This is a genomic window from Bradyrhizobium sp. R2.2-H, from assembly GCF_004346455.1.
Lineage (GTDB): Bacteria > Pseudomonadota > Alphaproteobacteria > Rhizobiales > Xanthobacteraceae > Bradyrhizobium > Bradyrhizobium diversitatis.
Window position 1 is genome coordinate 225953 of sequence record NZ_SMBR01000010.1, and the last position, 56600, is coordinate 282552.

Sequence of the window (56600 nt, forward strand, 5' to 3'; positions counted from 1 at the left end):
AAGGACTCCGCGCCCGGCGCCGGCGGACTCGCGGCCAACCGCCAGACCAAGAACTGGGTGGTGCCGGTCCATCCCGGCGCGGTGAAGGCGCTGAAGGAAGCCGGGCAATGGAGCGACGCGCAGGAGGCGTACAACAACAAGCTGATCAAGCGCCAAGAGGTGCTGGCAGCCGCGTGGGCCGATTTCGGCAAGTCCAATCCGCCGTCCGACGACAAGGCTTTCCTCGACGGCTGGATGAAGGCGCGCGCTGCAGCGCTTGCGAAAGCCGGCATGCCCAACGGGTTCGAGGAATAGTCTTGGTGAGGGCATCGATCGTCGCAACGAGGGAGCTGCGCCCCCTCTCCCGCTTGCGGGAGAGGGTTGGGGAGAGGGTGTCTCCACGGTGGGACTCCCCTAGAGGAGAGAACCCTCACCCGCCGCTTCGCGGCGACCTCTCCCGCAAGCGGGAGAGGTTTCGTCGCCCGCGGCGCGAGCGATTCAAACAATTGTCGTTCGCCTGATCTGCACAATAGCCCACGCGCGGGATCGATGATGCCTTCTTCCACCTCCACCGCCCCGCAAGACGAGACCAAGCGGGTCGTGTTCGACGATCCGCATGGCGCCGCCGGCAACATGCAGGAGGCGGAGGTCACGCGCGTGCGCGCACTTCGCGGCGCCTGGCGCTGGATGCTGGTGGCCGCGACCGCGGCGACGATCCTGCTCTGCATCAATCAGCAATTCTCGCTGCGCTTCTTCATCGGCTACACCCAGCTCAACACGGAGTATTTCTATCTCCTGATCGCCTTGATGCTGCCCTTCACCTTCCTGATCTTTCCGGGCGCGGCGCGTGCGCCGCTCGATCGCATTCCCTGGTACGACCTCGTCCTGTTCCTCGCGACCTTCGCGGCGGCGCTCATGTTGATGTCGAACGTGCGCAAGGCGGCGGAGGCCGGCTGGGAATTCGGCGGCGCGCCGACGGGCGTGATCGCCGCCGGCCTCGTGATGTGGACGATGTTGATGGAGGCGCTGCGCCGCACCGGCGGCTGGAGCCTGCTGCTGAGCATCTTCCCCTTCACCGTCTATCCGCTGTTTGCCGAAGCCGGCTGGCTCGGGCCGTTCCGCGGCACGCAATCAACGCTGGAGCAGGCGACTGCCTATCACGTGCTGTCGGGCGAAAGCCTGCTCGGCATTCCCATTCAGGCCTTTGCCGACACCGTCATCGGCTTCCTCGTGTTCGGCACCGCGCTGATGATGACGGGGGCCGGAAAATTCTTCATCAACCTCGCCTTCGCGCTGTGCGGCACGTTCCGCGGCGGTGCCGCCAAGGTCTGTATCTTCGCCAGCGGCCTGCTCGGGATGATGTCCGGCTCGATCATCTCCAACGTGCTGACCGCCGGCACCATGACTATCCCCGTGATGAAGAAAAGCGGCTTTCGCGCCTCCTATGCGGCAGCGATCGAGGCCTGCGCCTCGACCGGCGCGGTGCTGGCGCCGCCGGTGATGGGCGCCACCGCCTTCGTGATCGCGCAGTTCCTCAATGTCAGCTACGCTGACGTCGCAATCGCCGCGATCATTCCGGCGGTGCTCTATTACATCGGCCTGTTCATGCAGGTCGACGCCTATGCGGCCCGCCACAAGCTGAAAGGCATCCCGCGCGCCGAGCTGCCGCGGATCATGGATACGATCAAGGACGGCTGGTACTACGTCTTCGTCATCGCACTCCTGATCGTGATGCTGCTCTACTTCAAGCGTGAGAGCCACGCGCCGTTCTATGCCACCGCGCTGCTGCTGGTTCTCAACCAGTTCTTCTCCAAGGACACGCGCTGGACGTTCGCGACGATCGGAAAATTCCTCGAGGTCAACGGACGCACCTTCGTGGAGCTCGTCGGCATCCTCGCCGGCTGCGGCCTCCTCATCGGCGCGTTCTCGATGACCGGCGTGGTGTCGAGCCTTGCCAACGACCTCGTGCACATCGCCGGCGACAATGCCTTCCTGCTGCTTGGCATGTGCGCTATCACCAGCCTCATCCTCGGGCTCGGGCTGACGACGACGGCCTGTTACATCTTCCTCGCCATCCTGGTCGCGCCAGCGCTGGAGAAGCTCGGGCTCAACCGCATGGCGGTGCACATGTTCATCTTCTACTGGGGCATGCTGTCGTCGATCACCCCGCCGGTCGCCATCGCCTCCTTTGCCGCCGCGGGCATCGCCGGCTCCCCGGCGATGAAGACGGGCTGGGAATCGATGTGGGTCGGCAGCATCATCTATTTCCTGCCGTTCTTCTTCGTGCTCAACCCGGCGCTGGTGCTGCAAGGACCGAGCCCTTATTTGGCAGCTCTCGGCCTGATGGGGCTTGCGGCGTTCGGCACCCTGTTCATCTGCGGCGGCATCCAGGGCTATCAGGTCTTCGTCGGCAACCTCCGCGGCACGGGGGCACTGGAATGGCCCATTCGCGTGCTGCTCGTGATCGGCGGCTTCGTGGTGGCCACTCCCGGCGGCGGCATCATGCCGCTGTCGCAGATGCAGGTCACGTTGCTGGGCCTTGGGATCCTGCTGCCGACGATCCTGATCGCGCTTCTGCTGGTCCGACGCCAGCCTGTGATGCCGGACGGGTTGCGCGTGCCTTAATTGCGTTGCACAAGTGCGGCGATGAAGCCGCACCTGCCCGCCGCCTCCGCCTGGACCCGCTCGAAACCGCCCTTGCTGCGGTTCCTGGACAATTGCCTCAGCGAATTCTCCGCCGAGACCTCGGGCCATGTCGCCGACTACATTCCCGAGCTCGGCAAGGCCGACCCTGCCTATTTCGGCATCAGCCTGGCGACCCTGGACGGCCATGTCTATGAAGTCGGCGACAGCCGGGTGCCCTTCACCATCCAGTCGATGTCGAAGCCCTTCGTGTTCGCACTGGCGCTGGACTTGCTCGGTGCCGGCAGAGTGGAGAGCGCGATCGGCGTAGAGCCGTCGGGCGATCCCTTCAATTCGATCCGGCTCAATTCCGAGAACCATCCGTTCAACCCGATGGTCAATGCCGGCGCGATCGCCTGCACCGGGCTGATCTACGACAGCAAGGGCGTGGAGGCCTTCGAGCAGATTCGCACTGCGCTCAGCCGCTTTGCCGGACGCGACCTCGCGCTCGACGAGGCCGTCTATGCTTCCGAAAGCCAGACCGGCGACCGCAACCGCGCCATCGGCTATCTGCTGAAGACCAATGCGGTCATCTCGGACAATGTCGCCGGTGTCCTCGACGTCTATTTCCGCCAATGCGCCGTGCTGGTCACCGCGCGCGACATCGCGGTGATGGCGGCGACGCTGGCCAATCGCGGCATCAACCCTGTCACCGGCGAGCAGGTGCTGAGCGCCTACGCGATCTCGCGCACGCTCTCGGTGATGACGTCGTCGGGCATGTACGACTATGCCGGCGAGTGGATCTACCGGATCGGCATTCCCGCCAAGAGCGGCGTCGGCGGCGGCATCTTGGCCGCCCTCCCCGCGCGTCTCGGCCTCGGCAGCTATTCGCCGCGCCTCGACAAGCACGGCAACAGCGTGCGCGGCATCAAGGTCTGCGAGGCGCTGTCCTCGCACTACGACCTGCACATGCTCAACCGCAGCGACGACGCGCGCAACGCCGTCATCGCGGACTACGACATCGGCAAGAGCCCCTCGCGCCGCGTGCGCCGCCCGCAGGAGCGCGAGATTTTGGCCGCGCACGAACAGGAGGTGCGGATCATCGAGCTGGTCGGCACGCTGTCACTGTCCGCGGTCGACTACGTCTCGCGGCGCCTTGCCGGCCGGCCGCGGCCGCAATTCGTAATCTTCGATCTGCACCGCGTGACCTCGACCACGCGTGCCGGCGCGCGGCTGGTCGCCGAAGCGTTCGAGGAGCTTGCGGCGCTGAACGTGACCGTCGTGCTGTCAGGCGTCAGGCGTGCCTCCAAGGAATGGAACACGTTGCGCGAATGGACCGCCGAGCTGAAGAACGTCCGCGACTTCTTTCTACTCGATACCGCGATCGAATGGGCCGAAGACCAGATCGTCTATCGCTACGGCGGCTCGATCGATTTTCACGAGACCACCGAGCTTGCCGAGCAGCCCCTGCTGACCGGGCTGAGCGAGGAAGAGCTGACGGATCTCGCTTCGCTCTGCACCGTCAGGACCTATCAGTCCGGCGCGAAGATTCTCACCACCGGCGATCCTGCGGATGCCCTGTATTTCCTGCGCAGCGGCGCGGTGCACGTCACCTTGCCAGACGGCATCAGGCTGGCGACGCTCACCGCCGGCATGGCATTCGGCGAGATGGCACTGCTGGAGGCAACGCGTTCTGCCGACGTGTCAGCCGACATGGCGGCAACCGCATGCGAGGTGTCGCTGAAGGATTTCGAACGCTTCCGCAAGCAGCATCCACGCGCCAGCGAATGCATCATGCGCAACCTCGCCCAACTGCTGGCCGACCGCCTGATCGTCGCCAATGCGAAGGTGGATATTCTGACGTCGACGTGAGCGGTAGGCATTCATTCCCATGAGATCGTCATGCCCGGCTTGTCCCGGGCATCCACGTTCTCCGTGCTGCGTGGCAAGGCGTGGATGGCCGGGACAAGCCCGGCCATGACGCTGTGGAAACTGTCGGTGCCTCAACCGACGCCGTTTGCTCAGCGGCTCGCAGCTTCGCTGATGCGTCGCTTGATCTTGGCGGCACTGGCATCGAGCAGCGCGGATGGCTGCTGGCCGGTGGCGGCGCACAGGCAGGCCCAGTAGTAGACGACATCGCCGAGCTCTTCGACGAGACCCGCCTTGTCGAGCCAATCGTCGCGCAGGAGCTTCTTGATGTGGTCGGCGACCTCGCCGGCTTCGCCGGCAAGTCCGAGGCCGAGATAGGACAGCCGCTCGTTGGACGGCTGCTCATCGACTTTCGCAATACCCGCGGCCCAGACCGCATATTCATCGATCGTCATCGGCATTCCCCGCCGCTTGCGTCTATTCAGCCCACCACTTCGGTGACCGGCTGGAGGTCGATCTCGAAGGTCTCCAGGAATTTCGAGGTCATGATGTAGAAGCCGACCGAGAGCTGCAATTCGACCAGAGCGGCCGGCGTCAGCTTCGACGCGATCGCCTTGAACGTCGCGTCCGTCGGCTTCTTCAGCTTCACGACCTCGTCGGTAAAGGCGAGCGCGGCGCGCTGCACCTCATTGAAGCAGGACGCCGCCTGCCAGTTCTCAAGCGCCTCGTTCTGCTCGTCGGTGACGCCGACATTCTTGCCGATGCGCTTGTGCGCGACGATCTCGTACGGCGCCTCGCACAAGATGCCGGTGCGGGTGATCGCGAGCTCGCGTACGATCGGGTCGAGCTCGCCCTTGTGCCTGATAGCGCCCCCCAAGCGGCAGTACTGCTCGAAGTAGCTCGGCGAGTGCGCCATCATGCGGAAGATGTTGGCATGACGGTTCTTGTCGAGGATTTCGCGGGTGCGGTCGGATGCCTTGGACGGGTCGCTGTACTGAATGCGGGCCATGATTTTCCTGAAGTTTTCCCTGAGCTTTTGATGCTTTTTGTCGTTGTGGGGATAAGTTCCCACAGACTCTATTCGCGGGCGGACGCAGGAGCAACATCATCGAGTCAAATTGCCGCCGCATTGCTGATCGACCCTGAGACAGTCGATATTCGCCGCGTGGGGACAAATCGCGGTGAGTACTCGCAAGTGGGGTGTTCCGAGTAAAAACAATTGGCCGTCGGGTGCGCTAGCCGCGCAACGATGAGTCACGCCCAAGTCTAGGGAGAGAACGGCATGAAGGAAGCCACCAAGGGGGCCGCCTCGGGAGCGCTCGCGCATATGCTGGCGGTGACAGCGATGCTCGTCATCGCCAGCATCTTGTTCTACGGGCGTTAGTTCGAGTTTTAGCGTTTTCGTCATTACGGGGTGGCCCTCGCACAGGCCAGGCCCAGAATACCCGTTCCAGGCTCGGTCTCATGACCGCCCCCGAATGACGAATCCCGCTACGCCCTCTTCGTGAAGAACGGCACGAGCTTTCCCGCAAAGGGCTTGAAGCTCGCGACAACCGAATCGCCGATGGCGAGTCCGTTGTCACCATGGGCCATCATGCGAAATCCCTCGGCGCAATCGACCAGCAGGATGTTGTAGGGCACGTGGGCGCGCGTTTCGGGTGTGGCGGCGCGGCAGACCAATGAGGTCGCGTAGACCCTGCCCTTGCCGCTTGCGCGCTGCTCGCGCGGATCAGGTGCGCCGCAGGCCGCGCAGAAGGCGCGGTGGAAATACTGCAGATGGCCGCACGCGTCACAGGCCTGAAACGTGATCGCCTCATCGCCCTTGGTCCAGTCCGCGAGACGCTCGCTCATCGCACCCGCTCCAGGAACATGCTCACGTGGGACGACAGCACGCCGCCGTCGCCGTGCAGCAGCGCAATCGAGGCATCGCGCACCTGCCGATTCGTCGCCCGGCCCGTCATCTGCAAATGCGCCTCGACCAGATGCGCCATGGCGCCGCCGACGCCGCAATGGCCGTAGCTGAGCAGACCGCCATGGGTGTTGAGCGGCATGGCGCCGTCGCGGCCAAAATGGCCGGCGCGGACGCGCACGGCCGCTTCGCCGCGGCCGGCAAGGCCGAGGTCTTCGAGCAACATCGCGAGCGTGATGGTGAAGCTGTCGTAGATCGCGGCGTAACGCACGTCGGAGATGGCAAGGCCTGTCGCCTGCCTGGCGCGCGCGATGGAGATCTCGGCACCGAGCTCGCTGAGGCCAGGCGCGGCCGTGACATGCTGATGGGTATGCGCCTGGGCACAGCCGCGGATCCGCACACCCGCTTTCCCGGTCCGCTCGCGGCTGATGACGAAGGCGGCCCCGCCATCGGACACCGGGCAGCAGTCGAGCAACTTGAGCGGCATCGCCACCGGCTTGGAGGCCATGACGTCGGCGACCGTGATGGGATCGTGAAATTGCGCGCCGGGATGGGTGCAGGCGTGGGCGCGCATCAACACCGCGAACTCGGCGAGGTCCTGTTCGGTCACGCCATATTCGTGCATGTAGCGGTTTGCGACGAGGCCGTAATAGGCGGGAATGGTCGGGCCGAGCGGCACCTCGTAGTCGGGATGGCCGACCTGCGCCAGCGCCTGGATCGAGGCATCGCGGCTCTGCCCGGTGAGGCGGTTCTCGCCGGCGACGACGAGCACGTTGCGACAGACGCCTGCTTCGACGAGGTGATGCGCGAGCATCGTCATCGCGAGTCCCGTGGCGCCACCGACCTGCACCGCATGGGCGTAAGACGGACGAATCCCGAAATGCTCGGCAAACACGGTGGCGAGCATGATGTGCGGCGAGACGGTGGAGTAGCCGCAGAGGATGCCGTCGATGTCCGAGCGGTTCAGCCCGGCATCGTCGAGCGCGGCTTGGGCGGCCTTGCTCATCAGGTCGAGCGAGGACGAGCCTTCGTGCTTGCCGAACGGCGTGAGGCCGACGCCGGTGATGAAGCTCATGGCGGGCTTTCTCCTCTGTCATTCCGGGGCGCGACGAAGGCGCGAGCCCGGGATCCATAATCACCATCGGGAGTATGGATTCCGAGCTCGCGCCTAACGGCGCGCCCCGGAATGACGGATGAGAGAGTATGGGCCATCACCTCCTCCCTACTCCGGAGCCGCGCGCGTGACGCCATCGCGGACCATGGCGGCGATCTCGTCCTGGGAGTAGCCGATCTCGCGCAGGATCTCCGCGCCGTGCTCATTGAGCCGCGGCGCCAAGCGCACCGGCTCGGCCTCGGTCTCGGACCAGGTCGCCGTCACCTTCATGCTGCGGATCGGACCTTCGGTCGGATGCTTGACGACCGGGAAGAAACCGGTCGCCTCCAGATGCTCGTCGTGCAGGATCGACGTGAGGTCGTGCATCGGCATGACCGGCACGTCGGCTTTCGTCAGCAGGTCGATCCACTCGGCCGTGGTGCGCGTCTCGAAGATGCGCGCAAGCTCGGCGTAGACCACATCGATGTTGGCGGCGCGGCCGGCGAACGTCGCGAATTTGGGATCGGCGCGCAGATCGTCGCGCCCCGTGGCCTTGAAGAAATTCTCCCACTGCTTGTCGTTGTAGACGATGACGCTGAGATAGCCGTCCGAGGTCTTGTAGGGCCTGCGGTCGCGCGAGAGGTGGCGGGCATAGCCGCCCTTGTCGAGCGGCGGCTCGAAGGTGAGCCCGCCCATGTGATCGCCCATGACGAAGCCGGCCATGGTCTCGAACATCGGGATGTCGACGCGCTGGCCGCGGCCGGTGCGGTCGCGGTGCACGAGGCTGGCGCAGATCGCCCCGACGGCGGTGAGGCCGACGATGCGGTCGACCAGCGCATTCGGCACGTAGCGCGGCACGCCATCGCCGGTCTGCGCCATCAGCGCCGGAAGGGCCGTCGCGCCCTGGATCAGATCGTCATAGGCGGGCTTAGCGGCATAGGGCCCATCCTGGCCGAAGCCGAACACGCCGGCATAGACGAGGCGCGGGTTGATGGCGGAAACGACATCGTAACCGAGCTGAAGCCGCGCCATGGCCTGCGGACGGACATTGTAGAGCAGGACATCGGCATCCTTCAGCAGCCGCAGCACGGCCTCGCGGCCGAGGGGCTTTTTCAGGTCGAGGCAGATCGAGCGCTTGCTGCGGTTGGTGTTGAGGAACACCGGGCCCATGCCGGCGTGTCGCATCGGGCCGATCAGGCGGGTGACGTCGCCGTCCAGCGACTCCACCTTGATGACATCAGCCCCGTAGTCGCCGAGCATCTGGGTCGCATAAGGACCCATCAACACGGTGGTCATGTCGATGACCTTGATGCCCTTCAGCGGCCCCATCGTTCACTCCCGATTGCGCGAGGCCCAAGGCGCGGCCCGCGAATTCGGTCCAGCTAACGGCAGTGCCGCTGCTCGCGCAAGGGCGGGCGGCGTATGGCGGCATGCGCAGCGCGGCGGCGATATCGGCCGCTATTTCTTCTGGCGGGATTCCCGGATCTTCAGGAGCCGGTCGAGCTCTTCGTTCTGCTGGCTGATCCGGTCGGCGATGCGCGACTCGTTCTGCTCGCCCGAGGCGGCCGCGGCCTGCTCGATGAGCTGGCGGATATTGTCCTCGAGGATCGCGATGCGGTCGTTGAGTGCGTCGAGGGAGAGAGAGTCTTCGTAGTCGTTGCTCATGATGCGCGTCTCGCCATTCAATCAGGAGCCGTAGGGTGGGCCAAGCGAAGCGGGCCCACCATGATCTAACGCAAGGAAAAGGTGGGCACGGCGCTTACGCGCCTTTGCCCACCTACGAGAGCCTACTTCAGCGGCTCCAGGATGGAGACATAGTTGGCGACCGCAGCCCCGCCCATGTTGAAGATGCCACCGAGCTTGGCGTTCTTGAGCTGCATGCCCTCGGGGGCCTGCCCCGCGAGCTGCATCGCGGTCATCACATGCATCGAGACGCCGGTAGCGCCGATCGGATGGCCCTTGGCTTTCAGGCCGCCGGAGGGATTGACCGGCAGCTTGCCGTCCTTGAGCGTCCAGCCTTCCTTGATGGCGCGGGCGCCCTGCCCCTTCGGCGTCAGACCCATCGCTTCGTACTCGATCAGCTCGGCGACAGTGAAGCAGTCATGGGTCTCGACGAAGGAGAGATCGGACAGCGTCACGCCGGCCTTTTCAAGGGCGCGCTGCCAGGCGACCGTGCAGCCCTCGAACTGGAGGATGTCGCGCTTGCTCATCGGCAGGAAGTCCTGGGCGTGCGCGGTGGCGCGGAAGCCGATCGACTTGCTCATGCCTTTGGCAGTCTCGGCATCGGCCAGCACCAGCGCTGCGGCGCCATCGGAGACCAGCGAGCAATCGGTGCGCTTCAAGGGGCCGGCGACGTAAGGGTTCTTCTCGCTCTCGGCGCGGCAGAAGTCGAAGCCAAAGTCCTTGCGCATCTGGGCGAAGGGATTGGCGACGCCGTTCTTGTGGTTCTTGGCCGCGATCAGCGCCAGCGCATCGGACTGGTCGCCGTATTTCTGGAAATAGGAACTGGCGATCTTGCCGAACACGCCGGCGAAGCCGCCGACGGTGTCGCCGTCCTCGGGCAGGTAGGACGCCTTGAGCAGGTTCTTGCCGATCTCGGCGCTAGGGGTGCGCGTCATCTGTTCGACGCCGACGACCAGCACGATCTTGGCGGCCCCTGCGGCAATCGCGCGCAGGCCCTGGTGAACGGCGGCGGAGCCGGTGGCGCAGGCGTTCTCGACGCGGGTCGCCGGCTTGAAGCGCAGCTTCGGGTCGGCCTGGAGCACCAGCGAGGCAGTAAAGTCCTGCGGGGAGAAGCCGGCGTTGAAATGGCCGAGCACGATCTCGTCGACGTCGCCGGCCGAAATGCCGGCATCCGCCAGTGCTTCATTGGCCACGCGGGTGACGAGGCTTTCGACGGTTTCGGTGTCGAACTTGCCGAACGGCGTATGCGCCCATCCGACGATGCTGGCGGTCATGATGTTCTCTCCCTGGGGATCTCTTCCTGAGCTAAGTCTTAGCCCAGAGATGGCAAGACTTCACGCGGCTTTCAGGGCCTGGACGGTGCGCTGGCAGATGGCAGTTATGCCGGCCCAGTTCCCGGCTCGGATCTCCGCCGTCGGGCACAGCCAGGAGCCGCCGACCGCAACCACGTTGGGCTCCGCCAGCCAGCTCGCCGCATTGGTCTCGCCGACGCCACCGGTGGGGCAGAACCGCACGTTCGGGAACGGCCCGCCGAGGGCGCGCAGGCCCTTGATGCCCCCGGCCTGCTCGGCCGGGAAGAATTTTGCGACGTCGAAGCCGTAGGACAGCGCCATCATCAGCTCGGAGGCCGTGGCAATGCCCGGCGCGAACGGCAAGGAGCTGTGGGTTGCGGCCTTGAGCAGATCGGGTGTCAGGCCCGGGCTGATCCCGAACGCGACGCCGAGCTTCTCGACACGGGTGAAGTCGGCCGGATTGAGAATCGTGCCGATGCCGACGACCGCCTCGGGTACCTCGGCCATCATCGCCCTCGCGGCTTCGATCGCGACGGGGGTGCGCAGGGTCACCTCCAGCGTGCGGACGCCGCCGGCAACCAGCGCACGGGCCAGCGGCACCGCATCCTGGATGCGCTCGATGGTGAGGACGGGAATGACGGTCGCCGTCTTGAACAGCGAGACGAGGTGATTTTGTTGGGCAGTCGTGGTCATAGGTCTCGATTCATTTGGTCCCGGTTTACTTGGTGGCCTGGCGAGAGGCCGCCGGCCGGTGCCGCTTCTTCGGGGGCATGGCATAGCCCGGAATGATGGCGCCGGGATAGCAGATCACGAGGCTGGCGAGGCGATGTCCGGCCTGGGCCGCCTCGACCGGATCGGAACCGGCGAGGCGCGCCGCGATATAGGCCGCGGCGAAGCTGTCGCCGGCGGCGGTGGTGTCGACGACCGGTTTCGTCATGGGTTCGGCGCGAACCTCGCTGGTCCCGCCGGGAAAGCGCAGCAGGCTGACGGGCTCGGTAAGCCGGAACACCAGCTCCGGGCTCAGGATGCGCGCCATCAGCTGGTCGTGGCGCTCGCCGGGATAGAGCGCGAGCAGGTCCTCGGTCGAGGTCAGCACGATGTCGGCGATCGCGAAGGCTGCGGCAAAGACCTCGCGGGCGACATCGCGATCCGGCCAGCCGCGTGCGCGAAAGTTGGTGTCGAACACGAAGCGGGTGCCGAGCAGGCGCGCGCGCTTGATCGCGGCGAACAGGCGCTCGCGCCCGGACGCATCGTAGATCGAGAGCGTGATGGCAGAGAGATAGACGATGTCGTAGCTCATCAGCGAATTGAGGATCTCGTCCGTTTCCGGCAGGCTCATCAGCTGCCGCGCCGCCGCGCTGTCACGCCAGTGGAAGAACTGGCGCTCGCCCTTCGCATCCAGCTGGATCATGTAGAGGCCGGGCAGCTTGCCCACCAGCCGCACGACACGCCGCGTGCCGACGCCTTCCGCATTCCAGGCCGCGATCATCTCATCGCTGAGACCGTCATCGCCCAGCGCGGTGAGATAGTCGACCTTGACGTCGAGCCGCGCCAGATAGACGGCGGTATTGAGGGTATCACCGCCGAAGCCGCGTGAATACAGGCCGCCCCCCTGCCCGGCAGACGCGCCTCCTTGCGCCTGCCTGAGCTCGACCATGCATTCGCCAATGCAGGCAACGCTCGCCATCACTAGGGCCTGCTCAGTCAGAGGTCTCAGGCGACGAAATTGCCGCCGAGCTCGTCTTCGATGTGGATGCGGATGATGTCGTCGAAAGTCTTCTCGGCCGTGGTGAAGCCGAGCTCGCGCGCACGCTTTGGATCGAAATTGCGCGGCCAGCCGCCGACGATGCCGACGATGAAGGGATCCGGCTCGCGCTTGATGCGGGCGGCAACCTTCTCGCCGGCGACGCGTTTCAAGGCCGCGATCTGCTCGCCGACCGTCGCCGACAGGCCCGGCATGGTCAAATTGCGGCGCGGGCCGACGGTGGCGAGGTCCATGGTGCCGGCGTGCAACAGGAAGCCGACGGCCGAGCGCGGCGTGGCGTGCCAGTGGCGGACGTCCTCGGACACCGGCAGGATCGCTTCCTTGCCGGCGAGCGGCTCGCGCAGGATGTTGGAGAAGAAGCCCGATGCCGCCTTGTTGGGCAGGCCCGGCCGGATGCAGATGGTCGGCAGGCGGATGCCGATGCCGTCGAGGAAGCCGCGGCGCGAATAATCGGCGAGCAGGAGTTCGCCGATCGCCTTCTGGGTGCCGTAGCTGAGCAGCGGGGTGTGGAAGAACTCGTCGCCGATCGCATCCGGAAACGGGGCACCGAACACCGCGATCGAGGACGTGAAGACGACGCGCGGCTTGTAGCCGCCGCCGACGAGCCTGATCGCGTCGAGCAGCATCCGCGTGCCGTCGAGATTGATCCGATAGCCCTTGTCGAAATCCAGCTCGGCCTCGCCCGAGACGATCGCAGCAAGATGGAAGATCACGTCGGGGCGGCCGGCGATCAGCTTCTCGGCCGCGCCCGGCACGGCGAAATCGCCCGACACGGTCTCGACCGGGAAACCGGACTTTTCCGGCTTCTTCGGTTCGACCACGTCGTGCATGGTCAATCTCGTGATGTCGCTCTTGCCGAGCCGGCCGTCGCGCAACAGCCGTTCACAGAGTTTGCGGCCGACCATGCCGGCGGCGCCCAGAACCAGAATGTGCAAGAGCCTACTCCTTCTTATTGGCTGGAGCGCACCGCTCCTGATGCGCCCTCGGCAAGCCCCGCGATCATTCCTTCACGGCGCCGGTCATCGCCGACACATAATGCTCCACGAAGAAGGCGTAAAGGATCACGAGCGGCAGCGAGCCGGCCAGGGCTCCGGCCATCAGCGACCCCCAGCGGTAGATGTCACCGTCCACGAACTCGTTGACGATCGCGACCGGCACCGTCTTGTTGCTGGTCGACTGCAGGAAGGTCAACGCATAGATGAACTCGTTCCAGCATAGCGTGAAGCAGAAGATGAAGGCCGAGATCAGGCCGGGAATCGCGAGCGGCACCACGATCTTGACCAGGATCTGCCAGCGGCTCGCCCCGTCGATCAGCGCGCACTCCTCGAGCTCGAACGGGATGGTCTTGAAATAGCCCATCAACAGCCAGGTCGAGAACGGGATCAGGATCGTCGGATAGGTCAGGATCAGCGCCAGCGGCGAGTCGAACAGACCGTACTGGTACACGACGGTGGCGAGCGGGATGAACAGGATCGACGGCGGCACGAGATAGGCGAGGAAGATCAGCCCACCGACGAGATTGGCGCCCTTGTAGCGCAACCGCACGATGGCGTAGGCCGCGAACACCGATGCGACGATCGAGAGCACCGTGGCGCAGATCGCCACGTACATCGTGTTCCAGAGCCAATGCGGATAGTAGCTCTCGAACAGCAGCTTGTGGAAGTGCTTGAACGTCGGATTCCAGGTCCAGAACGGATTGTACTTGTCGAGATCGAGCAGCTGCTCGTCCGGCTTCACCGAGGTCAGCGCCATCCAGTAGAACGGGAACAGCAGGACCACGACGATGATCGTGAGCGGCAGATAGAGCGTCACGAGCCTGCGCGGCACCGACTGCAGGTAGCTCATGCCCTCGCTGTTGTCGACGCGCGACGGCGCCGATATGACGGCCTTGAGATCGACTTTCGAGGCAGGAAGATCAGTCATTGCTCTCTCCCTGCTGCCACTTGCGGCGCTGCAGGCCGAACCAGGACACCATGATCGCAGCGAGCAGGAACGGGATCATGGCGCTGGAGATCGCCGCGCCCTCGCCGAGCTGCCCGGCGATGATCGCCCGCTGATAGGACAGCGTGGCCATCAGGTGGGTGGCATTGACCGGGCCGCCACGCGTCATCGCCCAGATCAGCTGAAAGTCGGTGAAGGTGAAGAGCACGGAGAAGGTCATCACGACGGCGATGATCGGAGTCAGCAGCGGATAAGTGATGTAGCGGAAATTCTGCCACCGCGTGGCGCCGTCGAGCGTTGCCGCTTCATAGAGCGAGGGCGAGACGGTTTGCAGGCCCGCGAGCAGCGTGATCGCCACGAACGGAACGCCGCGCCAGACATTGGCGAAGATCACGCAGATCCGCGCCCAGGTGGTGTCGCCGAGGAAATTGATGTTCTGGCTGATCAGGCCGAGGTGTTTCAGCGACCAGGAGATGATCGAGAATTGCGAGTCGAAGATCCACCAGAAGGCGAGTGCCGAGAGCACGGTCGGAACGATGAAGGGGATGAGCACCATCGCGCGCAGCATCGCCTTGAAGGGCATGTGCTCGTTGAGCAGCAGCGCGAGATAGAGTCCGATCGCGAATTTGAAGGCACTGGCGACGAAGGTGTAGAGCAGCGTATTGAATACGGACAGCCAGAAGATGGAGTCGTCCCAGAGCCACTCGTAGTTCTCGGTGGCGATGAACTGCCCGACCCTGCCGATGCGCGTGTCCGTGAACGACAGCCAGATGCCCAGCCCGAGCGGATAGGCCAGGAAGAAGATCAGGAACGCCATGGCCGGCACCATGAACCAGAAGCCGAGCCAGTTGCGATTGTATTTAAGCTGGGTCCAGGCGCTCGCCTCGCTCATCTGAGGCTTGGCCCGGGGAATTGCGACATCAGCCATGCCCGATATCCCTGATCGAAATGTTGACGAGCGGGCGGCCGGACGGCCGCCCGCTCCGTGACCGTCAGCGATAGATGCGCTTCAGCTGGCGCTCGGCGTCCGCCATCGCGCCCTTCGTATCCTTGGCGCCGGTGCAGTAGTTGGCGAACATGTCGACGACGATGAAATCGGCGATTGCGGTCGCCGCCTTCTCGCCGACCGTGCCGATGCCGGACGCCGGCAGCGTGCGCTTGGAGGCCTGCGAGAACACGGTGTTCTTGGGATCCGCCGTCCAGATCGGCGCCGTCTCATAGGCGTTCAAGGTCTGGGTCAGGTAGCCCTGCGCGCCATCCAGCCACTTCTCGTAATTCTCCTTCTCCAGCATGAAGGCGACGAAGGCCTTCGCCGCATTCGGATACTTGGTGAAGTTGAAGGCGAGGATCGGAAGCGCCAGCTGCAGTTCGGTCGGCTTGCCGATCGGACCGACCGGCCAGAGCGCGTGATAGGTGTCCGCGGCAAGCTCTTTCTTGCTCGCGTCGGTCTTGGCGGCCACGTAGATCGAGATGCCGTTCGCCGTGCAATAGAGCTCTCCGGCGAGGAATGCCTTGTTGTTGGAGGAGTCGTTCCACGACGCCGTGCCCGGGATGAAGTTCTCGTACAGCGCCTTGCAGTACTCCAGCGCCTTGGCCGTCTCCGGCGAATTGATGATGATCTTGTCGTTCTGGTCGACCGTGTAGGCGCCGTGCCCCCACAGCACCCAGTGCAGCCACGAATTGCCATCGCCCGATGCATGCCCGAGCGCGAAGCCGGCCGGCGTATTGTTGGCCTTCAGGGCCTTGCACACTTCGAGGAAGCCGGGGAAATCCTTCGGGAATTCCTTGAAGCCAGCCTTATCGAGCGCCGACTTGCGATAGTTCATGTAGCCGCCGTTGGTCGCGACGGGAATACCGAGCCAGTCGTTGCCGAGCTTGCAGGTCTTGGCGGCCGCATCGGTCCAGCCGCCATATTTCTTGCCGAGATAATCGGCGACGTCGTTCATCTTCAGCACTTTGGTGGGGAAGAGCTGCGGCAGCGTGTGCAGGCCCCAGGCGAGATCGAGCCCGGAGCCGGTATTGGCCGCGACCGAGGCCTTCGGCTGCACGTCCTCGAAGGATTCGCTGAACACGTTCATCTCGGTGCCGGTGGCAGCCTTGAACGCAGCCACCATCGCGTTGAATGCATCGTCCTCGGCCGGCACGAAGCGCTTCCAGCGCATCACGGTCAGCTTGGCGCCGGGCTCGGCCTTCCAGGGCGCGCTCTGCGCCCAGGCCTTGGCGAAGTCGAATAGCGCCGGCCCGGTCAGCATGCCGGTCGCAGCCAATGCCGTTCCGCCCTGAAGCAGAGTCCGGCGGGTAAAGTCTTGCATGTTGTCCTCCCTGTGATGCTTTTTTTCGTCTTATGCTTCGTGGTCTGTTGCGCTAGGCGTTCATGCGTTTGCCCGTCGCATCGTCGAACAGATGAACCAGCGACGGGTCGGGCTTCAGCCGCACCTTGTCGCCCGGGTTGAACTGGTGACGCTCGCGGAAGACCGCGACGACCTGTTCGCCGCCGACCTTGGCGAACACCTGCGTCTCCGAGCCGGTCGGCTCGACCACGATGATCTCTGCCTCGGCGCCGTCATCGGCGATGGTGAAGTGCTCCGGCCGCACGCCGTAGACTGCGGGCCGGCCGTCGGAGCCAGCCGGCGCGGTCTTGAGCGGCAGCTTGACGCCGTTCGGCCCCTCGAAGGTGGCAACGCCGTTGACGCGAACATGACCCTTGAGGAAGTTCATCGCGGGCGAGCCGATGAAGCCCGCGACGAACTGGTTGTCGGGCTTATCGTAAAGCTCGAGCGGCGTGCCCATCTGCTCGACGATGCCGTCATGCATGACGACGATCTTGTCGGCCATGGTCATGGCCTCGATCTGGTCGTGGGTGACGTAGACGGTCGTCGTCTTCAACCGCTGGTGCAGCTCCTTGATCTCGGTGCGCATCGCGACGCGCAGCTTGGCATCGAGGTTCGACAGCGGCTCGTCGAACAGGAAGACCTGCGGATCGCGCACGATGGCGCGGCCCATGGCGACGCGCTGGCGCTGGCCGCCGGAGAGCTGGCGCGGGTAGCGGTCGAGCAGCGGCGACAGCGCGAGGATCTCGGCGGCGCGCTTGACGCGCTTGTTGATCTCGTCCGAGCCGGCATTGCGCAGCTTCAGCGAGAAGCCCATGTTCTCGGCCACCGTCATGTGCGGATAGAGCGCGTAGTTCTGGAACACCATCGCAATGTCCCGCTCCTTGGGCTGGACATTGTTGACGACGCGGTCGCCGATCGAGATCGTGCCGGAGGTGATGTTCTCGAGACCGGCGAGCATGCGCAGAAGCGTCGACTTGCCACAGCCGGAGGGGCCAACCAGGACGACGAACTGGCCATCCTCGATCGGAATCGTCACGCCGTGCAGGACTTCAAAATTGCCGAACGATTTCCGCACGTCGCGGATTTGCACAGACGACATCTAGCTCCCTCCTCGAAAGTCCACGACGCCTCTCGCGCCGCGACCGTCTTGTTTTTTCAGACTTCACCGAACGAAGCCCGATCTTAGCGGGCGACATTGTCGGTAGTTTGTGCGGTTTTGGCAATTTGTCTTTGGTTAGTCGTTGCTGGTAGCGCTGTCAACGTTCCTTTGTTTGCAGGACTGACTGTGTTAAGAGCAGCAAATGGGTCGAAAACGCACCAAGTCAGGCAAAATCCGGCTGGCCGAAGTCGCCGAGCTCGCCGGCGTCAGCCCGATTACCGCGTCCCGCTTCTTTCGCAATCCGGAGGCCCTGTCGGTCGCCAAGCGGACGCGGGTCGAGAGCGCCGCCAAGGAGCTCGGCTATGTGCCCAACCTTGCCGCACGCGCGCTGGCCTCGCAACGCACCGAAGTGATCGGTGTATTGATCCCCTCCCTCACCAATAACGTGTTCTCGGACGTGCTGCGCGGCATCTATGACGCGTCAGAGGGCAGCCGTTACTCGATCCAGTTGTCCAACACGCGCTACAGCATTCTCCAGGAAGAGAAGTTGCTGCGCCTGTTTCTGGCGCAGAAGCCGGCCGGGCTGATCGTCACCGGTATCGACCAGACCGCCGAGTCCCGCGCGATGCTGGAGGCCGCGGACTGCCCGATCGTGCAGATCATGGAGATCGGGCCGGATCCGGTCGACATGATGATCGGCTTTTCGCACTATGATGCAGCCCGCGCGGCGGTTGCGCACCTGTTCGAGCAAGGTCACCGCAGGATCGGCTTCGTCGGTGCGCGCATGGACCCGCGGGTGCAGCGGCGGCTGGACGGATATGTCTCGGCCATGACGGACGCCGGACTGTTCGAGCAGCGCCTCGTCGTCACGACGGCCACGCCGACTTCGGTGACGCTCGGCGGAGCCCTGTTCACCGATCTCCTGGCGCGGGAGCCCGACATCGATGCGGTGTTCTGCGCCAATGACGACCTCGCGCTCGGCGTGCTGTTCGAATGCCGGCGCCGGGAGATCGCAGTCCCCGGGCAGATCGCGATCGTCGGCTTCAACGACCTCGAATTCATGGCCTCCGCCGTCCCTACCCTCACCAGCATCCGCACCAACCGCTACGAGATGGGAAAGACGGCTGCCACCATGCTGATCAACGCGATCGAAGGGCGACGCCCTGAGCAGCCGGTGCTCGATCTCGGCTTCAAGGTGATCGAGCGTCAAAGCTCGTTGGCACGACGTTCGGACAGCAGGTCAGCCGTTTCCGGCGCGGGTGCAGTGAACAAAATGATAGCGTTACCAAGTAGCCACGACTAGTATTCGGACTCGTGAGGAAACGACCCGCCAGCCGGGAAGGCAGATCATCGCTCGCGCCGTTAGGCATCGCACATGCCGACACCATGAGACGGACGCCAGTGCGTTTGCATTGCAGGAGAAACCAATGACAAAGAAACCAACCAATGGGCATGCCGCGGGCAGCAGCAACGGTTCTCGCCGCCACCTTCGCTCGCAGGAATGGTTCAACAACCCGCACAATCCGGGCATGACCGCGCTCTACATGGAGCGGTACCTGAACTACGGCCTCACCCGTGCCGAGTTGCAGTCGGGCAAGCCGATCATCGGCATCGCCCAGACCGGCAACGATCTCTCCCCCTGCAACCGCCACCACATCGAGCTCGCCCATCGCGTCCGCGAGGGCATCCGCGAAGCCGGCGGCATCGCGATGGAATTCCCGACCCACCCGATCCAGGAGACCGGCAAGCGCCCGACCGCCGCGCTCGACCGCAACCTCGCCTATCTCGGCCTGGTCGAGGTCCTCTACGGCTATCCGCTCGACGGAGTCGTGCTCACCACCGGCTGCGACAAGACCACGCCGGCCTGCATGATGGCGGCGGCCACCGTGAACCTGCCCGCGATCGTGCTGTCGGGCGGCCCGATGCTGAACGGCTGGCACAATGGCGAGCGCACCGGCTCCGGCACCATCGTATGGAAATCGCGCGAGCGGCTCGCGGCCGGCGAGATCGACTATGAAGAGTTCATGGAGATCGTGGCCTCCTCGGCGCCCTCGGTCGGCCATTGCAACACGATGGGCACCGCCTCGACCATGAACGGGCTTGCCGAAGCGCTCGGCTTCTCGCTGCCGGGCTGCGCGGCGATCCCCGCCCCCTATCGCGAGCGCGGCCAGATCGCCTACGAGACCGGAAAACGCATCGTCGAGATGGTCTGGGAGGACCTCAAGCCCTCGGATATCCTGACCCGCAAGGCGTTCGAGAACTGCATCGTGATCAATTCGGCCATCGGCGGCTCGACCAACGCGCCGATCCATATCAACGCCCTGGCCCGCCACATCGGCGTCGAGCTCTCGATCGAGGACTGGCAGAAAGTCGGCCACGACGTTCCCCTGCTCGTCAACATGCAGCCGGCCGGCTTCTATCTCGGCGAGGAATTCCACCGCGCCGGCGGCGTGCCGGCGGTGGTGCGCGAGCTGATGAAGCACAAGCGCATTCATGAGGATGCGGTCACGGTCAACGGCCGCGGCATCGGCGAGAACTGCAAGAATGCGCCGGAGCCCGACAACGACGTGATCTGGGCTTACGACAAGCCGCTGGTGAAGGATGCCGGCTTCCTGGTGCTGAAGGGCAACCTGTTCGATTCCGCGATCATGAAGACCAGCGTGATCTCCAAGGAATTCCGCGACCGCTACCTCAGCAACCCGAAGGACCTCAACGCCTTCGAGGGGCGCGCCGTCGTGTTCGAGGGCCCGGAGGATTATCACGAGCGGATCGATGATCCCTCACTCGACATCGACGAGCGCTGTGTGCTGTTCATCCGTGGCACCGGGCCGATCGGCTATCCCGGTGGCGCCGAGGTCGTGAACATGCAGCCGCCCGCAGCACTGATCAAACGCGGCATCCTGTCCCTGCCCTGCATCGGCGACGGCCGCCAGTCCGGCACCTCGGGCTCGCCCTCCATCCTCAATGCTTCGCCGGAAGCCGCCGCCAATGGCGGTCTTGCGATCCTGAAGACCGGAGACAAGGTGCGTATCGACCTCAACAAGGGCAGCGCCAACATCATGATCTCGGACGAGGAGCTGAAGAAGCGCCATGCCGAGCTCAGGGCCAATGGCGGTTTCAAGCATCCGCCGAACCAGACGCCGTGGCAGGAGATCTACCGCAACACCGTCGGCCAGCAGTCGACCGGTGCCTGCATGGAGCTTGCCATACGTTATCAGAACGTCGCCGGCACGTTTGGCGTGGCGCGGGACAACCACTAGGAAGACTGTCATTCCGGGATTCGCTGCAAGGCGCAGGCCCGGAATCCATATTCCCGATCGTGGTTATGGATTCCGGGCTCGCGACTGCGTCGCGCCCCGGAATGACGAGCGACAATTCAAAGGAGAACAACATGGCAGACCGCCTCAAGGGCAAGCGCGCCGTCGTCACGGCTGCTGCGGCAGGCATCGGGCGCGCATGCGCCATCGCATTCGCGCGCGAAGGCGCAACCGTGATCGCCACCGACATCAACGAGGCCGGAATCGCGAGCCTGACCAAGGAAGGCATCGCCGAGGTCGCCAGGCTCGACGTCCGTAACACCGCCGACGTCAACGCCTTTGCCAAGCGCGTCGGCAAGATCGACATTCTGCTCAACGCGGCGGGCTTCGTGCACCACGGCACCATCCTGGAATGCTCGGAAGAGGATTTCGACTTTTCGTTCGACCTCAACGTCAAATCGATGCACCGGACCATCAAGGCCTTCCTGCCCGACATGCTCGCGGGCGGCGGCGGCAGCATCGTCAACATCTCCTCCTGCGCGGCGCTGCGGCCGCCTGCCAATCGCTACGTCTACAGCTCGTCGAAAGCGGCGGTATCGCTGCTGACGCGCGCGGTCGCGCTCGACTTCATCACCAAGGGCATCCGCTGCAACTCGATCTGCCCCGGTACCGTCGAGACCCCTTCGATGCTCGACCGTGCCGCCGCGCAAGGACCGCAGGGCAAGGAGATGTTCATCTCTCGCCAGAAGATGGGCCGGCTCGGCACCGCCGAGGAGATCGCATCCATGGCGGTCTATCTCGGCAGCGACGAGAGCGCCTTCACCACCGGCGTCGATCTGGTCGTCGACGGCGGCTACATGCTCTGACGCTCGGGAGCAGATCTTATGAACAAGATCGATCTCAACGGCCGTATCGCCATCGTCACGGGCGGCGCGCAGGGCTTTGGCCGCGCCATCACCGAGCGCTTCGTCGCCTCCGGCGCCAAGGTCGCGATCTGGGATTTCGACGCGGCACTCGCCGAGAAGACGGCGAAGGAGATCGGCGGCGAGACCAAGGTCTTCAAGGTCGACGTCACCGACACCGCAGCCGTCGAGCAGGCGCGCGACGCCACGCTCGCCGCCTTCGGCAAGGTCGACATCCTCGTCAACAATGCCGGCATCGCTGGCGTCAACAAGCCGGTCTGGGAGACTGATCTCGAGGAATGGCGCAAGGTACTGCGCATCAACCTCGACGGTCCCTTCATCTGCTGCAAGGCCATCGTGCCCATTATGCTCAAGCAGAAATACGGGCGCATCGTGAACATCGCCTCGATCGCCGGCAAGGAAGGCAATCCCAACGCCTCGCACTATTCGGCGTCCAAGGCCGGACTGATCGCGCTGACGAAATCGCTCGGCAAGGAGCTCGCCGCGCACGACATTCTCGTCAACGCGGTGACGCCGGCAGCGGCGAAGACCGCGATCTTCGACCAGATGACGCAGCAGCACATCGACTTCATGCTGTCGAAAATCCCGAAAGCGCGGTTCGTGCTGGTGGAAGAGCTCGCCGCGATGGTGGCCTGGCTCGCATCCGAGGATTGCGCGTTCTCGACCGGCGCGGTGTTCGACATCTCCGGTGGACGCGCGACCTATTGAGGAGCGCCATGATCCGGGAAGGTGGCTGCCGGTGCGGCGCGTGCGGTTCAAGGCGGAGGACGAGCCGCTCAACGTCCGCATCTGCCATTGCAATGAGGAGAGCTTGATGGAGTTTTATTGGGAAGCCAAGGACGACAAGTGGTTCCTGCGTCCCGCCGTCGAGGCGCCAGAGCAGGCTCCCATCACCGTCGAGCAGGAGGACTGGTATTGGCTCGTGAAGATCGGCGGTCGTCCTCTCAATTTCCGCTTCACCGGTCTGATAGGAGCGAGGCAAAGCGCTTGGGAGTACGTCAAGCGCTACAGTCACATGCGCTATGGCATCAAGTCGGTCACGCTGCGGTCGATCGAGGAGCCTGCGCGATCCGTTTCATGATAACCATCGAGCTTGTTCATCGCCTGCCTTTGCCCGCGGTCGTCGCGATCCAGATCCCGGCAAACACCGCGACGATGCCGGCCGCCAGATTCCAGCGCAGCGGCTCGTTCAGCAGCCAGGCCCCGACCAGCGATGCCGTGATCGGATTGACCGTCAGCGAGATCGCGACGCGCGTCGGCGTCGTCCGCTCCAGCGCGAAGGCCCAGAGATAGAAGGTCAGCGCTGCGCCGAAGGCACCCAGATAGAGGGCTCCCAGCCACTGCGGCATCCCGAAGCCCGCGACGGGCGCAAAACTGCCGCGGATGGACGAGAGCAGGATGAGGCAGGCCGCGCCGGCCGCCATGCTCATGGTCGTAAAGGCGATCGGACTGGAGCGCCGGATCAGCGGCTTCGACCAGATGCCGTACAGCGCCATGCACAGTGCAGCCGCCATCATCAGGAGATCGCCGAGCCAGGCGCCCGACGGGGCTGATGTCAGGTCGGACAGAAGCGCCACAGCAACGCCAAGCGTCGCGATCACGACACCGACCGATTTGCGCCAGGTCAGGGCTTCGGCGCCGAGCGCAGCCCCGATCACGAGCGACAGCAAGGGAAGCGTCGACAGAGCCAGCGCGCCGCGCGCTGCGGTCGTGAAGATCAGCGACGCGTTGAACAGGATCGGAAACAGCGCGAAGAACAGGATGCCGAGCGCGACGGCGGCACCCCAGTCCCCTCGCTTCGGCCAGCGATCGCCGCGCAGCAGCGCCAGCGGCAGCAACAGGAGAAAGCCGATGCCGAACCGGAACGAGCCGATCGCGAGCGGATCGACGCTCCCCACGAGATAGCGCGTGGCACCAATGGACGTCCCGCCCAGCGCGCTCGACAACACGGCGGCAAGAACGCCGAGAACCTCGCCCACGATCCCTCCCGATGGCTTTCGGGCAGCATAGGAGACGCGCTGAAACGGGGAATGGAATTTCCGTCATGCCAGGATAAGTTTTCGTCATGACCGCGTCCGATCTCGACTCCGACCTTCTGAGGGCCTTCCTCGCCGTTGCCGATCATCGGTCGTTCACGCGCGCGGCCGCGATCCTCAACCGCACCCAATCGGCGGTGAGCGTCCAGATCAGGCGCCTCGAAGAGCGGCTGAACGTCAGGCTGTTTCACCGTACGAGGTCGGGCGTGGCGCTGAGCGCGGCCGGTCACGAGCTGCTCGTCTATGCAAGGCGGCTTCTCGACCTCAATGCAGAAGCGGTCGACGCGCTCCGCCCGCGCAAACCCGATGCCGTGGTCCGCCTCGGCGTGATGGACGATTACGGCACGATCGTCATTCCGCCATTGCTGGCGCATTTTGCCAGAGGTCGTCCGGAGATCCGGGTCGAGATCGAGACGGGGCTGACGGCGACGATGCCGGCCCGGCTCGGCGAAGACTATGACCTCGTCATCGCCATGCATCCGGAAGGAAGCGGCAATGGCGAACTGCTGAGACGCGAGCAGGCCGTCTGGGCCGCAGCCGCGTCCTACTCAGCCGGGCCACAGCGCCCCACGCTGCCCGTTGCACTCTACCCGCCGGGCTGCCTGTTCCGGCGGTGGGCCACAGAGGCCCTCGATGCCGCCGGCCGCCCGTGGCGGCTCGCCTTCGTCAGCCGGACACTTGCAGCGGCGGAAGCGATCGCGGCAGAGGGCCTCGCGATCACGGTCGTGAAGGCTGGCACCCTGCCCCCTCGCCTGCGCGTTCTGTCCGAGCGCGACGGCCTGCCGCCGCTGCCGGCGGCGGACATCCGCCTCCACCGCGCGCGCAACCTGTCGCGTCCGGCGGCACTGCTGGCGGATCATCTGCAGCGGGCAATTTCGCAATTGGGCGCCATATAACAGTAGATCGTAAAGGGTTGTGGCCCTATACGGCCTGCTTTGCAAAGCGCGCGTGCGAACCGGAACGGACGAGCCGTGAACATCTCCTTCTATGATCTTTCCGTCTGGGTGCTGCCGCTGGTGCTCGCGATTACCTTTCATGAGGCCGCGCACGCCTTCGTCGCGGACCGGCTTGGGGACAACACGGCCTCGCAGCTCGGCCGCGTCAGCTTCAATCCGCTTCGGCATATCGATCCGTTTGGCACCCTGATCCTGCCCGCGATGTTGCTATTCGCGCATTCGCCATTCCTATTCGGCTATGCCAAGCCGGTGCCGGTGAACTTCCGCAAGCTGAACAACCCCAGGCTCGACATGGTCTGGGTGGCGCTGGCTGGGCCCGTCACCAACATCCTGCTGGCGCTGGCCGCGGCCCTCGCCTTCCATGCCCTGCCCCTGGTGCCCGCGAGCTCGGCGAAATGGGTTGCGGACAACCTCAAGAATGCCCTCGTGATCAACGCGATCCTGGCCGTGTTCAACATGATGCCGATTCCGCCGCTCGATGGCGGACGCGTTGCGGTCGGGCTGCTGCCGCGCCCCCTCGCCGCGCCGCTGTCCCGGCTCGAGCCGTTCGGTATGCTGATCCTGATCGGCCTGTTGATCCTGCTGCCGCTTGCGGGTTCGCAGTTCGGTCTAAATCTTGATGTTATTTCAGCAATACTGCGAACGTTGACCGGTTATGTGATTCAGGCTGTTCTGTTCCTGACCGGCAACGTTTAGTTGAACAGAACACTCCTACGCCGAAGGGCCAGAGGCCGACTTGGTCAAAGCTGCCGATATGCTGATCGCGCGACGCGCCGACACCCGCGCCCGCGCCGATTTTGCCACCTGGAACATGATGGCCAAGCTCAACGGGGCGTCCGCACTGCCACCGGAGGCCCAAGAGTTCCTCGCCAGCTACAGGAACCTGCTGACGCAGATGAGCGAAAACGAGGCCAGCGAAGCCACCATCGGCGCGATCTACAGGGCCTATTATGTCGAGATGGGCGGCGCCGGATCGCCACCCGACGTCCGCACCCGTCCGCCTGAACCAGCGGCGGACAATGTTACCGCCTTCCGCCGGCCGGCGCCGAAACCGAAGAAGGCCGCCTCCTTCGGAGCGGCGGCGTTCGCCGGAAGCCAGAAACGGCCGCTCCCGGTAGCGCTGATCTTTGCGTGCCTGGTCGTGGTCTATGTCGGGATCAGGCTCTACTGGCGCTGAGCCGTCTTTTTCTTCTTCGCGTCTGGCGGAGTGAAGATGATGTCGACCGTACGTTCGAACCGGTCATCGGTCAGTCCGGCGGGCGGCTGCGGGATGGGATCGGACTTGCGGATGATCGACACCGCCGCCGCATCGTAGGCTGCGTCCCCCGACGACTCCACGACATCCACCGACAGCACGTTGCCCTTCCGGTTAATGGCGAAGCTCACCTTGACCTTCTGGTTATTGGGCACTTTGCCGTCCGGATTGACCTTGTGCAGCGCCAGATGCGCGCTGATCTTGCGGTTCCAATCGGCCGTCAGCTTCAGGATGTCCTTGCCGATACCGATGACGGGCGCCAGTGCCTTCTCGGCCTCGCGCGCATCCTCCTCGAGCGTCTGCCGCGCGGTGGCAACCGATTTCGGCGAGGCTTCGGCAGCCGGAGTCTCGACCGCCTGAATCTTCGGATCGTCCTCCGTCGGTTTCTTCGCGTTGTTCTCGGTCACGACGCGGTCGGGATCCTCGACCTCCTGAGACTGATCCTTTGGAAGCTCCGTCTCCTTGGTCTCAGCCTTCTGCTCGGGGAGCGCCTGCTGTTCCTGCATCGCTTCGCTGTCGGGTCCGGGCGGCAGATCGGTCTCGGGCGCCTTGGGCGATGCCATCTCGACGGCGAACTCTGCACCGTTGGCACCAAGGCCGTCGCCGTCGTCATCAGCCCGCAGATGCGCCAGCGCGAGCGCAGCACCACCCAGATGCAGCGCGAGCGCCGCGACCGCCGCGAGGATCCAGAGCTTCCGGGATGGCCTGACTTCGTCCGACATGGCGGGCCTCTAAGGCTGAGCGGCGCCTGGCGCAGGCGCCCCCGGCGCGCCTTCCAGAGCGACCAGTTTCACCCGTGTATAGCCGCCTGAGCGCAAGAGCTCCATAACTCCCATCAATTCGCCATACGGCACCGAACGATCGGCGCGCAGGAACACATACTTATCCTTGCTCATGTCGGACAGGCCGTCGAGGGTCCCGATCAACTCTGCCCGGTGAACCGGGTTCTCTCCGATCGCGAGCGTCAGATCGGGCTTGATGCTCAGATAGGTCGGCTTGTCCGGCTTCTTCTGCGGCGTCGCGCTCGACGTCGGCAGATCGATCGGCAGGTCGACCGTGGAGAGCGGCGCTGCGACCATGAAGATGATCAGCAGCACCAGGATGACGTCGATGAACGGCGTGACGTTGATGTCATGCGTCTCCGAGAAATCGTCGTCTTCGCCGTCGTTGTCTGCGAGCGAAACACCCATGGTTCACTCCGCTGCGCGCGAATGCACGCTGCCGTGGCTGCGGTCGAGATCGCGCGAGAGCAGCCGTCCCGCCGCGCCCGAGGCGCGGCTGACGAGCTCGAGATAGCCCTTCGTCACGCGTGAGAAATGATTGTAGATGATGACGGCGGGAATGGCGGCGACGAGGCCGATCGCGGTGGCGAGCAGCGCTTCGGCAATGCCGGGCGCGACCACGGCGAGGTTCGTGGTCTGCGACTTCGAGATTCCGATGAAGCTGTTCATGATGCCCCAGACCGTGCCGAACAGGCCCACGAAGGGCGAGGTCGAGCCGATGGTCGCAAGCACGCCCATGCCGATCCGGATGCGCCGCTGTTCCGCGCGCACGATCTCGGAAAAGCTGGAGGCCGCGCGCTCCTTGATGCCGGCATCGCTGGACAAGCCGGCCGACATCCGCGCCTCACGCAGCGCTGCCGCCAGGAAGGACGGCAGGATGCCCTGCTTGGTGCCGAGGGCTATCTGCGCTTCGGCGAGCGAGCGCGCCTCCGCAATCTTCTTCAGCGCCGACCGGAGCCTGGTAGATGCGACCGACAGCTCGATCGACTTGGCAATGAAGACGGTCCAGGTCATCAGCGAGGCGAAGGCGAGCCCGATCATCACCGCCTTCACGATGACGTCCGCCGACATGAACATCACCCAGGGCGACAATTCCTTCATGGCCGGCGCGACGGCGGCCTCATCGGGCTTTGCGGTCGTCGAAACGGTGGCTGCGGAAGGCGCCGTGGGAGCGGCTGGCGTCGACGCCGAAGGCTCCTGGGTTGCAGGCGCGGAGGCTCCTGGCGCCATCGGGGTCGGGCCGGCCGGGGCCGGCTGAGCCACCGATTGCGCCGGTGCCGGGGGGCTTTGTGTCTGGGCAGAAACGGGGGATGCGAGCCAGGTGGCCGCCAGCATCAAAGCTGCGACAAGACTTGCTCGGAAGGACATGGTCTTCATACTTCGGCCCAGTAGCGAATGAGGTTGTGATAGATACCCGTCAATTTGACCGTTTCGGGATCGTCACGCCCGAGCCGTTCCACCAGCGCCTGTATCGCGGTGTCGAGGTCAAAGATCATGCTCCGAGCTTGATCGTCCCGTATCATGCTCTGAAGCCAGAAGAAAGATGCAACACGCGTTCCCCTGGTCACTGGGGTGACCAGATGGAGGCTGGTCGAGGGATAGAGCACGCAGTCCCCGGCTGGCAACTTGACCTCGTGCGAACCATAGGCGTCCTCGATCACAAGTTCGCCACCGTCATAATCTTCCGGCTCGGCGAGGAACAGCGTGACCGACAGGTCGGTGCGGATGCGAAGGCCGGTCAGGCGGTCGCCGCGGATCGCATTGTCGACGTGCAGGCCGAAATGATGGCCGCTGCTCGCCGCATAGCGGTTGAACAGCGGCGGGAAGATCTGCAGCGGGATCGCCGCCGCAATAAAGCGCGGGTTCGAGGTCAGCGCCGAGATGATGCGGTTGCCGAGCTTGCGCGCGACCTCGCTATCCGCAGGCAACTGCTCGTTGCGCTTGACCATCGCCGACTGCGCTCCGGCGGTGGAGCGACCGTCCTCCCAGTCGCTGGCGTCCATGATGCGGCGGAAATCCGCCACATCATCCTTGCTGAGAACGCCAGGCAGGCAGGTCAACATGATCAGAACTTCGCTGTCGTCACGACGTAGAATGCCCGCCCCGGCGCGACCGCCACGAACGGAACGTTGCTGCGATAGAACGAGTCGTAATAGAGCTTGTTGGTCAGGTTCTGCGCGTAGAGCTTCATGGTCCAGTTCTGGTCGATCTTCTTCTCGACGAACGCATCGAAACGCCAATAGCTCGGCAGCTCGTTGGTGTTGGCGGCGAACGTGCCGCCATAGACCTTCGAACGGTACACCGCCTGGCCGCCAAGCTCCCAACCGCCATCGAACTTGTACTTGGTGAGCATGCTGAAGGACTGGTGGGCGATGTTGGCGAGTTGCAGCCCGATATTCGAAGCAACGCCGCTCTGCGTGACCTTCGACTGCATCAGCACCAGGCCGCCGAAGATGCTCCAGCGGTCGGTGATCTTGCCTTCCGCTTCGATGTCGATGCCCTGGATCCTGTAGGCAGCACCCGATGTAAGCAGGTTGTTGACGGTCTCGCGCGAGTTGTCCTTGGTGGTCTGGAACAGCGCACCGGTCACCAGCAAGTGGCGATCCGCAAGCTCCCATTTGGTGCCGAGTTCGATCGCCTTGTTGCGCTCGGGCCCGAGCAGGATGGTCGAGTTGGGGGGAACGCCGCCGTATTCGGTGCCGGTCGCATCCAGCTCCGACCCGAACGGATTGGCCGAAGTTGCGTAGGCGGCATAGACGCTGCCGATCGACATCGGCTTGTAGACCACACCGACGTTGTAGTTCACCAGATCGGAGTTCTGCTTCACATAGTTCGGACTGTTATTCGACGCGCTTTGGCTGTAGCCGTCATAGCGGACACCGCCATTGACGATGATCGTGTCCTGCCAGTTCGCGGTGTCCATGACGTACACGCTGCTGGTGTTGACGCCATAGCGGGTCGGATTTCCAAGCAGGGACGGCGTACCGAAGGGAATATTGGTGTATTGCGGGGAGTAGAGATTGACGTTCTGGACGGCACCGTTGCTCGTGAAAGCGGAGCCGGACAGTTCTGACGCGAGACCGGCATAGCGGTCGATCGAGATGTTCTCGTTCGAATATTCGACGCCGAACACCGCCGTGTGCTTGACCCCGCCGGTATCGAGCTTGAACGTGGCCTCGTTCTGGTTGGCCCATACGTCGACGTTTTGGTAGCGGCTCTGCGCGCTCGCCGTCGTGGTCCAGAGCAGCGGATTGGGGCTGGTCGTGTTCGGATTCTGCGGCAGCGTGCCGATGTAGTTGAGCAGCGAGTGCTCGCCGCGCACCTTGCTGGTCAGTGTGATGGCCTCGTTGACCTTGTACTCGATCGTACCGGTGCCGAAATCCTGCCGCGCGGTCTGGAAGTCGCGGTTGAGGAAGCCGTACCAGTTCTCGCGCGGAATGCCCGCCGAGGTCACCGGCACGTTGCCCTGCTTGTAATAGGGCACGCCGAAATCGGGATAGCCGCTGAGATCGGTATGGACGTAGTTCGTCGTGATCTTGATGTCGTTGGTCGGGGTGTACTTGGTCGAAATGAAGCTGCCCCAGCGATTGTCGGTGACGTAGTTGCGTCCGGCGACATTGGCGTCCTGGAACAGGCCGCCCGTGCGCACCGAGAAGGTCGGATCGATGACCTGGTTCACGTCGAGCGTGACGCGCTTGGTCATGTCGGTTCCGAACTCGCTATCTATCCGCTTGAAGTTGACGTCGCCGGCCTGCTTGGTGACGATGTTGATGGCGCCGCCGGCGGTGCCCCGGCCGGCATAGGAGGATGCCGGGCCGCGCAGAATCTCGATCTGCTCGGTGAAGAAGTTCTCGCGGATCGAGACCGCGGGATCGCGGATGCCGTCGATGAAGACGTCGTTGCGCGCGTCGAAGCCGCGGATGAAGAAGCGGTCGCCGAACGCGTTGCCGCCCTCGCCCGAGCCGAGCGTCACGCCCGCCGTCGAGCGTCCGATCTCCTTCAGCGTCGTGGCGTTCTTGTCCTCGAGCACTTCCTTGCTGAGCACCGTAATGCTCTTCGGCGTGTTCAGCATCTTCTCGGGAAACTTGCCCGAGGCCTGCACGTGATCGACCTTGTAGGGCGCCGCCGGATCGGCATAGGGATTGGCGTCGGCGGGGCCTGACGGCGTGACGGGAGCCGCCTGCTGCGCCTGCTGCCGCTGCGCGGCGCGGCGAAGCGCGTTGCGGGCACGGACCTGCTCGGGCGAAGGCTTCGAGGCCGCCGGACGCGGCCGCTCGACCGGCGCATCGACCGTCACCGGCGGCAGGTTCGACTGCTGCGCCTGCGCGCCGCCCGACACCGACGCCACCGCGATCAAGCTCGCGACCGCCGAAGCTTTTTTGCCGGAAACGCCCGCGAACCTCTCGTCCATCAAATCGAATGCTGCGACCGAACGCAACGACTTCGGTGCGACCACCTGCCCCATTACCAAACGCCCCACATTCCTGTTCGCTCATTCACTTCGACGAACGATGGCTGTTGGTATCGGCCACAAAATAGCGGGTCAATGCGAGCCGCTCGCGAGAACCCTTGAATCAATCCAGATCAAAGCGATTCTAAACTGCAGTTTGAAATCGTTCTAAGATCGAGATTGGACTTGTTCTAAGGACAACGCAGAAAGACGTTCGCTCTCAGTCGCTGCTCGGCGGCTTCATCAGCGAAAACAATTCGTCGACGGTCTTCTGCGCGACGGCGCGCACGCGATCAGTGCTGTCCATGCCGGCGATGTTGACGCCGTTCACGACGGCTTTGATCTCGTCGCGAAAGTCGGTGAGGAAGCGCAAGGGATGGCGCTGCTCGTTGGCGACACGCGCGATCAATCCCGTGATCAGAATCTGACACGCGATCAGCTTGCCGTTCAGCTCGTCCATCCTGCGCTCCATTCATGGCGGCGCCGATATGAACGATGCCGAAATCCCTGACAACCGAAACGGCCTCCGCGCGATTTAGAACCGTTCTCGCGATTGATCCGAACCAGGACTCAGCGCGGCGCCATCAGGCCTGAGCACACCGCCATCGGAGCGGCGCAAGAGGTGACACGCCGATCGGTCGCGGCCGGCAAAAATGCAGCTCTGCACAGCGCGGCGCCAGAGCACTGCCCAGGGGGTGCAAAGCTTTCCAATTGTTTAGGTTTCCGAACTGATAGTGCTGTTTACACTGGAACTTGGCGTGTATTATACAAGCGCGCTGGAACCGTATCATTGGCCCCATATTTCGTAAGCGTAGGGCACGAGAGCCGACACGAGACGACATGAAAAAGTCCCGGCCGATCCTCTGGATTTTGATCATCGCGGCCGTGGCCTCCGCAGGTTACTATGGATGGCAGAGATTTGGCTCGGCCGGACAGACCCAGACAGCGCAAAAGGCGGCGCCCCGCCCGTCCGCTATTCCCGTCAGCGTCGCGCCGGTCCAGAAGACCGACTTCCCGGTCTACCTGACCGGTCTCGGCACGGTCCAGGGCTTCAACACCGTCCAGGTTCGCAGCCGGGTCGACGGCCAGATCATCAGGCTCGAGTTCAGAGAGGGCCAGATCGTCCAGCAGGGCGACCTTCTGGTCTCGATCGATCCCCGGCCTTATCAAGCCGCGCTTGACCAGGCCAAGGCCAAGAAGGCGCAGGACGAGGCAAACCTCGCCAACGCCAATCTAGAGCTTCAGCGCGCCGTGAAGCTCGGCGAATTCGCAACAACACAGCGGGTGGATACCCAACGCTCCACGGTCGCCCAACTCACCGCGCAGATCGCCGCCGACGAGGCCGCGATCGCCAACGCCCAGACCCAGCTCGACTACACGCAGATCAAGGCACCGATCACCGGGGTCGCAGGGCTCCGCCAGGTCGACATCGGCAACATCGTCAACGCCTCGACCCAGACGGGCATCGTCACGATATCGCAGGTCGAACCGATCACCGTGATCTTCACCGCTCCGGAAGACCAGCTCCCCTATATCAGCGAAGGCCAGAAGGCCGGCGCGCTGAAGGTGATCGCCTTCACGACCGACGGCAAGAAGACGCTGGCCGAGGGCAAGCTCGCGGTCATCAACAACCAGGTCGACACGACCAGCGGAACGATCCGTCTCAAGGCGGTGTTCGACAACAAGGACCACGCGCTGTGGCCGGGACAGTCGGTTTCCACGCGGCTCCTGGTGCGGACGCTGAAGGATGCCACCGTTGTTCCTGATGACGCGGTCCAGCATTCCACCAACGGCCTCTACGCCTATACGGTCAATCAGGACAACAAGGCCGAGGTTCACAAGGTCAAGGTCAGCTATGGCATCGACGGACGTTCGGTCATCGAGGAAGGCTTGAGCCCGGGCCAGCAGGTGATCGTCGGCGGCCAGTTCAAGGTCCAGCCCGGAAGCCTCGTGTCGACGGCAGTGGCAAGCTCCGATCCGGCCCAGAGCAAGGTACGACAGGAATGACCGAAGGCGGGATTTCGGCACCTTTCATCCGTTATCCCATCGGCACCTCGCTGCTGATGGCGGGGATCCTCTTCGTCGGTCTCGTCGCCTATCCGCTGCTTCCGGTTGCGCCGCTGCCGCAGGTGGACTTTCCGACCATCCAGATCACCGCCAACCTGCCCGGCGGCAGCCCCGAGACGATGGCCTCGTCGGTGGCGCAGCCGCTGGAGCGGCAGTTCGCCCAGATCCCCGGCATCGCTCAGATGACCTCGACGAGCTATCTGGGCACGGCGTCGATCACCATCCAGTTCGACCTCAACCGCAACATCGACGCTGCTGCCAACGACGTGCAGGGCGCAATCAACGCCGCAGGCGGTCAACTGCCGAAGAACCTGCCCTCGCCGCCGACCTATCGCAAGGTCAACCCGGCGGACGCGCCAATCCTGATTCTGTCCGCGACGTCGGACACGCTCCCGCTCACCACGGTCAGCGACTCCGTGGACGCCCAGCTTGCCCAGCAGATCAGCCAGATCTCGGGCGTCGCACAGGTCTTCATCGGCGGTCAGCAGAAGCCGGCCATCCGCGTCCAAATCGATCCGGCCAAGCTCGTCGCCAAGGGGCTATCGCTGGAGGACGTGCGCAGCCAGATCGCAATCACCACGGTCGACAGCCCCAAGGGCAACATCGACGGGGAGCGGCGCGCCTATACGATTTACGCCAACGACCAGTTGACGGACGCCAAGGACTGGAACGACGTCATCATCGCCTACCGCAACGGCGGACCACTGAGGATCCGCGACATCGGGCAGGCGATCAGAGGCCCCGAGGACGCAAAGCAGGCCGCCTGGGCCAACGGGAAGCGCGGCGTGTTCCTCGTCGTGTTCAAGCAGCCCGGCGCCAACGTCATCGAGACTGTCGACCGCATCAAGGCAACGTTGCCGCGCCTGGTTGCGGCAATCCCGAACGCCATCAAGATCGAGCTGATGAGCGATCGTACGCAAACGATCCGCGCTGCGGTGGATGACGTCCAGTTCACCCTGCTCCTCACTGTCTTCCTCGTGGTGATGGTGATCTTCATCTTCCTGCGCAGCTTTTGGGCGACGGTAATCCCGGCCGTGACCGTGCCGCTCGCCCTGCTCGGCGCCTGCGCCATGATGTGGGTTGCGGGCTATACGCTCGACAATCTCTCATTGATGGCCCTGACAATCGCGGTTGGATTTGTCGTCGACGATGCCATCGTCATGCTCGAAAACATCTCGCGCTATGTCGAGCAGGGTGAATCGCCGATGGCCGCAGCCTACCGGGGCGCGAAGGAAATCGGGTTCACGATCGTCTCGATCAGCATCTCGCTGGTCGCGGTGCTGATCCCGCTCCTGTTGATGGGCGGCATCATCGGACGACTGTTCCGCGAATTCGCGGTCGTGCTGGCGATGACGATATTCGTGTCGATGTTCGTCTCCCTCACGCTGACGCCCATGATGGCCTCGCGCTTCCTGCGCGCGCATGGCGAGGTCAAGCACGGCCGGATTTTCCAGTGGAGCGAACGCGGATTCGACGCGCTATTGCGCGGTTACGAATACGTGCTCGACATCGCGCTGAACTGGAAGCGCACCACGCTTGCCGTATTCTTCATGACACTCGCGCTGTCGGTCTACCTCTTCATTCTGATCCCCAAGGGCTTCTTCCCGCAGCAGGATAATGGACTGATCACCGCGACCTCGGAGGCCTCGCAGGATATTTCGTTCAAGGAGATGCGGACGAAGCAGGAGGCGCTCGGCAGGATCGTCCTGTCCGATCCGGACGTTGCCGCTGTTGCCAGCGTGATCGGCGGCAGCGGCCGAGCCGGCAACAACGGCGCCCTGTACATCACCTTGAAGCCACGCAACGAGCGCGAGGCCTCTGCTCAGCAGATCATCGCGCGGCTGCGTCCGCAGTTCGACAAGGTTGAGGGCGCCCGGCTTTACATGCAGGCGGCCCAGGACGTGCGGCTCGGCGGCCGGCCGACGCGCACGCAGTTCGAATTCACGCTGCAGGACGCCAATCTTGACGAGCTCAACGAATGGGCACCCAAGATCCTCGCCAAAATGCAGACCCTGCCGGAGCTGCGCGACGTCGCGACCGACCAGCAGACCCAGGGCACAACGGTGCAGCTCAAGATCAACCGCGACACCGCCGCCCGCTACGGAATCCAGCCGCAGCTGATCGACGACACGCTCTATGACGCCTTCGGACAGCGGCAGGTCACGCAGTATTTCACCCAGCTCAACACCTACAAGGTCATTCTCGAAATCCTGCCGGAGATGCAGGGCAATCTCGACAGCTTGAATAAGCTTTATCTGAAATCGCCATTGACCGGCGACCAGGTGCCGCTGTCGACCTTCGCAACCTGGACCACCGACCCGGTCCGTCCGCTCTCGATCAGCCATCAAGGCCAGTTCCCATCGATCACGATCAGCTTCAACCTGGCGCAAGGCGTGGCGCTCGGCCAGGCCACGGAGGCGGTGCAGCGGGCAATGGCCGATCTCGGCGCACCGCCGACGCTGAACTCCAGCTTCCAGGGCACCGCGCAGGCGTTCCAGCAGTCGCTCGGCACCGTGCCGCTCTTGATCCTCGCCGCCCTCGTCGTGGTCTACCTGATCCTCGGCATTCTCTACGAGAGCTACATCCACCCGATCACGATCCTGTCGACGCTGCCCTCGGCCGGCGTCGGCGCGCTCGCAATCCTGATGGCGGCGGGTTTCGACTTCAGCCTGATCGCGCTTATCGGCATCATTCTCTTGATCGGCATCGTCAAGAAGAACGGCATCATGATGGTCGACTTCGCGATTGCCGCCGAACGCGACGAGCACAAGACGCCGGAGGAATCGATCCGGCAGGCCGCGTTGTTGCGTTTCCGTCCGATCATGATGACGACGATGGCCGCGCTTCTGGGCGGCGTGCCCTTGATGCTCGGTCACGGCACCGGCGCCGAGATCCGTCAGCCGCTCGGCTACGCCATGGTCGGCGGCCTGATCGTCAGCCAGGCGCTGACGCTGTTCACCACGCCGGTGGTTTATCTCTATCTCGACAAGCTCAACAACTGGTTCGCCACTTGGGGCCGTTCGGGCGACGGCGAAGGCGACGAGGCCCCCGAGCACGGCAGCGTCAAGGAAGCAGCCGAGTAAGCTTGCGCTGCGGCTTCCGCGACGCTACAGCGAGGCGCCTGTTTCACGCCAGCGCAGTTTCGCCATGCTCATGCAATCCAGACTTGTCACCCTTGCCGCAGCTGTCTTATTGTCAATTGGCGCTGCGCATGCCCAGCAGGGCGTCAAGAGGAACACCGCGCCCCCTGCCCCGGCCACACAGCCTTCGCCTGCCCCGACGCAATCACAGTCGGACGGCACTCCCGGGCAGTCCGGCTGGGTCGTCCGCTGCACCAGCGCCAGCCGCGATGCGCCGCTCGAATGCGCGATGGAGCAGAACGCGGTGCTGACCAAGACCGGCCAGACCGTGCTCCTCGTCAACATCCGCATCGCGCCCGACACCCGCACGCCGGTGGCGCTGCTGCAATTGCCGCTTGGCCTCAACCTTCCCATCGGCGCCAAGCTCCAGGTCGACGAGGGCAAGACGGTCGATCTCCAGATCCAGACCTGCGAGAACCGCGGCTGCTACGCCTCGACCCCTGTCACGCCGGACCTGCTCGCCGCCTTGCGGTCAGGCAAGCAGCTGAAGGTCTCCTTCCAGAACATGGCCAAGGAGACGATCGCGATCCCGATGCCGCTGGGCGATTTCTCGGCCGCTTACGACAAGATCAAGTAGCCGCTCCACCTCACGTCACGACGTCGCTCGCCCGGAGCAGCGTCGTGAAGCCGCCATAGATCATGCGCTTGCCGTCGAACGGCATGCCCTCCATTTTCAACCGGGGATCGGCCATCACCTTCTTGTTGATGGCATCGCGGCTCTCCCGGTCCCGGTAGACGATCCAGGCGAACACCAAGATCTCGTCCTCCTTCGCCATCACCGCGCGCGGAAACGAGGTCAGTTCGCCATAGGGAACGTCGTCGCCGATGCATTCGACATAATCGAGCGCGCCGTGCTCCATCCAGATGGCGCAGGCGGTCGTCGCCATCGCCTTGTAGGCCTCGATATTGGCCTTCGGCACGGCGAGAACGAAACCATCGACATACGGCATTTGCGGATCTCCTTGGGTTGTCCAGCCCTAGGACGATGGAGCACGCCGCGATCCGACTTGGACACGCGAATACCAGGTGAGGCAAACCGCCGCGCGTGAAGGCGCGGTGAACCTGGCGTCTACGCCCGAACCTTTGAAACATGCCGTCGAAGAGCGCCGAGACTGGCTGGGGAACCTGGATTCGAACCAAGACAAACAGAGTCAGAGTCTGTTGTGCTACCGTTACACCATTCCCCAACGGAATAGCCGAACAAATTCAAGGGCTTGCCGATTTGCTCGACTAGGGCCGGGAAGCGCAGCGCGCAAATCACGGCTCAGGCGTGGCAGCGTTCTACCCGCTCGTATCTGGGCTGGCAAGCGCTGCATGATGATCGGCTCAAAGCCCGTTTGATCAGACGACGATGCGGTCGAAGTCCGCCGCGATCCGGGTGTTCGGGAAGATCCTTGCCGCCTCGGCGAGGATCTCCTCGTCTTCGTAGCGGCCCGACATATGGGTCAACACGAGCTGGCCGACGTTGTTGATGGCGGCAAAGGAAGCCGCTTCAGCCGCGGTGAGATGACCGTAGCTCCGCGCGGTCGGCGCGTCGCGATCGAGGAACGTCGCCTCGATCACCAGCATGTCGGCGTCGGCAACGTATTGCGACAGCCCTTCGGTGGTCTCGGTGTCGCCGATCACGACGAGCTTCCTGCCGCCGCTCGGCGGGCCGAGGACGTCATCCGGGTCGACGGTTCGGTCGGCAAGCACGACCGGGCGACCCGCGGCCAATTCGCCGCGCAAGGGACCGTCGGGGACACCAAGCGCCATGAGCCGATCAGGCCGAAGACGACGGCGCGCGGGGCTTTGGAAGACGAAACCAAAACTGTCGGTGTCGCGATGGCGAACCGGAAAACAGTCGATGGTGAATTCACCGGCGTCGACGACCTGTCCTGCGGTCAGCGGCGCGAACTCGACCGGGATCGGCGCCCTGCCCGCGCCCCACAGGCCTGCGAGCATTCGGATGACGATGTCGAGCGTTCCTTCCCCGCCGTGAATTGTCATCACGTCGGAAGTCTGCCGCAAGCCCAGCGTCGAGAACAGGCCGGGGATGCCGAGCATGTGATCGAGATGCGCGTGCGTCAGCAACATGCGGTCGAGCCGCCGAAAGCCGGCGCCGCTGCACAACAACTGGCGCTGCGTGCCCTCACCGCAATCGACCAGGACACGCTTGCCTGCGGCCTCCACGAGGAGCGCGGGATGGTTGCGCTCGGCCGAGGGAACGCTGGCGGAGGTCCCGAGAAATGTCAGGGCGAACATGGTCGTCACTAGCCCAGAAGGTGGTTGAGGCCGCCCGTCCGGCCGGCCTCACCGCCCCCAATGCCACGCGAGCAGCAGCGCGTACAGCGCCATCGATGCGACGTAGAGCGCGGCGAGCAGCGCGTAGCCCGCGAACTGGCGACTGATCGTCGCCTTCGGCGTCACCCACCAGTCGAGCGCCCTGAAGGCGGCGGGCACCAGCCACCAGCCGAGCAGCTGGGTGCTGACGAGATTGCCGACGAACAGCGATAGCCAGACCGGCACGCCATGACTGTCGATCAGCGGCCGGCTGATGAAATAGCCCCAGAGGTAGACCACGGGATAGAGCACCAGCAGGACGATGAGATTGCTCTTCCAGATCAGCCCCGGACTTTGTTCCGGAGCCTGCGTCTTACCGGCCGGGAACCAGAAATTGAAGCCGTAGCTCGCCCGCTTCACGTTCATGCCGGCATTGAAGCGCTCGCCCTCCTTCAGCAGCGTCTGCCGCAACGGCGAGTCGAGCCAAGCATTGAGAGTGGCATCAGAGTCGAACGACAGGATGATGATCCATTCGTCGTGCAGGCCCGGAATCGGCCGCTCGATCTTGTGGCGCAGGAAACCCTTGAACTCGGCCTCCGTCGCCTGGATGCGCTGCTGCCATTTCAGGAACGCATCCTCGAGCCCATCGGGGACTTTGAACGAGATGACGGCCGAGACCGCGCTGTCACGCTGAACGCCGGTGTCGGGCAGGATATGGACGTCCTCCGAACCGACGAAGAAGCGCTGCACTTCCGCGATGAGTCGTGCCCGCACATCGCTCTGGAGCCAGGCGCGTGCTGCGGAGGGGCTGGAGAAACGCAGTATCGTCACCCAGTCCACATGCGCTGGCGGTCGCGGCGGCACGACCTCTTGGCCGAGAAAGCCGGGCCAAGCCTTGAGCACCTCGCCGACCTCGCCGTTCCAGCGTGCGAACGCAGCAAAGCCATCGTCGGCAATGCGGCGTTGGATGACGAGGGCGACCGGTTGACCGGCCGCGTCAGGAGTTGCGCTCATTGGCAGCCGTCCGCTTCAGCTCTTCTTGTAGAGACGCTTGCCCATCACCCAGGTCTCGTCGACGCAGCGATCGTCGCCGACCATCATGACGGCAAACAGCATGCTCGCGGCCTCGTCCATCGTGCGCGGGCTCCCGCCATCGGCAATCAGCGACTGATGCCACGCTTGCGCGGCCTGTCCGCCGTTCGGATCGAGCGCGACGAAATCGGCTTCCTTGCCGGGCTCGAAATTGCCGAGCTTGTCGTCGAGGTAGAGACCTTCGGCGCCGCCGAGCGTGATCGACCAGAAGCCCCGATAGGGCGAGAGCTTGTTGCGCTCGGCCTCGGCAAGGTCCTTCCGCGTCGGATCGATGCTGCCGTCGAGCAGCGTGTTGTTGCACATGCCGACCTTGTAGGCGTCGTCGAGCACGGAGATCATCGAGAAGCGGTTGCCGCCGCCGACGTCGGTGCCGAACGACATCTTGACGCGATGCTCCGGATCGGTGGCGCGGCCGAGCCGGAACAGGCCGCTGCCGAGAAACAGGTTCGAGCACGGGCAGAACACCACCGCGGCGCCCTTCTTCGACATGCGGCGGAATTCATTGTTCGAGAGATAGACGCCATGGCCGCCAGAGAACTTTGGACCGACCAGGTCGAACTTCTCGTAGACGCCGAGATAGTCCTGACAGTCCGGATGCTCGACCAGCACGCCGCTGCATTCGGCCGGGTTCTCGGAAATGTGGGTGTTGACCCAGCAATCCGGGTGCTCGTGCTTGAGGCGCTGGCACGCTCTCAGCAATTCCGGCGAGGCACCGAAGGCAAAGCGCGGCGTGATGGCGTAGAGGTTGCGGCCCTTGTTGTGGTACTGCGCAATCAGCCGTTTGCTGTCGCGATAGAAATTGTCGGGAGTATCGATGAAATCGGCTGGCGCGTTGCGATCGATCCCGGTGAGGCCCGCGATGACGCGCATGTTGCGGCGGGCGGCTTCCTCGAACAATTCCTCGGTTGAAACGGGCGAGGAGCTCGTGAAGGCCTGGCAGGTGGTGGTGCCGGAAGCGAGCAGCGCATCGAGGAAACGCTTCACGCCCTCGCGCGCGTAGTTGCGATCCCGGTATTTGAGCTCTTCCGGATAGACCCACTTCTGTAGCCACGGCAGCAACTGCTCGCCATAAGCCCCCAGCACGCGGGTCTGCGGCAGATGGATGTGGCCGTCGATGAAGCCCGGGACGATGATGCGGTCCTTGATATGGGCGATCTCGACGCCCGGATGCGCGGCGGAAATCTTGTCATAAGGGCCGAACGCCTTGATCACGCCGTCGGTGACGACCATGAGGCCATCCTGGTGAAAGCGCGCCGCGGCCTGCTCGTCGCCGACGTGCTTCCAGGGATCGTCGACGAAGTCGAAGAACGTGCCTCGAATGGCAACGGTGGTCATGATTGGTTCCTCCCTCAAGCCTGTGTCGTGTGGCGCGCCGATGGCAGCGAGATCGCGAGCAACGTTCCGGCGACGGCGCAGAGGCCGAGATACAGCCATCCGAGCGGCGCCTGCGTTGCTTCAGGCAGCACGGCCGCGATCGCCATGGCGCCGCTCACCGCGAGATAGCAGAGCGCGCTGATCAGGCCGCCGATCAGGCCGTGGTCGCTTTCGAACAGGCCGAGCGCCATGCCGTACATCATCGGACACAGCACGCCGCAGCCGCCGAGCACCAGCGCGCCGCCGATCGTGATCGACGCAAAATCGAGGCCCAGCGTCATGCCTGTTACGGTCAGGACGGCGGCGCCGGCGAGGAATAGCGCGAAGGCGCCGAAGCCCATCACGCGGGCCGGCACGAAGCGCGCGAAATGCGCGCAGCCCAGTTCGCCGGCGAGATTGACCCCGCCAAGGCCGAGCGCGACGAGGCCGTAGATGGCCGCCGAATAGCCAAGACCAGTCTGGTAGAAGAACGGCGCGACGACGCCGAACGCCAGTTGCGCGCTGGCGGCAGCGGCAAAGACCAGCACGAAAGCCAGGAAGCCTCGACGAACGAGCGCCTCGCGCAAGATACCGGCAGTGCGGCGCGGATCGAACGGCGCACGCCGTTCCGCTGGCAACGTTTCAGGCAGAAGAAATACGACGATCGTGGCAACGATCGCCGCGGCGATCGCAATGACCACGAAGACACCGCGCCAGGACGTCAGCTCGACGATGAAGCCGCCGGCTGCCGGCGCAAGCACGGGCGCCAATCCCCACGCGGCTCCAAGCAGACCCGCGATCGCAGTGAGCTCACGGCCGCGGAAGCAATCGGCGGCGACCGCATAGGCGACGACGAGACAGGTGCAGCCACCGATGCCTTGCAGGAAGCGCAAGCCAAGCAGCAGCGAGGCGCTGGTCGCCAGCGCGCAGGCGATGCTCATCGCGATCAGCACCGAGAGCCCTGCGAGCAGGACGTTGCGGCGGCCGAGCGTATCGGAGGCGATGCCGACCGGCACCAGCGCGAGACTCATGCCGAGCATGTAGGCGGTGACGGTGTTCTGCATCGACGCCGCGTCGGCGGCGAGATCCACCACCATCTGCGGCAGGCCGGGCGTATAGGCATCGAGCGGAATCTGGCTGAACGGCACGACGCACAGCAGGATCGGCACGATCCCACCCTTCGCGCGACCAGCGTCGGAAGCAAGTGCAGTCATGACTAACGCCCCTCGATGCCCGCGGATCCCGTCTTTTCGTGCGCGCAATGAGAGGCGTCGACGCAGGTTGCGGATATTGACGCGCGGGAAGCTGCCACAACTGTGTGTAGAAACTCTTAGGAGGTCCCGTCGCGATACGGAATCTGACGGCTGATGTCGTGGCCGCGGAGCGCGCCGACAAAAAACGCGAAAACAACCCCATGCAAAGTAGAAATCACTGAAGAATTTCGTCCGCCGCGACTCTTGCCCTGTCGGCACGAAGGTTTGACTCGTCGGGCAAAACAGGCGCAGAATTACAACATCGCCAATTGCGAGTTCGTCGTTGCACCGACGCCATTAACCGCTCGGAAGGCATCGCTGCTTCCGATACGCGGCCGGCGCTGGCCGGGCGAAGGTCAGAGCAAGAACCCCTCGAGAGCTCCGAGAAACTGCCGCGGCGCTTGGAGCTGCGGCACGTGCGCGCATCCTGGAATGATCTTGAGCTCAGCGTGCGGCAACCCAGCAGCCAGTTCGTGCGACATCGGCGGAGGCGTCGCTTCATCGTGCTCGCCGACCAGGACGAGCACCGGCACATTCACTGCGGCAAGCTCGGTGCGGAGGTCGAGGCCTGCCAATGCCTCGCATGCGGCACGAAACACGTCGGGATCCGTCCGCAGAAATGCGGCGCGACGATCCTGCATCAGGTCGGGGTGCCGCTCCTGAAACTCGGGCGCGAACAGGCGCCGCATCGCGATATCGGTGATGGCCTCCAGCCCCTTTGCCCGAGACACCTTTGCCATGTTGCGAAATGCCTCGCGTCCGGGCTCCGAAAAGGCCGCGCCGCAATCAGCGAGAACAAGCCGGCTGGCGATCTCCGGATGCCGGATCGCCATCTGCAGGGCGACGAAGCCGCCATAGCCATTGCCGAGCACGATCGACGGCGCGCCGCCCGCGGCATCCCGCACAGCCTCTGCCATCCGGTCCGCGACAGCAGCAAGTCCGCCCTCGACCGTGCGTGAACGGCCGAACCCGGGCAGCTCCGGCGCGATGGTCTGAAACGATCCCGCAAGCTCCGGCACGATCGCATCGAAGCTGGCCCGATCCGATAGCAGCGAATGGAAAAGAAACAGCGGAGGTCCCTCGCCCGCCTGCGCGGCGTTGACGGTCCCGTTGGCAAGAAGCCTGTCCATATTCGGTCTTTCCCTAGCTTCGTCGGTGGCTGGCATGCCGCGGAGGCCCTTGATTGATAAATCAACTGTCAGGGAATTCAAGCATTTGGCTCTTGACGTGAAATATCAGGATTGTCAGATTATGGCCAACGAGGTCCAAAGAATTATGCTTTTGCGCGAAAATATCTACGATCTTCTCAGAGCTGATATTTTATCTTGCAGGCTTACGCCGGGCAATGAAATGCGCGAGCAAGACCTTGCCGAGCGCTATTCGGTGAGCCGGCAGCCGGTTCGCGATGCGCTTCTGCGGCTCCAGCGCGAGCACCTCGTGACGGTGCAGCCGCGCCAGGGCTACCGAGTGACGCCGATCTCGCTTTCCGATGCCCGCGACCTCCTGCGCTTCCGACTCGCACTGGAGCCGGCCTGCGTCGCAGAGGCGATCGAAAGCGCATCCGACAGCGTCTTGAAATCGCTCGACGAATTCCGCCGCTTCTCGGGCAATCACGAGGACTTCATCGCCTACAATCGCGGCTTCCACACTGCGCTGGCCCATGCCTCCGGCAATCGCCGCATGGCAACGGCGCTGTGCGACCTGATCGGCCAGGCCGACCGGCTGGTCCGTGTCAGCATTTCCAACCTGAAGGGCCACGACCCCGCAAAGCTCGTCGCAGAGCACGTCGCACTGATCGACGCCATGCAGCAGCGCGAAACGCGCACCGCGGCGCGCATCATCAAGGCCCACATCGGGGACACCGAAAAACGCGTTCTGCCGGCGCTCAAGCGCAACGCCGTCATCGTCGAAGAGAGGTCATCATGAACGTTCCCTCGAAGCCCGCGTCGATCGACGTCGAAACCCACGGCAATTTCATCGATGGACGGGAAGTCGAAGCCGGAGACGGCGCGATGCTGGACGTCCGCAATCCCGCGACCGGCGATGTCATTGCCCGCATTCCCAATTCAACCGCCGAAGACATCGACCGCGCGATGAAGAGCGCGCGTGCAGCCTTCGAAGGCAAGGCCTGGGGCGGCATGGACACCCGCGCCAGGGCCAGGCTGGTCAACAAGCTCGCCGATGCGTTCGAGGCCAATCTCGACAGCCTGTATCGGCTTGAGACTCTCAACAACGGCCGCCCGGTCAACGAGACCCGCGCCCAGCTCTCCCGCCTTCCCGATTTCTTCCGCTACTTCGCCGGCCTCGCTTTGTCGCGCCGTGACTCCGTGATCCCCGTCGAAGGCGCCTATCTGAACTACACGCTCCGCACCCCCATCGGCATCGTCGCCAATTGCACCCCGTTCAATCACCCCCTGATGATCCTGTGCAAGTCGCTCGCCGTGGTGCTGGCAACCGGGTGCGTCACCGTGGTGAAGCCGTCCGAATACACGCCGCTCACGACCCTGAAGCTCGCGCAGATCTTCACGGAAGCAGGCCTGCCGCCCGGCGTCTTCAATATCGTGCTCGGCCTCGGCCCCACCACCGGCAAGATGCTGGCCGAACACGGCGACATCAACAAGCTGGTCCTGACCGGCGGCACGGAGGCCGGCCGCATCGCCGGCAGCGCGGCCGCAAAGGTGTTCGCGCATCAGACCATGGAACTCGGCGGCAAGACGCCGGTGATGGTGTTCGACGATTTCGACGTGGACCGCGCCGTCAACTATGCCGCGTTCGGCGCATTCATCGGCGCCGGACAGACCTGCGTCTGCGCCTCGCGCCACATCGTCCAGGCCTCGATCTACGACGAGTTCGTGGAGAAGCTGCAGGCCAAGACCCGCACGATCCGCGTCGGCGATCCCTTCGATCCCGGCACCCAGATGGGCCCCGTGATCTCGGCCAAGCAGCGCGACCGCGTTCTCGCCTATGCGGGCTATGGTCACGCCGACGGTGCGCGTCTCCTCACCGGCGGTGTCGCCGCGAAGGTACCGGGCCACGACAACGGCTATTTCGTCGAGCCGACGGTGTTCGCCGACGTCAAATCCGACATGCGCATCTTCCAGGAGGAAGTGTTCGGTCCCTTCACCTCGGTGACGCCGTTCAAGGACGAGGCCGATGCGCTCCGGCTCGCCAACGACTCGCCGTTCGGCCTTGCCGCAGCGATCCGTACCCGCGACGTCGCCCGCGCTCACCGTGTCGCCGCCGCGGTCAAGGCCGGCATCGTCTGGATCAACGATCATCACCGGCTCGACCCGGCCTCGCCCTGGGGCGGCGTCGACGATTCCGGCATCGGCCGCGAATGCGGCGCCGAAAGCTTCAACGACCATTTCAACACCAAGAGCGTGATGGTCGCGACCCACGAGCAGCCGTTCGACTGGTATCGCGACACGGCCAATCAGAAGCGGCTGAACTAGCAGAACCGCACCCGGCCGACCGCCCATAGAAGGCGGGCCGCATCAACCAGAATGACAGTCAAGGGAGAGCGTCAATGTCGACATCGGTAAACGCGGGCAGCCGTCTCGATCGGCTGCCGATCGGTCCATTCCACCGCCGCATCATGCTGCTGATCGGCATCGGAATGTTCTTCGACGGTTTCGACATCTACATTGCCGGGACGGTGCTCAGCGTCACGCTGAAGTCAGGCTTTTCGACGCTCGCTCAGAACGCGGCCTTCATCTCCGCGACGTTCGTCGGCATGATGCTGGGGTCGTTCGGCACCGGCTTCCTCGGCGACCGCCATGGGCGCCGCTTCACCTATCAGTTCAATCTGCTCCTTTTCGGCATCGCTTCCCTTGCCGCGGCATTCGCGCCGAACATGGCCTTCCTGATCGCCTGCCGCTTCGTGATGGGCGTCGGCCTCGGAGCCGAAAACGTCGTCGGCTATTCGACGATGACGGAGTTCGTGCCCGCCCGCACCCGCGGCAAATGGCTCGGCCTCACCGCCGTATGCGTCGTGACGGGCCTGCCGGCGGCACTTTTGATCGCATCCGTGCTCGTTCCGCAGTTCGGCTGGCGCTCGATGTTCGTGCTCGGCGGCATCGGCGCGCTCGTCGTCTGGTACATGCGCAAGTCGCTGCCGGAATCCCCGCGCTGGCTCGAAGCCGTGGGACGCACCGCCGAGGCGGAAGCGCTGATGCAGGCGATCGAGAAGGAAGCGGCGCAAGGACAGCCCTTGCCTGCGCCGGCGCCCGCGACACCCGCTCCGGTCGCTCCCGATCTCGGCACGTTGTTCACTGCGCCCTTGCTGTCGCGGATGATCGTCGGCGCCATCTGCCTGATCACGATCAACACCCTGCTCTATGGCTTCGTGACCTGGCTGCCCGTGTTCTTCGTCAAGCAGGGCCTGTCGGTCGCGACATCGTTCGGCTATTCGCTGCTGATGGCGCTTGGCGCGCCGATCGGCGCGGCCATCGGTGCATTGACCGCCGACCGCTGGGGCCGCAAGCCGACGATCATCGGCGCATCGCTGATCTCGGTGGCGCTGGGCATGCTCTATCCCATGATCTCGGATCCGATCCTGCTGCCGGCCGTGGGCTTCGCGCTGACGGTGCCGATTTACATCCTGGTCGCACTCCTGTTCGGCATCTACATTCCGGAGCTGTTTCCGACCGAGGTCCGGCTGCGTGCGTCGGGCATCGTCAATACGCTGGGGTGCGGCGCCACGATCGTCACGCCGTTCCTGGTCGTGTCGCTGTTCGAGTCGCGCGGCATGGCAGGCGTGATGGCCCTGATGATCGGCTTGCTCGTGGTGCAGATCGTCACGGTCTGGGTACTCGGTATCGAGCCCCGACATCGCAGTCTCGAAGAGCTCAAGGCCGAAGAGGCTGCCGCGCCGGTCCTCAAGGAAGCGTCCTGAGAGGCCGCCGGACGAGCGCGGCCTGCATGGTTCGAGACGCCCGCTTACGGCGGGCTCCTCACCATGAGGGTCTGACATCTGGCTACATAGCGCCACCTCATCCTCAGGGCCCTCCGTAGGCGTGCGTCGCGAAGGACAGGGGCGCAGGTAAACTTGCCACCCCGACCGATGGGCAGATCTGCGAGATAGCTACGTCTTGTCGGCCGATTGCGCCTCCACCGCCTGCACCGCGACACTCGCGACCTGCCGCAGCGCTTCGCGGTCCGCGCCCGAGGACGCCATCACGCCCATGCCGACGGAGACGGCCGAGACATAACGCGCGAGCGCGGCGGGGTCGGATGTTGGCTTGAGATCACCTTCGGCCTTGGCGCGAATGAAACGGTCGCGGAGCTGGTCCTCGTTCTGGGCGCGGCGCGCGGCCAATTCGAAAGGGACGTTCTCGGAACCGCTGCCGCAGGCGATGCCGCCTTGCACCAGGAGGCAGCCGGGCGGATTGGCAGGATCAGTCTGCTTGTCGGCGATGCCCATCAACATCCGCTCGGCAACGGCGCGGGCGGTGGGTGCTGCCACCACCTCGTCCATCCAGATGTTGCGCAGCTTGGTGTAGCGGTCGAGCGCAGCCTTCAGCAGGCCCTCCTTGTTGCCGAAGCAGGCGTAGAGACTGGGCGGGTTGATGCCCATGGCCTCGGTGAGCTGGGCAATTGTCGCGCCCTCATAACCATGGCGCCAAAACACTTCCATCGCCTGGTCCAACGCCAGTTCGGCGTCGAATTCGCGGGGGCGTCCCATGCCCATGTGCCTGTCTCCTCGGAATTCGCGTTCTGCAGAAGGCTTAACGTCGATTCCTAACTATTTGTTCTAATTCTACTTTCCCAGGGCCTTCCAATTCTTGCGGTATGCCGCTACAATTTTCTTAGTGAATGGTACATAAGTATCTTGCACTGCGGTATCCAGCTCCACATCTGTAGTGAACACTACATATCTGGAGCGCGCAAATGCCCCCCTCCCAAAACACCTCTCGCACCGGCCGTTTCCGCCGCCTTCTTGGCGGCGTTGCCATCGTGGGCGCCCTCGCCGCGGTCGGCTCGATTGCGACCGGCCGCTATTTTCACGCGGCGCAAGCGACGGCACCGGCCGCCGCGGCCGAACAGGCCGTTTCCGTCACCGTCGCGATGATCGAGCCACGGCAGACCGTGCTGTGGGACGATTTCTCCGGCCGGCTGGAGGCCATCCACCGCGTCGAGCTCCGTCCGCGCGTTGCGGGTGCGATTCTGTCGGCGAATTTCACCGAAGGGGCGCTGGTGAAGGCGGGCGACGTGCTGTTCAAGATTGATCCCGCCCCTTATGCGGCCGAGGTCGACAAGGCTGCAGCCCAGCTCGAAGCTGCGAAAGCGCGCGTCGTCTTCACCCAGAGCGAGCTCGAGCGCGGTGCGCAGCTCGTCGGCAACGCCGTGGTGACGCGCCGCGACTATGACCAGCGCGACAACGCCAACCGCGAAGCCATCGCCAATGTGAAGGCGGCCGAGGCGACGCTCCAGACCGCAAAGCTCAATCTCGACTACACCGAGGTGCGCGCCCCCGTGGACGGCCGCGTCGGCAAGATCGAGGTCACGGTCGGCAATCTCGTCGCCGCCGGCACCGCGTCCCCGGTCTTGACTTCGCTGGTCTCGATCAATCCGATCTACGCCTCGTTCGATGCGGATGAAGAGGTCGTGCTGCGCGCGCTGAACTCGATCGCGGATGCCTCCGGCAGGCGCGGCGAGCTCGACCAGATCCCGGTCGAGATGACCACGTCGGGCGACCTGTCCGCGAAGGGCCACATCCAGCTCATCGACAACCAGGTCAACGGACAGAGCGGCACCATCCGTGTCCGCGCTGTCTTCCACAACGAGGACGGGCGCCTCATCCCCGGCCAGTTCGCCCGCGTGCGCATGGGCCAGCCGAAGCAGCAGGCACTGGTGATGATCGACGAGCGCGCGATCGGCACCGACCAGGACAAGAAGTTCGTGATGGCGGTCGGCGACGACAACCGCGCCGTCTACCGGCCCGTCACGCTCGGCGGCACCGTCGACGGGCTTCGCATCGTCACCTCGGGTCTGAAGTCCGGCGACCGCATCGTCGTGAACGGGCTACAGCGTGTGCGTCCCGGTGCCCTGCTCAAGACGGAGGTCGCGGCGATGGGTGCGCGCGGGCGGCAAGCGGCCTCCAACCACGGCAGCCAGGACGTGGTGCAACGCTAAGTCATTCCGGGGCGCGACACAGACGTGAACTCCGGTGCGCAATTGCGCACCTGAGAATCTCGAGACTACGAAGCTCCGATCATCTCACCTCTGGATTCCGGGTTCGCGCGCGATGCGCGCGCCCCGGAATGACGGTGAAGCGGTCGGAGACAGGGAAGATATTGCCCAGGGGCAAAAGCCAATGAATCTCTCGAAGTTTTTCATCGACCGTCCGATCTTCGCCGGCGTGCTGTCGGTGCTGATCTTCCTCGCCGGCCTGATCTCGCTGTTCGCGATGCCGATCTCGGAATACCCGGACGTGGTGCCGCCCTCGGTCGTGGTGCGCGCGACCTATCCCGGCGCCAATCCCAAGGTGATCGCGGAGACGGTGGCAACCCCGATCGAGGAGCAGATCAACGGCGTCGAGAACATGCTCTACATGTCGAGCCAGGCGACCACCGACGGCGCGATGACGCTGACGGTGACGTTCCGGCTCGGCACCGACCCCGACAAGGCGACGCAGCTGGTGCAGAACCGCGTGCAGCAGGCCGAGCCGCGCCTGCCGGCCGTGGTGCGCCAGCTCGGCATCATCACCAAGAAGTCGTCTCCCGACCTCACCATGGTCGTGCACCTGCTGTCGCCGAACGGCCGGTACGACATGACTTACTTGCGCAACTACGCCGTGCTCAACGTCAAGGACCGCCTCGCGCGGATCGATGGCGTCGGCGACGTCCAGCTTTATGGTGCCGGCGACTATTCGATGCGGGTCTGGGTCGATCCTCAGAAGGCCGCCGAGCACGGCCTGACCGCGAGCGACATCGTGCGCGCGATCCAGGCGCAGAACGTCGAGGCCGCCGCCGGCGTGGTCGGCTCCTCCCCGAACGTCAAGGGGATCGACCTGCAATTGTCGATCAATGCGGAAGGCCGGCTCGCGAACGAGGAGCAGTTCGGCGACATCGTGGTCAAAACCGGCGCGCGCGGCGAGGTCGTACGCTTGCGTGACGTCGCGCGCGTCGAGCTTGGCGCCTCCGAATACGGCCTGCGCTCGCTGCTCGACAACAAGCAGGCGGTGGCGATCCCGATCTTCCAGGCGCCCGGCTCCAACGCGCTGCAGATTTCCGACAACGTTCGCGCCACCATGGCCGAGATCAAGAAGAACATGCCCGAGGGCGTGTCCTACCAGATCGTCTACGACCCCACCCAGTTCGTGCGCTCCTCGATCGAAGCCGTCATCCACACGCTGCTGGAGGCCATCGCCCTCGTCGTTCTGGTGGTGATCCTGTTCCTCCAGACCTGGCGCGCCTCGATCATCCCGCTCCTGGCCGTGCCGGTGTCGATCGTCGGCACGTTCGCGGTGATGCACGTGTTCGGCTTCTCCATCAACGCGCTGAGCCTGTTCGGCCTGGTGCTCGCGATCGGCATCGTCGTCGACGACGCCATCGTCGTGGTCGAGAATGTCGAGCGCAACATCGAGGGCGGGCTGTCGCCGCGGGATGCAACGTACCAGGCGATGCGCGAGGTGTCGGGTCCGATCATCGCGATCGCCATGGTGCTGATCGCGGTGTTCGTGCCGCTGGCCTTCATCTCCGGCCTCACCGGGCAGTTCTACAAACAGTTCGCGCTGACGATCGCGATCTCGACCGTGATCTCGGCCGTCAACTCGCTGACGCTGTCACCGGCGCTGTCGGCGCTGCTGCTCAAGGGCCATAACGAGCCGAAGGACAAGTTGACGCTGGTCATGGAAAAGAGCCTCGGCTGGTTCTTCCGCGGCTTCAACAAGGCCTTCACGCGCTCTTCCGAGAGCTACAGCGGCAGCGTTGGCAAGGTGATCTCGGGCAAGGCCGCCGTGATGGGTCTCTACGTGGTCCTCGTCGGCATCACCGCCCTCTTGTTCCAGCAGGTGCCTGGTGGATTCGTGCCCGGACAGGACAAGCAGTACCTCGTCGGCTTCGCCCGCCTGCCCGATGGCGCGGCGCTCGACCGGACCGAAGAAGTCATCCGCAAGATGAGCGACATCGCGCTGACCCAGCCCGGCGTCGAGAGCTCGGTGGCATTCCCGGGGCTGTCGATCTCCGGCTTCACCAACTCGTCCAACGCCGGCATCGTGTTCTCGACGCTGAAGCCGTTCGACGAACGCAAGGATCCCTCGCTCAGCGGTCCCGCCATCGCGGCCGAGCTGAACAAGAAGTACGCGGGCATCCAGGAAGCCTTCATCGCCATGTTCCCGCCGCCGCCGGTCAACGGCCTCGGCACCATCGGCGGCTTCAAGCTGCAGATCGAGGACCGCGCCGGTCTCGGCTATGACGCCTTGAACGAAGCGACCAACGCATTCATGGCTGCGATGCAGAAGGCGCCTGAGATCGCCGGCGTGTTCTCGAGCTTCCAGGTCAACGTGCCCCAGCTGTTCGCCGACATCGACCGCACCAAGGCGCTTCAGCTTGGCGTACCCGTGACGGAGGTGTTCAACACGCTCCAGATTTACCTGGGCTCCTATTACGTCAACGACTTCAACAAGTTCGGCCGCACCTATTCCGTCCGGGTCCAAGCCGACGCGCCGTTCCGCGCGCGCGCCGACGACATCAGGCAGTTGAAGGTGCGCTCGTCCTCGGGCGACATGGTGCCGTTGTCCGCGCTGCTCACGATCCGCCAGAGCGCAGGTCCGGAGCGCGCGATCCGCTACAACGGATTCCTGTCCTCGGACATCAACGCGGCGGCCGCGCCCGGCTTTTCATCAGGCCAGGCGCAGGAGGCGGCGACGCGGATCGCCGCAGAGGTGCTGCCGCCAGGCTTTGCCTTCGAATGGACCGACCTGACCTATCAGGAGTTCATCGCCGGCAATTCCGGCATCTGGGTGTTCCCGCTGGCGATCCTGTTGGTGTTCCTGGTGCTGGCCGCTCTCTACGAGAGCCTGACCCTGCCGCTCTCGATCATCATGATCGTGCCGATGGGCCTCCTGGCGGCGATGTTCGGCGTCTGGATCTCCAAGGGCGACAACAACGTCTTCACCCAGATCGGCTTGATCGTGCTGGTCGGTCTCTCCGCCAAGAACGCGATCCTGATCGTCGAATTCGCGCGGGAGCTCGAATTCGCCGGCCGCACGCCGATCCGGGCCGCGATCGAGGCGAGCCGGCTGCGGCTGCGTCCGATCCTGATGACGTCGATGGCGTTCATCATGGGCGTCCTGCCTTTGGTGCTCTCGACCGGCGCCGGTTCGGAAATGCGGCGAGCCATGGGCGTTGCCGTGTTCTCCGGCATGATCGGCGTCACGGTGTTCGGCTTGTTCCTGACGCCGGTGTTCTATGTGCTGCTCAGAACCGTCACCGGCATGAAGCCGCTGATCCACCACGGCAGCGACATCAGCGCGGCGCCGGTCCAGGGGCCCGCCGAGTGAACCGCGTCCCGCCGCGGCACGCCCCCGGCGGGACCAACAAGACCGGATCGATCATTTCCGGTTCTCTTCGCAGAATTTCAGCGCCGCCAGCGCCTCGCCGGCACGCGGGATCTGCATCTCGATGCTGTCGTCCTCGTCGTCTTCGAAATCGAGCGTAAGGCGCTTGGCCTTCGCGAGCCGATCCATGATCGATTGGTCGTAGACGAAGATGCCGCGCACGGTGGTCTTGTCCATGACCTCCCACTTGGCCTTCTTCATGATGTCGGCGTCATCGGTGCCGAGGTCGGCCCGGAGGACCTCGCCGGCCCTATCCCATTCCCAACCATCGTAGATCATCACGATCACGATCGCCTGATCGGAATAGGTGATCACGATGACGTAGTCGCGGTTCTCGTCATCCTTGTCCTTGTAGCCGCGGCTCGCATTGCAATGCGTGTCCTGCGCGCGCCTCTCGATGGTCCAGTCGCCGACTTTGGATTGTTGCGCAAGGGAAGGGCCGGCGCTCAAGATGCCTGCAAGCAATGCAGCGCCGCGACTGAATCGATTCATGTCGGCCTCCAGCGCGCTGCCCCGTGCTGAGATGATCATCTCTGTCGGCGGCTCGCAAGGATTTCAGTGGCCGCACAGAACGCGGCTGTGCCCTACCCCTGCCGCGGCACGATCGCGATCGGAGTAAAGGTGTAAACCTCCTCGCCGTTCTGGTTGAACATGGTCCATTTCACCAGCGCTATGCCCTGCGGCTTCGACTTGGACGGCGTCAGGCTCATGACTTCGCCGACCAGATGCAGCCGGTCGTCGGGGCGCACCGGCATCGTCCAGCGCAGGCCGTCGACACCGGCGCCAATCAGCGGATGCGGGCCGAACGGGCGGGTCTGGATCGCGAGGTTCATGGCGATCGCGGCGGTGTGCCATCCTGAGGCGGCGAGCCCCTTGAACAGGGTCGTCTTGGCGGCCTCGTGATCGAGATGCATCGGCTGCGGATCGAACTCGGCGGCGAAGCGCTTGATGTCGGCCTCGGTGACCACAACTTCGGGGGAGTTGAACCGCATTCCGACGGTGAGATCGTCGAACCACTCGACCTGCGCCATGATTTTGCCTCGCAGTATGATGCGCCGCCGCGAAGAGGCGGCCTAAAGGGCTTGGGCAATGACGGGATATAGCGGGCTCGCACCGCGTAAACCAGCGCCGGGTTCCGCGCGAAACCCCTTTCCCGATGCGACGAAACACGCCTGAAACAGATCGTCGGTTAAGTGGTTGTCAAAATAAATACAGGGACGGCCACCATGCAATTCATCCTCGACCTGATCTACGAATACTCCTGCTGCCAGAACCTCGTCGCCCAGCCGTTACGGGAGGACGAGCTATGATCGAGCTGATCTCAGCCCTGCTCGCCCTTTGCAGCATCGGCGTCTTCGCGGCGCATGCGCTGGACGCCTACCGCTCCACGCATTACTGACGTCGCGGCTTTCCCGGCACTAGAAGGGCCGCCGGTAGAAATGCTCGGAATGCGTCGCCGGCGGAAACCGGTTGGCGAGCGCAAGCGCTCCCCTCTCGTCCGTCTCGAGCGCGATCTTCTGCGCCAGCATCACGTCGCCTGGCACCAGGAAGCCTGACGGAACGAAGCACCAACCCATCGTGGCGCGCCCTTCGCCGTCGATCTCGTGCACATTGGCGGCCGTGCCGTAGTGGATGCGATAGGTTCTGCCGGTATCGCAGCCGACGACGTCGAAATACCGGTGCTGTTCGAACTGAACGCGCTGCGCCGGCGACAGCCATTCGGCCAGCAGCCGGCGGCCACGCGCGTCCGGCGTGTTCTCGCCGAAGAAGCGGCGGTAGAGTTCACGCAGCGCATGCAGACGCGCACGCGCCGGCGCGCGGAGCCAAACTGCCGCGATCATGGGCAGCTCAGATCAACCGCCGACCAGGCGGGGATAGAACAACGTTTCCTGCGCGGTCGGGTCGAACGATCGGATCCGGGTAACTTCGCCGGGCCCGGTTCGAAGAGCGGCGGTGAAGCCGGCTCCGGTCAGCTCCCGAAAGCGCCGTTCGGCTCGCGCCAGCGCCTCGGCATTGCCAGGATCAAACTCGTGGCGCGTATCGCCAGTTTGGTCCATCACGATCTGGGTAGCCATGTTGAGTCTCCTCATGCCCAGCCCTGAACTCGATCAAAGCAAACGTCGTGCCGTCAGTTCCAGTTGGCAACAACTTTCTCGCGCCGGCGCATCACTCCTTGCTGAGCAGCCCAAGACGAGACGAGATTGTCATCGCGTTCTAGGCTCTTGTTTAAGCATGATCTTTTCGAAAAACCGCTGCACACTCCTCCGGATCATGCTTCAGCGCGAAGCGGCGGCGCCTCCGCCCTCGTCGATCTGCCGGCCCATCAGCGCGATTGCCTTCTGATAGACGCCTGCAGCATTCCAAGCCTCGATCGCGGCAAAATTCGGCTCGCCGGGCTGGTACCCGGCTCCCGCGCGCCAGCCATGGGCTTTGAGGAAATTCGCGGTCGAACTAAGCGCATTGGCGGCAACTTCGAGGTTGCCGGTGCCGTAGGCCAGAATGCTCTTGGGCATGAACTGGGTCTGACCGACTTCGCCATGCATGGAGCCGCGGGTCGATCCCGACAGCGTACCGCGGTCGATCAGCTTCAAGGCGGCATAGAGCTGGTCGGTGAAGAATTCGGGCCGCCGGCAGTCATAGGCAAGCGTCGCGATCGACGACAGCATGTTCTGATTGCCGCGCTGACTGCCGAAGCCGGTCTCCATGCCCCAGATCGCGATCAGGGGTCCCGGCGGGACGCCATAGCGCTGCTCGATCGAGGCGAACAAGGCGGCATGCGACTGCTTGAGCTGCCGTCCCTTGGCAACGATGGTGGTGGCGCCGCGCTTGGCGAGGAACTGGTCGAGCGTCAGCGAGAAGCTGCGCTGGCCGCGGTCGGCCGCGATGGTGGCGCTGGCATAGTTCGTCTGCATCAGGGCCGAGAGTGCAGTGGGGCCGACGCCCTTGCCCTGCGCCTCCGCGCTGAATTCGCGTTTCCAGGCCTCGAAACCCGCCGGCGAGCTGCCGCATTGCGCAGCCTCAGCCGGGGAGGCCAGGCAACCGAGCAGCGTCATTGCGCCCAAAACCGCTCCCGCAACAACCCTGCCCCTGGTCATACCAATCTCCGTCCTGTACCGCTCGGCCGCGCCATCTTAACCGGTTGAACGCGCCGACTCCATGGCCGGATCATAGGACAATTCGAGGCCTTCCAGATCGCCCTCCTTGCGCCATTTGTCGAGCAGCCGCAGGAATGCCATCGGCCCGCGCCAATATTGGCTGTTTCTTGCCGCGATCGGATCGAACACGCCTTCGTTGTTGTAGTAGCCCGGCGTGCATTCGGCGAGATAGGTCTGGCGGCCGAGTGCGGCCCTGACGACCTCGTCGACCCAGGCGTTCTCGGCGGCAAGCGTCGGCTCCAGGGTGCGCGCCTTACGGTCTCGGGCCTCCTTGATGACATAGGCGATGTGCTGCGATTGTTCGTCGATAATGTGCGGAAAATTGGCGCTCTGACCGGCCTGCACCGTGACGATCAGGAAGCAGTTCGGGAAGCCGCGGCTATAGAAGCCGTGCAGCGTCTTGACGCCGTCGCGCCACCGCTCGGACAGGCTCATGCCGTCGCGGCCATACACCTCGAAGCCCATACGGCGCG

53 protein-coding genes and 1 tRNA gene (2 of these 54 running past the window's edge) are annotated in these 56600 nt (G+C 64.2%); 19 read left to right on the plus strand and 35 right to left on the minus strand.

The annotated features are described in order from the left end of the window. The 3 genes from EDE08_RS25795 to glsA form a co-directional block, all read left to right on the plus strand. On the plus strand, window positions 1-294 hold the final stretch of the coding sequence (locus EDE08_RS25795; protein ID WP_131871435.1) for a TAXI family TRAP transporter solute-binding subunit. Its footprint begins 873 nt before the window's first position; only the last 294 of its 1167 coding nucleotides appear in the window; the start codon falls outside the window, past its left edge; its stop codon occupies window positions 292-294. A 234-nt stretch (window positions 295-528) separates the two neighbouring features. Then, window positions 529-2604 carry a TRAP transporter permease gene (locus EDE08_RS25805; protein ID WP_131871617.1) on the plus strand — a complete coding sequence of 692 codons (2076 nt, stop codon included), beginning with the start codon at window positions 529-531 and terminating at the stop codon, window positions 2602-2604. Window positions 2605-2625: 21 nt separating this feature from the next. Beyond that, window positions 2626-4473, plus strand: a complete 1848-nt coding sequence (gene glsA / locus EDE08_RS25810; RefSeq protein ID WP_131871434.1) for a glutaminase A — start codon at window positions 2626-2628, stop codon at window positions 4471-4473. 149 nt (window positions 4474-4622) lie between these two features. On the opposite strand, the gene EDE08_RS25815 is transcribed toward glsA, so the two are convergent. The 14 genes from EDE08_RS25815 to EDE08_RS25880 form a co-directional block, all read right to left on the minus strand. Then, the gene (locus EDE08_RS25815; protein WP_165936157.1) at window positions 4623-4925 is read right to left on the minus strand and encodes a nucleoside triphosphate pyrophosphohydrolase family protein; all 303 of its coding nucleotides are present in this window, start codon (window positions 4923-4925) and stop codon (window positions 4623-4625) included. A 26-nt stretch (window positions 4926-4951) separates the two neighbouring features. Next, complete coding sequence (locus tag EDE08_RS25820; protein ID WP_131871432.1) at window positions 4952-5479, minus strand: carboxymuconolactone decarboxylase family protein; 528 nt, start codon at window positions 5477-5479, stop codon at window positions 4952-4954. A gap of 482 nt (window positions 5480-5961) precedes the next feature. After that, window positions 5962-6321, minus strand: coding sequence for a Zn-ribbon domain-containing OB-fold protein (locus tag EDE08_RS25825; protein WP_131871431.1), 360 nt, complete (start codon window positions 6319-6321; stop codon window positions 5962-5964). Beyond that, window positions 6318-7454: a thiolase family protein gene (locus EDE08_RS25830; protein WP_131871430.1), complete on the minus strand. Its 1137-nt coding sequence runs from the start codon at window positions 7452-7454 to the stop codon at window positions 6318-6320. The genes EDE08_RS25825 and EDE08_RS25830 overlap by 4 nt, the downstream gene beginning before the upstream one ends. A 147-nt stretch (window positions 7455-7601) precedes the next feature. Next, window positions 7602-8801, minus strand: coding sequence for a CaiB/BaiF CoA transferase family protein (locus EDE08_RS25835; RefSeq protein WP_131871429.1), 1200 nt, complete (start codon window positions 8799-8801; stop codon window positions 7602-7604). A 129-nt stretch (window positions 8802-8930) separates the two neighbouring features. Continuing rightward, window positions 8931-9137 (minus strand): hypothetical protein, encoded by a 207-nt coding sequence (locus EDE08_RS25840; protein WP_061876799.1) that lies wholly within the window; start codon window positions 9135-9137, stop codon window positions 8931-8933. A gap of 122 nt (window positions 9138-9259) precedes the next feature. After that, window positions 9260-10429 carry an acetyl-CoA acetyltransferase gene (locus EDE08_RS25845; RefSeq protein WP_131871428.1) on the minus strand — a complete coding sequence of 390 codons (1170 nt, stop codon included), beginning with the start codon at window positions 10427-10429 and terminating at the stop codon, window positions 9260-9262. A 60-nt stretch (window positions 10430-10489) separates the two neighbouring features. Continuing rightward, on the minus strand, window positions 10490-11140 hold the full coding sequence (gene eda / locus EDE08_RS25850; protein WP_165936156.1) for a bifunctional 4-hydroxy-2-oxoglutarate aldolase/2-dehydro-3-deoxy-phosphogluconate aldolase: 651 nt from the start codon (window positions 11138-11140) through the stop codon (window positions 10490-10492). 25 nt (window positions 11141-11165) lie between these two features. Next, window positions 11166-12134 carry a sugar kinase gene (locus EDE08_RS25855; protein ID WP_131871426.1) on the minus strand — a complete coding sequence of 323 codons (969 nt, stop codon included), beginning with the start codon at window positions 12132-12134 and terminating at the stop codon, window positions 11166-11168. Window positions 12135-12160: 26 nt separating this feature from the next. Further along, a complete protein-coding gene (gene denD, locus EDE08_RS25860) occupies window positions 12161-13147 on the minus strand; it encodes a D-erythronate dehydrogenase (RefSeq protein WP_131871425.1) in 987 nt (328 codons plus the stop codon). A gap of 64 nt (window positions 13148-13211) precedes the next feature. Further along, window positions 13212-14135, minus strand: a complete 924-nt coding sequence (locus tag EDE08_RS25865) for a carbohydrate ABC transporter permease (protein ID WP_028179112.1) — start codon at window positions 14133-14135, stop codon at window positions 13212-13214. Beyond that, window positions 14128-15045 carry a carbohydrate ABC transporter permease gene (locus tag EDE08_RS25870; RefSeq protein ID WP_207913090.1) on the minus strand — a complete coding sequence of 306 codons (918 nt, stop codon included), beginning with the start codon at window positions 15043-15045 and terminating at the stop codon, window positions 14128-14130. Before EDE08_RS25870 ends, EDE08_RS25865 begins: the two co-directional genes overlap by 8 nt. Window positions 15046-15145: 100 nt before the next feature. Continuing rightward, entirely contained in the window at window positions 15146-16465 is a 1320-nt protein-coding gene (locus EDE08_RS25875) for an ABC transporter substrate-binding protein (RefSeq protein WP_131871423.1), read from the minus strand. Between the two features lie 52 nt (window positions 16466-16517). Next, entirely contained in the window at window positions 16518-17585 is a 1068-nt protein-coding gene (locus tag EDE08_RS25880; protein ID WP_061876807.1) for an ABC transporter ATP-binding protein, read from the minus strand. A 202-nt stretch (window positions 17586-17787) separates the two neighbouring features. Between EDE08_RS25880 and gntR the strand changes: the two genes are divergently transcribed. The 5 genes from gntR (at window position 17788) to EDE08_RS38615 (ending at window position 22846) form a co-directional block, all read left to right on the plus strand. Beyond that, complete coding sequence (gntR, locus tag EDE08_RS25885; protein ID WP_131871422.1) at window positions 17788-18888, plus strand: HTH-type transcriptional regulator GntR; 1101 nt, start codon at window positions 17788-17790, stop codon at window positions 18886-18888. Window positions 18889-19012: 124 nt separating this feature from the next. Continuing rightward, window positions 19013-20845: an IlvD/Edd family dehydratase gene (locus tag EDE08_RS25890; protein ID WP_131871421.1), complete on the plus strand. Its 1833-nt coding sequence runs from the start codon at window positions 19013-19015 to the stop codon at window positions 20843-20845. A gap of 131 nt (window positions 20846-20976) precedes the next feature. After that, the gene (locus EDE08_RS25895) at window positions 20977-21708 is read left to right on the plus strand and encodes an SDR family oxidoreductase (RefSeq protein ID WP_131871420.1); all 732 of its coding nucleotides are present in this window, start codon (window positions 20977-20979) and stop codon (window positions 21706-21708) included. A gap of 18 nt (window positions 21709-21726) precedes the next feature. Further along, window positions 21727-22473, plus strand: a complete 747-nt coding sequence (locus EDE08_RS25900) for an SDR family NAD(P)-dependent oxidoreductase (RefSeq protein WP_131871419.1) — start codon at window positions 21727-21729, stop codon at window positions 22471-22473. A gap of 106 nt (window positions 22474-22579) precedes the next feature. After that, entirely contained in the window at window positions 22580-22846 is a 267-nt protein-coding gene (locus EDE08_RS38615; RefSeq protein ID WP_165936155.1) for a hypothetical protein, read from the plus strand. 16 nt (window positions 22847-22862) lie between these two features. On the opposite strand, the gene EDE08_RS25910 is transcribed toward EDE08_RS38615, so the two are convergent. Beyond that, window positions 22863-23744, minus strand: a complete 882-nt coding sequence (locus EDE08_RS25910) for a DMT family transporter (protein ID WP_131871418.1) — start codon at window positions 23742-23744, stop codon at window positions 22863-22865. Window positions 23745-23830: 86 nt separating this feature from the next. Between EDE08_RS25910 and EDE08_RS25915 the strand changes: the two genes are divergently transcribed. The 3 genes from EDE08_RS25915 to EDE08_RS25925 all read left to right on the plus strand — a co-directional run bounded on the left by EDE08_RS25915 (window position 23831) and on the right by EDE08_RS25925 (window position 25934). Then, window positions 23831-24697 (plus strand): LysR family transcriptional regulator, encoded by an 867-nt coding sequence (locus EDE08_RS25915; protein ID WP_131871417.1) that lies wholly within the window; start codon window positions 23831-23833, stop codon window positions 24695-24697. Between the two features lie 75 nt (window positions 24698-24772). Further along, window positions 24773-25453, plus strand: coding sequence for a site-2 protease family protein (locus EDE08_RS25920; protein ID WP_061876814.1), 681 nt, complete (start codon window positions 24773-24775; stop codon window positions 25451-25453). A gap of 58 nt (window positions 25454-25511) precedes the next feature. After that, window positions 25512-25934 carry a hypothetical protein gene (locus EDE08_RS25925; protein WP_035674567.1) on the plus strand — a complete coding sequence of 141 codons (423 nt, stop codon included), beginning with the start codon at window positions 25512-25514 and terminating at the stop codon, window positions 25932-25934. Here the strand turns inward: EDE08_RS25925 and EDE08_RS25930 are convergent. The 6 genes from EDE08_RS25930 to EDE08_RS25955 form a co-directional block, all read right to left on the minus strand. Beyond that, a complete protein-coding gene (locus EDE08_RS25930) occupies window positions 25922-26734 on the minus strand; it encodes an energy transducer TonB (protein ID WP_131871416.1) in 813 nt (270 codons plus the stop codon). The two genes, EDE08_RS25925 and EDE08_RS25930, sit on opposite strands and share 13 nt — an antisense overlap. A gap of 9 nt (window positions 26735-26743) precedes the next feature. Next, window positions 26744-27202 (minus strand): TonB system transport protein ExbD, encoded by a 459-nt coding sequence (gene exbD / locus EDE08_RS25935; RefSeq protein ID WP_061876817.1) that lies wholly within the window; start codon window positions 27200-27202, stop codon window positions 26744-26746. 3 nt (window positions 27203-27205) lie between these two features. Continuing rightward, entirely contained in the window at window positions 27206-28171 is a 966-nt protein-coding gene (exbB, locus tag EDE08_RS25940) for a tonB-system energizer ExbB (protein ID WP_131871415.1), read from the minus strand. Next, entirely contained in the window at window positions 28168-28857 is a 690-nt protein-coding gene (locus tag EDE08_RS25945; RefSeq protein WP_131871414.1) for a Fe2+-dependent dioxygenase, read from the minus strand. The genes exbB and EDE08_RS25945 overlap by 4 nt, the downstream gene beginning before the upstream one ends. A 2-nt stretch (window positions 28858-28859) precedes the next feature. Then, window positions 28860-31259 (minus strand): TonB-dependent receptor, encoded by a 2400-nt coding sequence (locus EDE08_RS25950; protein ID WP_131871413.1) that lies wholly within the window; start codon window positions 31257-31259, stop codon window positions 28860-28862. Window positions 31260-31464: 205 nt separating this feature from the next. Continuing rightward, window positions 31465-31704: a hypothetical protein gene (locus EDE08_RS25955; RefSeq protein WP_131871412.1), complete on the minus strand. Its 240-nt coding sequence runs from the start codon at window positions 31702-31704 to the stop codon at window positions 31465-31467. 380 nt (window positions 31705-32084) lie between these two features. On the opposite strand from EDE08_RS25955, the gene EDE08_RS25960 reads away from it, so the two are divergent. The 3 genes from EDE08_RS25960 to EDE08_RS25970 all read left to right on the plus strand — a co-directional run bounded on the left by EDE08_RS25960 (window position 32085) and on the right by EDE08_RS25970 (window position 37028). Continuing rightward, window positions 32085-33251, plus strand: coding sequence for an efflux RND transporter periplasmic adaptor subunit (locus EDE08_RS25960; protein ID WP_131871411.1), 1167 nt, complete (start codon window positions 32085-32087; stop codon window positions 33249-33251). Beyond that, the gene (locus EDE08_RS25965; protein WP_131871410.1) at window positions 33248-36394 is read left to right on the plus strand and encodes a multidrug efflux RND transporter permease subunit; all 3147 of its coding nucleotides are present in this window, start codon (window positions 33248-33250) and stop codon (window positions 36392-36394) included. The genes EDE08_RS25960 and EDE08_RS25965 overlap by 4 nt, the downstream gene beginning before the upstream one ends. A 64-nt stretch (window positions 36395-36458) precedes the next feature. Continuing rightward, window positions 36459-37028, plus strand: a complete 570-nt coding sequence (locus EDE08_RS25970; protein ID WP_165936154.1) for an invasion associated locus B family protein — start codon at window positions 36459-36461, stop codon at window positions 37026-37028. Window positions 37029-37038: 10 nt separating this feature from the next. Here EDE08_RS25970 and EDE08_RS25975 read toward each other — a convergent pair whose 3' ends face one another. The 7 genes from EDE08_RS25975 to EDE08_RS26005 all read right to left on the minus strand — a co-directional run bounded on the left by EDE08_RS25975 (window position 37039) and on the right by EDE08_RS26005 (window position 43541). Further along, the gene (locus tag EDE08_RS25975; protein ID WP_131871409.1) at window positions 37039-37401 is read right to left on the minus strand and encodes a DUF1428 domain-containing protein; all 363 of its coding nucleotides are present in this window, start codon (window positions 37399-37401) and stop codon (window positions 37039-37041) included. 163 nt (window positions 37402-37564) lie between these two features. Continuing rightward, window positions 37565-37638 (minus strand) — tRNA-Gln (locus EDE08_RS25980). 154 nt (window positions 37639-37792) lie between these two features. Continuing rightward, a complete protein-coding gene (gene rnz / locus EDE08_RS25985) occupies window positions 37793-38695 on the minus strand; it encodes a ribonuclease Z (RefSeq protein ID WP_131871408.1) in 903 nt (300 codons plus the stop codon). A 48-nt stretch (window positions 38696-38743) separates the two neighbouring features. Next, on the minus strand, window positions 38744-39727 hold the full coding sequence (locus EDE08_RS25990) for an antibiotic biosynthesis monooxygenase (RefSeq protein WP_131871407.1): 984 nt from the start codon (window positions 39725-39727) through the stop codon (window positions 38744-38746). 15 nt (window positions 39728-39742) lie between these two features. Further along, on the minus strand, window positions 39743-41140 hold the full coding sequence (guaD, locus tag EDE08_RS25995) for a guanine deaminase (RefSeq protein WP_131871406.1): 1398 nt from the start codon (window positions 41138-41140) through the stop codon (window positions 39743-39745). Between the two features lie 14 nt (window positions 41141-41154). After that, entirely contained in the window at window positions 41155-42372 is a 1218-nt protein-coding gene (locus EDE08_RS26000) for a multidrug effflux MFS transporter (protein ID WP_131871405.1), read from the minus strand. 395 nt (window positions 42373-42767) lie between these two features. Beyond that, window positions 42768-43541 (minus strand): alpha/beta fold hydrolase, encoded by a 774-nt coding sequence (locus EDE08_RS26005; protein WP_131871404.1) that lies wholly within the window; start codon window positions 43539-43541, stop codon window positions 42768-42770. Between the two features lie 145 nt (window positions 43542-43686). Here EDE08_RS26005 and EDE08_RS26010 point away from each other — a divergent pair, with 145 nt between their 5' ends. From EDE08_RS26010 to EDE08_RS26020, 3 genes are all read left to right on the plus strand, one after another. Beyond that, window positions 43687-44337 carry a GntR family transcriptional regulator gene (locus EDE08_RS26010; RefSeq protein ID WP_165936173.1) on the plus strand — a complete coding sequence of 217 codons (651 nt, stop codon included), beginning with the start codon at window positions 43687-43689 and terminating at the stop codon, window positions 44335-44337. Further along, window positions 44334-45863: an aldehyde dehydrogenase gene (locus EDE08_RS26015; protein WP_131871403.1), complete on the plus strand. Its 1530-nt coding sequence runs from the start codon at window positions 44334-44336 to the stop codon at window positions 45861-45863. Before EDE08_RS26010 ends, EDE08_RS26015 begins: the two co-directional genes overlap by 4 nt. Before the next feature lie 74 nt (window positions 45864-45937). Then, a complete protein-coding gene (locus EDE08_RS26020; protein ID WP_131871402.1) occupies window positions 45938-47305 on the plus strand; it encodes an MFS transporter in 1368 nt (455 codons plus the stop codon). 189 nt (window positions 47306-47494) lie between these two features. Here the strand turns inward: EDE08_RS26020 and EDE08_RS26025 are convergent, their stop codons facing one another. After that, window positions 47495-48100 carry a TetR/AcrR family transcriptional regulator gene (locus EDE08_RS26025; RefSeq protein WP_131871401.1) on the minus strand — a complete coding sequence of 202 codons (606 nt, stop codon included), beginning with the start codon at window positions 48098-48100 and terminating at the stop codon, window positions 47495-47497. 200 nt (window positions 48101-48300) lie between these two features. Between EDE08_RS26025 and EDE08_RS26030 the strand changes: the two genes are divergently transcribed. Next, window positions 48301-49545 (plus strand): efflux RND transporter periplasmic adaptor subunit, encoded by a 1245-nt coding sequence (locus tag EDE08_RS26030; RefSeq protein ID WP_131871400.1) that lies wholly within the window; start codon window positions 48301-48303, stop codon window positions 49543-49545. 181 nt (window positions 49546-49726) lie between these two features. After that, entirely contained in the window at window positions 49727-52915 is a 3189-nt protein-coding gene (locus tag EDE08_RS26035; RefSeq protein WP_131871399.1) for an efflux RND transporter permease subunit, read from the plus strand. Window positions 52916-52966: 51 nt separating this feature from the next. Here EDE08_RS26035 and EDE08_RS26040 read toward each other — a convergent pair whose 3' ends face one another. From EDE08_RS26040 to EDE08_RS26065, 6 genes are all read right to left on the minus strand, one after another. Continuing rightward, entirely contained in the window at window positions 52967-53464 is a 498-nt protein-coding gene (locus EDE08_RS26040) for a hypothetical protein (RefSeq protein ID WP_131871398.1), read from the minus strand. Between the two features lie 92 nt (window positions 53465-53556). Beyond that, the gene (locus EDE08_RS26045) at window positions 53557-54003 is read right to left on the minus strand and encodes a MaoC family dehydratase (protein ID WP_131871397.1); all 447 of its coding nucleotides are present in this window, start codon (window positions 54001-54003) and stop codon (window positions 53557-53559) included. A gap of 387 nt (window positions 54004-54390) precedes the next feature. Continuing rightward, window positions 54391-54813, minus strand: coding sequence for a hypothetical protein (locus EDE08_RS26050; RefSeq protein WP_131871396.1), 423 nt, complete (start codon window positions 54811-54813; stop codon window positions 54391-54393). A gap of 12 nt (window positions 54814-54825) precedes the next feature. Next, the gene (locus tag EDE08_RS26055) at window positions 54826-55047 is read right to left on the minus strand and encodes a hypothetical protein (protein ID WP_007592399.1); all 222 of its coding nucleotides are present in this window, start codon (window positions 55045-55047) and stop codon (window positions 54826-54828) included. A gap of 201 nt (window positions 55048-55248) precedes the next feature. Continuing rightward, entirely contained in the window at window positions 55249-56067 is an 819-nt protein-coding gene (locus EDE08_RS26060; RefSeq protein ID WP_131871395.1) for a lytic murein transglycosylase, read from the minus strand. Between the two features lie 36 nt (window positions 56068-56103). Further along, window positions 56104-56600 carry the end of a flavin-containing monooxygenase gene (locus EDE08_RS26065; RefSeq protein ID WP_131871394.1) on the minus strand. The gene runs 1357 nt beyond the window's last position, so the window shows 497 of its 1854 coding nt (coding positions 1358-1854); the start codon falls outside the window, past its right edge; it ends in the stop codon at window positions 56104-56106.

What these genes read in the sequence shown, in the direction of transcription:
- EDE08_RS26030 (WP_131871400.1), top strand. Translation starts at nt 48,301, where the DNA reads ATGCCCCCCTCCCAAAACACCTCTCGCACCGGCCGTTTCCGCCGCCTT.
- eda (WP_165936156.1), bottom strand. Translation starts at nt 11,140, where the DNA reads ATGACCACGACTGCCCAACAAAATCACCTCGTCTCGCTGTTCAAGACG.
- EDE08_RS25900 (WP_131871419.1), top strand. Translation starts at nt 21,727, where the DNA reads ATGAACAAGATCGATCTCAACGGCCGTATCGCCATCGTCACGGGCGGC.
- EDE08_RS26060 (WP_131871395.1), bottom strand. Translation starts at nt 56,067, where the DNA reads ATGACCAGGGGCAGGGTTGTTGCGGGAGCGGTTTTGGGCGCAATGACG.
- EDE08_RS25855 (WP_131871426.1), bottom strand. Translation starts at nt 12,134, where the DNA reads ATGGCGAGCGTTGCCTGCATTGGCGAATGCATGGTCGAGCTCAGGCAG.
- EDE08_RS38615 (WP_165936155.1), top strand. Translation starts at nt 22,580, where the DNA reads ATGGAGTTTTATTGGGAAGCCAAGGACGACAAGTGGTTCCTGCGTCCC.
- guaD (WP_131871406.1), bottom strand. Translation starts at nt 41,140, where the DNA reads ATGACCACCGTTGCCATTCGAGGCACGTTCTTCGACTTCGTCGACGAT.
- EDE08_RS25930 (WP_131871416.1), bottom strand. Translation starts at nt 26,734, where the DNA reads ATGTCGGACGAAGTCAGGCCATCCCGGAAGCTCTGGATCCTCGCGGCG.
- EDE08_RS25965 (WP_131871410.1), top strand. Translation starts at nt 33,248, where the DNA reads ATGACCGAAGGCGGGATTTCGGCACCTTTCATCCGTTATCCCATCGGC.
- EDE08_RS25825 (WP_131871431.1), bottom strand. Translation starts at nt 6,321, where the DNA reads ATGAGCGAGCGTCTCGCGGACTGGACCAAGGGCGATGAGGCGATCACG.
- EDE08_RS25960 (WP_131871411.1), top strand. Translation starts at nt 32,085, where the DNA reads ATGAAAAAGTCCCGGCCGATCCTCTGGATTTTGATCATCGCGGCCGTG.
- EDE08_RS26035 (WP_131871399.1), top strand. Translation starts at nt 49,727, where the DNA reads ATGAATCTCTCGAAGTTTTTCATCGACCGTCCGATCTTCGCCGGCGTG.
- EDE08_RS25990 (WP_131871407.1), bottom strand. Translation starts at nt 39,727, where the DNA reads ATGAGCGCAACTCCTGACGCGGCCGGTCAACCGGTCGCCCTCGTCATC.
- EDE08_RS25950 (WP_131871413.1), bottom strand. Translation starts at nt 31,259, where the DNA reads ATGGGGCAGGTGGTCGCACCGAAGTCGTTGCGTTCGGTCGCAGCATTC.
- EDE08_RS26055 (WP_007592399.1), bottom strand. Translation starts at nt 55,047, where the DNA reads ATGGCTACCCAGATCGTGATGGACCAAACTGGCGATACGCGCCACGAG.
- EDE08_RS25870 (WP_207913090.1), bottom strand. Translation starts at nt 15,045, where the DNA reads ATGAGCGAGGCGAGCGCCTGGACCCAGCTTAAATACAATCGCAACTGG.
- EDE08_RS26045 (WP_131871397.1), bottom strand. Translation starts at nt 54,003, where the DNA reads ATGGCGCAGGTCGAGTGGTTCGACGATCTCACCGTCGGAATGCGGTTC.
- EDE08_RS25890 (WP_131871421.1), top strand. Translation starts at nt 19,013, where the DNA reads ATGACAAAGAAACCAACCAATGGGCATGCCGCGGGCAGCAGCAACGGT.
- EDE08_RS26050 (WP_131871396.1), bottom strand. Translation starts at nt 54,813, where the DNA reads ATGATCGCGGCAGTTTGGCTCCGCGCGCCGGCGCGTGCGCGTCTGCAT.
- EDE08_RS25975 (WP_131871409.1), bottom strand. Translation starts at nt 37,401, where the DNA reads ATGCCGTATGTCGATGGTTTCGTTCTCGCCGTGCCGAAGGCCAATATC.
- EDE08_RS26000 (WP_131871405.1), bottom strand. Translation starts at nt 42,372, where the DNA reads ATGACTGCACTTGCTTCCGACGCTGGTCGCGCGAAGGGTGGGATCGTG.
- EDE08_RS25820 (WP_131871432.1), bottom strand. Translation starts at nt 5,479, where the DNA reads ATGGCCCGCATTCAGTACAGCGACCCGTCCAAGGCATCCGACCGCACC.
- EDE08_RS25840 (WP_061876799.1), bottom strand. Translation starts at nt 9,137, where the DNA reads ATGAGCAACGACTACGAAGACTCTCTCTCCCTCGACGCACTCAACGAC.
- EDE08_RS25895 (WP_131871420.1), top strand. Translation starts at nt 20,977, where the DNA reads ATGGCAGACCGCCTCAAGGGCAAGCGCGCCGTCGTCACGGCTGCTGCG.
- EDE08_RS25970 (WP_165936154.1), top strand. Translation starts at nt 36,459, where the DNA reads ATGCTCATGCAATCCAGACTTGTCACCCTTGCCGCAGCTGTCTTATTG.
- gntR (WP_131871422.1), top strand. Translation starts at nt 17,788, where the DNA reads ATGGGTCGAAAACGCACCAAGTCAGGCAAAATCCGGCTGGCCGAAGTC.
- EDE08_RS25835 (WP_131871429.1), bottom strand. Translation starts at nt 8,801, where the DNA reads ATGGGGCCGCTGAAGGGCATCAAGGTCATCGACATGACCACCGTGTTG.
- EDE08_RS25845 (WP_131871428.1), bottom strand. Translation starts at nt 10,429, where the DNA reads ATGACCGCCAGCATCGTCGGATGGGCGCATACGCCGTTCGGCAAGTTC.
- EDE08_RS26040 (WP_131871398.1), bottom strand. Translation starts at nt 53,464, where the DNA reads ATGAATCGATTCAGTCGCGGCGCTGCATTGCTTGCAGGCATCTTGAGC.
- EDE08_RS25815 (WP_165936157.1), bottom strand. Translation starts at nt 4,925, where the DNA reads ATGACGATCGATGAATATGCGGTCTGGGCCGCGGGTATTGCGAAAGTC.
- EDE08_RS25875 (WP_131871423.1), bottom strand. Translation starts at nt 16,465, where the DNA reads ATGCAAGACTTTACCCGCCGGACTCTGCTTCAGGGCGGAACGGCATTG.
- glsA (WP_131871434.1), top strand. Translation starts at nt 2,626, where the DNA reads ATGAAGCCGCACCTGCCCGCCGCCTCCGCCTGGACCCGCTCGAAACCG.
- EDE08_RS26005 (WP_131871404.1), bottom strand. Translation starts at nt 43,541, where the DNA reads ATGGACAGGCTTCTTGCCAACGGGACCGTCAACGCCGCGCAGGCGGGC.
- exbB (WP_131871415.1), bottom strand. Translation starts at nt 28,171, where the DNA reads ATGAAGACCATGTCCTTCCGAGCAAGTCTTGTCGCAGCTTTGATGCTG.
- rnz (WP_131871408.1), bottom strand. Translation starts at nt 38,695, where the DNA reads ATGTTCGCCCTGACATTTCTCGGGACCTCCGCCAGCGTTCCCTCGGCC.
- exbD (WP_061876817.1), bottom strand. Translation starts at nt 27,202, where the DNA reads ATGGGTGTTTCGCTCGCAGACAACGACGGCGAAGACGACGATTTCTCG.
- EDE08_RS25805 (WP_131871617.1), top strand. Translation starts at nt 529, where the DNA reads ATGATGCCTTCTTCCACCTCCACCGCCCCGCAAGACGAGACCAAGCGG.
- EDE08_RS26020 (WP_131871402.1), top strand. Translation starts at nt 45,938, where the DNA reads ATGTCGACATCGGTAAACGCGGGCAGCCGTCTCGATCGGCTGCCGATC.
- EDE08_RS25915 (WP_131871417.1), top strand. Translation starts at nt 23,831, where the DNA reads ATGACCGCGTCCGATCTCGACTCCGACCTTCTGAGGGCCTTCCTCGCC.
- EDE08_RS26015 (WP_131871403.1), top strand. Translation starts at nt 44,334, where the DNA reads ATGAACGTTCCCTCGAAGCCCGCGTCGATCGACGTCGAAACCCACGGC.
- EDE08_RS25955 (WP_131871412.1), bottom strand. Translation starts at nt 31,704, where the DNA reads ATGGACGAGCTGAACGGCAAGCTGATCGCGTGTCAGATTCTGATCACG.
- EDE08_RS25830 (WP_131871430.1), bottom strand. Translation starts at nt 7,454, where the DNA reads ATGAGCTTCATCACCGGCGTCGGCCTCACGCCGTTCGGCAAGCACGAA.
- EDE08_RS25865 (WP_028179112.1), bottom strand. Translation starts at nt 14,135, where the DNA reads ATGACTGATCTTCCTGCCTCGAAAGTCGATCTCAAGGCCGTCATATCG.
- EDE08_RS25880 (WP_061876807.1), bottom strand. Translation starts at nt 17,585, where the DNA reads ATGTCGTCTGTGCAAATCCGCGACGTGCGGAAATCGTTCGGCAATTTT.
- EDE08_RS25925 (WP_035674567.1), top strand. Translation starts at nt 25,512, where the DNA reads ATGCTGATCGCGCGACGCGCCGACACCCGCGCCCGCGCCGATTTTGCC.
- EDE08_RS26010 (WP_165936173.1), top strand. Translation starts at nt 43,687, where the DNA reads ATGCTTTTGCGCGAAAATATCTACGATCTTCTCAGAGCTGATATTTTA.
- EDE08_RS26025 (WP_131871401.1), bottom strand. Translation starts at nt 48,100, where the DNA reads ATGGGCATGGGACGCCCCCGCGAATTCGACGCCGAACTGGCGTTGGAC.
- EDE08_RS25945 (WP_131871414.1), bottom strand. Translation starts at nt 28,857, where the DNA reads ATGTTGACCTGCCTGCCTGGCGTTCTCAGCAAGGATGATGTGGCGGAT.